A 57,671-nucleotide genomic window follows, 5' to 3' on the forward strand; every position below is an offset into this window, starting at 1 on the left:
TCTTTAGCCCAACCCGCGTATGCGCGGAATGTATTAGGATTGAGAATAGTAGTTACCTCTGCAGCTCCGTTTCCGAAGAATCGGGCAAAGTTAAATTTTGGTTCTGCAACTACAGTATTGTCTAAACCTGAGTGTGGGCCTGCTGGCTGGTACCATCCCTTGAATGTGAATCCATCGCGAGCAGGGACCTTGTCAGTTTGAACTAGGCTACCAGTTGGAGAGACGTTTTCAACTGGGTAGGCGAACTTAGGAGCATACACAACGTAAAGCTGTGTGTAGTTACCATTAGTATCAGCGAATGCGCCCTGGTTAGGATCGTAAATTACCTCGCCACGCTGACCAAGTACCACGGTGTTTTCAGGAGTAAGGACGTAATCCCATTTGCCGATGGAGGTTTGGTCATCGAATGGAGCAGCGTCACTGTTGTGAGTTGTGTAATGCAAGAATTTCGCATCACTAGCAACTGGATTGTATTCGCCGTTGCCTTTAGCAACCAGATAGCCAATGTGGCGTGCAGGAGTTTCACTGTATGCAACGTTAGTGCTTGGTACGGATTTTTCGCTGATTGAAACGTTGATTTGCTTGGTTAGAGCACCAGTGAGAATCACCGCAGATTCCTGATCAAGCACACGAACATCGTTCGCATCCAACGTAGCTTGAGGAGTAATAGTTACGTCCTTCTTAGCGTAAATATTTCCACCTACATGTTCAGCTGGATCCTGCTTACCTGGGAAGTTACGACCTTCCGCGTTGCGGTTATTGCGTAGAGTAGCATTGTCTACAGTTAGGACACCGTCATTGTACACGCCACCACCGATCTGGTACGTGGTAGCGTTTTCCAGAACGTGACCCCCAGTAAGAGTAACAGTACCGTCATTGTAGATACCAGCGCCTAATACTGCGAAGGAGTTCTTAATAGAACCACCTTCGATAGTTAGGGTGTTGCCAGCGCCGTTATAGATAGCGCCGCCGACAGTATCTTTCCATGCAAAACGGGTACGTACGTTTGAGATGTTGGTATTGCGCAGTGTCAGATTAACGCTGCCACCTTCGCCACCACGACGGGTAGTTACAGTAATAGCGCCGCCATTTTCATCAGCTGTAATAGTGCTGAATGTAGAGTCTTCGATCAGTGCTTTGTAAGTGTTCGGCACACCCGTTGCTGCTTCGAATGCGATTGCACCACCGAAAGTCGCTATAGACGCGCCATTCCAACCAGCATCTGGACCTGTAAAGGTTGATGACTTAATAGTTAAACCGTTTGGATAAGTTGGGTTTGTAGCAGTTGGGTTACTACCTACAACGGTGATGAAACCACCCGCGTGAACTACTTTAGCGCCCTTAGTGTTCGCTACGAAAGTTGAGTTCAGAATCTGTGCATAGGTGTTTTCGATTGCTAGTGCACCACCGGAAATACCGTAGCTATCGCCCAGTGCACCAATGGTAAAGGTGGAACGATCTACTAAAAGTGAGCCACCGTGGGTACGAATGGCGCCACCAGTGTTGAAACCTTTTGCAACATTGAAGGTTGAGTTAGCGACCTTAACTGTGGAGCCTTCGGTATAGACCGCGCCACCCTGGTTGCCACCTCCACCCACGTTAATGGCTGAGTTACCAGTAAACGTACAACCATCGAGGGTTAAAGTTGCGTTGGAAGTGAAGATCGCACCACCATTTGAAGCACCAGAGGTACTGGTATGGTTGTTTTCGAAAGTACAGTTGGTGCCAGTAATAACAGCTCCGGTAATTGCTGCTACCGCGCCGCCGTTACCTGCTCCACCTTCGTCACTTGCAACAGCACCATGTGAGTTACTGATTTTCGCGCCATTAAGATTGAGCTTACCGTTTTGCCAAACCATCACAGCACCGCCATCACCCAGCTTGTTATTGGCTTTGCCGTTAGTGAGGTGAGTGTCGTTGTTTAGGTTCAGCGTAGCTTGAGAGTTTACCCAGAATCCACGCCATTTACCAGCGCCATCAATCGTAACGTTTGTGAACGTTGGAGCGCCAGAAACAATGAACATAGCCTTTTGGCTATCATCAGCATAGTTAGGATCTAAGGAAGCGGTAATGGTGAAGCCACCACCGTTAATAGTGCCACTGTATCCGCTCGGGATTACCAGCGGTGTGGTTAAGGAGACATTACCAGTAAGGGTGATGTCAGATCCTGCTGTAATTGCTTGTTTTAAGCCAGCTTCGTCAGTAACGTTAGCGGCATAAGCACTTACAGGAATCAAGAGGCTGCCGAGAAGTGCAACCAAACCCCCTGTTACTGTCAACAGGGAGATTGTCTTTTTGGTTTTCATTTTATTCCGTTCAGATTGACTTTCACGGGTGTATATATAGTCATACAAATATTAGTATAACTCTGATTTAGAAGTATTTTAAGAGCGGGGTGCGAATATATTTTCGAATAATATTAAAAGTTACTTAATGCGTAAGCCTTGTATTCTAATTGTTGTGAGTGAGTTAATTAAACGGCGTACCACCCCCTTCGAGGTAATTTCTGAGTACACGCCATCAGGCGATCAACCTAAAGCTATCCGTGAACTAACTGAGCGTATCAATGCGGGGGAAAGAGACATAACTCTGCTTGGCGCCACAGGCACAGGTAAATCAGCTACTGCAGCTTGGCTGATAGAGCAGGTACAGCGCCCGACCCTAATAATGGCACCAAATAAAACCCTGGCTGCGCAACTAGCGTCAGAGCTACGAAACCTACTTCCAAATAATGCAGTCGAATACTTTGTATCCTACTACGATTACTATCAGCCAGAGGCTTACGTTCCCCAGACAGATACTTTCATTGAAAAGGATTCCTCAATCAACGAGGAAGTAGAACGTCTGCGTCACTCAGCTACGAACTCATTATTAACCCGACGTGACACAGTGGTGGTTTCCTCAGTGTCGTGCATCTATGGTTTAGGTACACCAGAGGAATACGTCAATCGTATGGTTGAGCTAGAAAACGGCATGCGTGTGGAACGTGATGAATTATTACGCCAATTAGTCTCTATGCAATACACCCGAAACGATATGGATTTCCGGCGTGGGACTTTCCGCGTCAGAGGCGACACCATTGAAATCATTCCCGTTTACGAAGAACTAGCTATTCGTATCGAAATGTTCGGCGATGAAATCGACAGCTTGGCTGTATTACATCCTTTGACAGGTGAATTAATCCGTGAAGTCGATCATACGTTCTTATTTCCTGCATCCCACTATGTTGCAGGAAAGGAACGAATGCAGCGTGCAATTAGTTCAATCCAAGCTGAGCTCGATGAACGTACTGAATGGTTCACTCAACGTAACAAACTACTTGAAGCGCAACGTCTGCGTATGCGTACTACGTATGACCTTGAGATGCTTAGAGAAATAGGGTCGTGTGCGGGTATTGAAAACTATTCGCGCCATATTGACGGACGTGCTGCGGGGACTCCTCCACATACGTTGTTGGATTATTTTCCAGATGATTTTTTGCTCATCATCGACGAATCACACGTTACCGTACCGCAGATTAGAGGAATGTTTGAAGGCGATATGGCGCGTAAACGCACTCTGGTAGACCATGGTTTTCGCTTGCCTTCTGCGATGGATAATCGTCCTTTACGATTTGCTGAGTTTCAAGAACGCGTCGGACAGACGGTTTATCTGTCTGCTACGCCCGGAGCATATGAGTTAGAGCATTCACACGGGGTAGTTGAGCAGATTATTCGTCCTACAGGTTTGGTCGATCCAAAGATTGTTGTAAAGCCGACACAACAGCAGATTGATGACTTATTAGGAGAAATACAAGAACGAGTTTCTCGGAACGAACGTGTGCTGGTCACAACTTTAACGAAACGGATGGCAGAGGAGCTTACAACTTACTTTTCTGAACGCGGAGTCAGAGTTGAGTATTTACATTCTGACGTAGATACGTTGCGCCGAGTGGAACTATTGCGTGAGCTACGTTTAGGTAAATTCGACGTGCTGGTCGGCATCAACTTGTTACGTGAGGGGTTAGACTTGCCCGAAGTATCTCTGGTAGCGATTTTGGATGCTGACAAAGAAGGGTTCTTACGTTCTACCACTTCTTTGATTCAGACGATTGGGCGTGCTGCCCGCAACGTATCTGGCGAAGTTCACATGTATGCGGATAAGATTACTGATTCTATGCGTGTAGCTATCGCGGAAACTGAGCGACGTCGCGAAATTCAACTGGCATATAATCACGAAAATGGTATTGATCCGCGGCCATTGCGTAAGAAAATCCAAGATGTCACAGACATGTTGGCACGTGAGGATGTGGATACACAAACCTTGCTTCAGGGAGGTTACAGAAAACCACAAAACGGTAAAAATGCTTCTACCACTGCCTCAAGTAAACCTGAAAGAGTTGGATCAAAAGCTGAGGGTGAACTTTTGGAACTCATTGAACAACTTACAGCGCAAATGCATTTAGCTGCTGAAGACCTACAGTTTGAGCTAGCAGCGCACTATCGTGATGAGCTAAAGGAATTAAAACAAGAGTTACGTCAAATGCGTTCTGCATAACAGGTTTCTTCATAAGCACCTTACGTAAAACTCAGGTAAATTAGAGAAGTATTCTTATAAATTTCATAGAAAATCGGAGACTATATTGAATTTATCGTTGGATGCAAGTGCAGCACCAACCATGGATGTCCACCTGGTTGCTTGGATTGGTCTGATCGCCATCGTAATTGCTCTTATTACTGTTGATATCGTTGGACACGTACGGACTCCACATGCTCCGACTTTGAAGGAAGCTGGCTTATGGACTGCTGGCTACGTAACCCTAGCGATCTCTTTCGGTTTTGTAGTTTGGGCATTATGGGGATTGAAGTTTGCTGGAGAATATTGGGCAGGCTGGATTACTGAATGGTCGCTTTCTCTGGATAACCTCTTCGTATTCGTTATCATCATTGCAGCTTTTCGAGTACCGCGTGAATATCAGCAGAAAGTTTTGCTATCTGGCATTATTATCGCTCTAGTACTGCGATTTGTTTTCATTCTTATCGGTGCGACACTGATAGAACAGTTCTCTTGGATTTTCTATATCTTTGGCTTGTGGTTAATCTGGACAGCTATTTCGCAAGTGCGTGAAGCTACCAACCATAATCAGCATGATGAAGAATACGAAGAACCATTGTTCGTGCGTTTCACTCGCCGTTTCTTCCCTGTAACAGACGGCTTCCTCTCAGATAAGCTGCTACATCGTCATGCTGGAAAGACATACTTGACGCCTATGTTGCTTGTCATTATTGCCGTTGGTTCTGCTGATCTGATGTTTGCCTTCGACTCGATTCCCGCAATCTTTGGTTTAACAAACGAGCCGTACTTAGTCTTTGCAGCCAATGCATTCGCGTTGTTAGGCTTACGTCAACTGTATTTCCTAATCGACGGACTATTGGAACGCTTAGTCTACCTTCACTGGGGACTGGCCGCGATTCTGGGTTTCATCGGCGTGAAGCTGATTCTTCATGCAATGCATGAAAACAACCTCTCTTTTGTTAACGGTGGTCAGCCATTCCACGTTCCAGAAGTAGGGATTCCCGCTTCATTAGCTTTCATTGTGGCTACGCTTACCCTAACTATCGTTGCTTCAATATGGAAGTCAAACTCGGTAGCTTCTAAGACCGCGGACTAAGCTAGTCATGAACCGCGCGAGGGCGGTCGGCTACATGAAGCTGTCCGCCCTCGAAAAATATCTGGTCAAACAAACAGAACTGAGAAATAATGGCTCTGGTGGAAACCAAGAAACCAATCGGATTAACTACGCAACAGGTAGCCGAAGCACAAGCACGAGGTGAAAGTAACTATGTGCGACGGACCTCGTCGCGACCACTTTCAACTATTATCAGAGCCAACATTTTTACCCTCTTCAACGCGATTTTAACCACGGCTATAATTATTGTAATTCTTGTCGGATCAATCCAGGATTCAGTATTCGGCATAGTAATGATCTCTAATGCGGTTATCGGTATCTTTTCAGAAATCCGCGCTAAAAGAACGCTGGACTCCCTTGCTATTTTAGAAACCCCGCACACCACAGTGATTCGTGACGGGCAGGAACATCAGATTTCATCAAACGATATCGTCCTTAACGATCTAATCGTGCTAAAACAGGGAGCGCAGGTTCCGGCAGACGGGGTTACTGTCTCGTCTATGGCCCTTAAGATTGATGAATCAATGCTGACGGGTGAGTCCGTAGCCGTCCGTAAAAAACCCGAAGATACGGTTCTTTCGGGCACCGTAGTAGTGGCAGGTGAAGGAATCATTCGGACCACTGCCATAGGAAAAGATGCCTACGCGCAGCAACTAACCGAGCAGGCAAAAAAGTTTAAGAAAGCCCATTCTGAAATTGTTGATGGTATTAACGTAATATTAAAAGTCATTTCTTGGGCGATAGTTCCGGTAGTTGCGTTGTTGGTGTGGTCACAACTGAACCATGGGGAACAAGATTGGCGTCACGCGATTATTCTTGCGATTGCCGGAGTAGTAGGGATGATTCCACAGGGCTTAGTCTTATTAACCTCTCTTAACTTCGCAATCGCGGCTGCTGGCTTGGCTCGTAAACAAGTACTTATCCAAGAACTTAATGCGGTGGAGGTTTTGGCACGTGTGGACCGTCTTTGCGTTGATAAAACCGGCACTTTAACATCTGGTGCTATTACAGGCCGGGAAATTATTGCCTTAAACTCGAGCTACTCAGAAGAAAACTCGGTTGCTCACCAAGCTCTTTCAGTTTTAGTAGCAGATGGTACAAACGAAACTGCAATTGCTACCGCTGGACTATTAAAAACTACGCAACTTTCTGGTGGTACTCTGGTGCCTTTTGACTCTACTCGCAAGTGGAGTGCCTATAGCACGGCAACGGAAACTTGGTATTTCGGCGCCCCTGAAATTATTTCAGCCTCTGCTGCAAATCAGTTGGAAGTAATGCAACAGGTAAATGTACTTGCCGAAACTGGTGCGCGCGTACTGTGCTTAGCGCATTCGCCGCAGGGGAAAATGTCAGATGATGATCCGCATTTCTTACCTGGTTTGACTGTTGTTTTGCTGGTGGTTTTGGAAGAAGAAGTTCGTCCAGATGCTGCAGAAACAATGGAATACTTCCAGCGTCAGGGAGTAGAGATCAAAGTTATATCGGGTGATAATCCGGTTACAGTAGGCGCAATTGCGTGTCGTGTAGGTATCACTAGCGGGGAAGTTAAAGTGCTGGACGCGCGTGATATTCCTGTTGAAGCGTTACATGAGGATATTGGACAGTTAGCTGTCATCATGTCTGAATATAATGTGTTTGGGCGGGTTACCCCAGAGGTTAAGCGAGCAATGGTACATGCGTTACAGCATTATGACCATACTGTGGCTATGACTGGTGACGGTGTTAATGATGTTTTAGCTTTAAAGGACGCTGACCTGGGGATCGCGATGGGTTCTGGGGCGCAAGCTACTAAAGCGGTTGCAAAGGTGGTTTTGGTTGATGGTAGGTTCGGGAAGCTACCGTCTGTGGTTGCGGAAGGGCGTCGTATTATTGCAAATATGGAGCGGGTTTCTTCTCTTTTCCTAACTAAAACTACTTATTCTGCGTTCCTAGCGGTAATGGTGTCACTGTTTGCTTTACGGTATCCTTTCTTGCCGCGTCATTTAACTTTAATTGGTTCACTTACTATTGGTATCCCAGCATTTTTCCTGGCATTAGAACCCAACTTTCGTCGGTATCGTCCGGGTTTCTTAGAACGGACGCTGTGGCTGGCTATCCCTTCGGGTGTTTTCCTTGCTATGAGTGCTTTGGCAGGCTATCAATGGTTTGCTGTGGATTCTAAAATGGCTGCTACTGTAGCCTCTTTAACAGTGGTTGCGGGTGGTCTTTACTTGCTGTCTGTGATGTCTCGTCCGCTAACTGTGGTGCGTAGTCTGCTGCTTTTAAGTATGGCTGGGTTAGGGATACTAGCTGTGTTGCTTCAGTTAGGACGTGATTTCTTTGCGCTTACTTGGCCTACGTCGCAGGGGTGGGTTTTCATCGGCTTGGCATTCGTTTGCCTAGCGATCATTTTCGAGGGCGTCGCATACAACTACCGTCATAAGTTCAACTCACCGTCATAAGGAGTAGAAATGCAGGTTTCAGAACCAGTCGAGGTTGTTTCAGCAGAGCAGATTAAGACGTTGTTGCCAACTGTTGTGGAGGTGCGTGTACCCGCCCTCGGGAAAATACCAAGGGAAGGTGAAGGTGAGGAGTTATTAGTAGCCTTTGATACGCGCCTAGAACCAGTTGATAGTGATTGGGAAGCAACTGGTGGAGCTATGGCAGCGGATCTGCCGAATCCAAATTCTTTAGGGCTTGTTACAGGGGAGCTAACGAATACGGGCTTACACTTTAATAGTCCAAAAATTTGGAAAAATGGCCAGATCGATCCTAAAACTGGGTTCTCAGACCCTTGTATTTTAACCTCGGGAGACGTGATTGCGATTGTACACGCACGTAGTTCTCAGGTAGGGTTTTTTGGTTCAGCAGGTTTGAACGGGGAATCAGAACAGCTTTTGAAAATTGAAGTAGCGCGCTCAGTTGATGGTGGAAAAACTTGGAGTCATTCAGATGTAAGCGCTTCAGTGTATGGAGACTTTGCTGGTATTTTCGCTACTAGCGGGCACGGGGTCGTAATTCCTTTCCCGCAGGGAGAAACCTGGGCAGTTCCACTTGTCTGCCGCAAAGTGGACGGCACAACAACTCATATGACTATGCGTTCTGCAGATCGCGGTCTTACCTGGGTGGCAGGGCAACCGATTGGTGAAGATATGGATGAGACTGCCTACGGAATGCTGGATGGCAAACTTGTCTTGAGCGCACGTCGGACCAGTGCTTATAAGAATGGAGCTCTTGGGCGCTTCTGGGCAGTTTCTGATGATGCTGGATTAACTTGGTCTGAACCTATCTGGGATGAAAACCTACCCGCCGCTGCCTGTAACGCTGCTTTAATCACGTCTGACCGGGGACTATTCTTTGCTTATCCCGGTGCGGGGAGGCAAGAAGGCTACCTGGCATTTAAACGTAATATGGAAGAACCTTGGGAAAATCTTGGAAAGTTTACCGAGGGTGCTTGTGGCTACGTTGAGGGTGCTTGGATCGCTAACCGGTTGGTACTACTTTATGAAACCCCTGCCGGTATTTATGCGCGTACGGTACAAATCTGAACCGAACATAGGCTTACAAAACGATAAATTTTATATATTTCTAGGTTGATACTGGGTAAAATAGAGGATGAAAGACTGTGCCTTTTACATATGCTAGGAAACTGGCGAATGTAAGGGACACCCTCCCAATCATCTGAAAAGAGTAGAGATGACTAATCCTGAAATGCCTGAGATGCCAGGTACTCCAGATCCAGCCGAAGCTCCTATGGTTCCACAGGGGTTTGCTCCAATGGATGGTGGTGCACCAGTACCACCTCAGCCTGTAGCTCCAGTTCAGCCGGGTATGCCTGCAATGGGACAACCAATGCCTCCTCAACCAGGTATGCCGCCAATGGGACAGCCAATGCCGGGCGCACCAGTCACTGGTGCAATCCCAATGCAACCAATGATGCAGGCGTCTGCTGGTCAACAGCCAGTGAATATGGCGATGTACCAGCAGCCTGTTGCTCCATCTGCGGGTGACCAGGTAATTGGTAAGGTCGTAGAAATGTACAAGGCTGTCTGGAAGGGCGAGACTGCACGCGCAATTGATATGCTTTCCGAGCTGCGTAACTTCTGGATTATCGCCTTGGCTACTCTTTCAGTGGTAGTTGGTTTCGTAATGGGCTTCACCCGTTCCCGGTTCTCAGGCGCTCTGAACGCAGACCTACTTGATAGCATTGGGGAAGACTCTAGCTACCTAGATGGCGCTTACCAAAACACCTACCTTGGTTTTGGCATTGGTAAGACCATTGGCATTATTCTCGCTGGTATTTTAGTAGTTGCTTTGGTCTACGTTGCGCGTGCATACGCTATCACCCTGGTGGCTAAGACCCGCAAGGTTGAGTACAGTTTCAGCGATGCAATGAATCTTATTGGATTTGCATTTATGCCGGTAGTACTCGTTTACGTTCTGGGCTTTGTACTGGCACTGATTCCAACTTCTGGTGCAGTCTGGGCCGCGAATATGTTGATTGCCGGCGGCATGTACCCACTAATTCTGCTGGGCGAACTGTTGACTTATGTCGCATTCAACCGCCAGAAGCGTTTCAATAAGTCAATCGTAGTTCCTCACGTAGCACTGTCTGCTGCCGCAGTATTGGCTGCTGGTATCATCTGGCAGATTGCGAAAATGATTTTCGGTTTCTGAACCTGAAGTTAGAAAACGTTAGGAAGAAAAATGCAGAATCGTTCTAGGCTTTTTGTAACCCTGGGTGTCATTGCAGCCTTTATTTTGTCGGCTTGTGGCGTCAAGGATATCCAAACCACTACCGTGGATGAAAACTTTAAAGGTACCCGCGTTATTGAAATGCGTTTAGCTAAGAAAGACCTTAAAGATAAGCTTAACGGTACTATCGAACAAGTTGATCAGGTTATTAAAGATAACCTGCCAGCTGGCTTTACGTTCTCAGGTATTTCCGATCTAGATGCGGAAACCCACAAGGCTACCTTCACCCTGACTTTCGACTCTGTAGAAGACTACAAGACTAAAGTAAACGCGGTGCTTCCAGCTGACCGTCAACTCAATGACGATAGCTTCCGTTTCTCATACAATAAGGGTTCTTTCCGAAAAGTAGTCCTCTTTGAAGAAGACATGGAAGTAGAGGACCTTTTTAACTGGTTACCAAATGCACTGGTGAAGGCCGGTTTAGTAAAGGACTCTGATAAGAGCCAGATTTTTGATAACGCTCTTGAAAAGCCAAAGCTGGTTGTTGACGGAACTACTTATGAATCTGAGTTTGGATTCCAATACCAGATTGACCAAGCTGATCCTGGCGTGGACTCAGTTACTGTCTGGGTGGCATTGGATTCTTTGAATAAGGTTAATTCTGTAAAGGTTGTCTTTGAAGCCAACCAGGATAAGTCTGACGTATTGGATAACCTGACTAAGTTCGTTGAAGACAACAAAGACATTAAGGGTAAGTTCGAAGAAGCAGATGTAAAATCTGGCATTCTTACTAAGACACTAGTGCTGGAAGTAAAAGATTACAAGGATCTTAACAACAACTTGGCAGCAATCTTCGGAGCAGGCAAAGCTGAATTGAATGTTGATGCGAAGAGCAAAACCATTAAAGGTAAGCTTGATCCTACCGCTGTGTGTGAAAAATTCTGTTTTGAACGCTTCATCATCAACACCTCTGACCTGTATAACTTGGAAGCAGGCGCTTACAGTGGCTTTGATGAAAATGACGAGAACCGCCATAACTGGGATGTAACTGAACCTGAGAGCTTTGAATTTAAGGTTGAAACGAATCTGGTAATTGACTCAGCGGATGTAACTCTTGATCTAGCAGCTAACGGTGGAGTGACCATCACCCGTGAGTTCCTGTTTACTAAGGAAATCGGAGACGTAAAAGTCCTTGACGACTTTAAGAAGATGCTTACTCCAAAGGGCTCCAAAGCTAAAGTAACGATTGCTACTGAAGATAAGTTCTATAAGGTCACCTCAGTTCATGAAGGTGACTTAGAGACTATGAACGACGTCTTTACCGCACGTGAGGACATGAAGCTGACCGCTGATTACGCAGGAGGACGCTATTTGGTTAACTTTGGACCTGGTATTGCAGGACGTGATGAGTTTCCAAAAATCACTGGGGATGTGAAGATTCAGGTTAATAAGCCATTCCTTGGATCACTCGATACCTCGGATAGTTTCTCTAAGTTTAAGTCTGATGGATCTCTGGTAGTTTCCGGTGAAGAAGTCCGCTTTATGCCGGGATATACATTCGTATTCAGCTATGGTCCAATCGTAGGACTTATTGTTGGTGCAATCGTAACGGTCCTACTCTTAGTTGCAGGTCTAATCGTATTCTTAAAGCGCAAAACTCTCTTCGCTAAGAAGCCTGTAACTGCGCCGGTACCAGGCATGCCACCAGTAGCGCCAGCAGCTCCTGGCATGCCAGGTACACCGATGATGCCGAATACTTCAGTTGTTCCAGCTCCGGTAATGCCAGCTGCACCAGCAATGAACGCACCTGCGATGCCTGAAGCACCGGTTGAAAATACCGATGTTCCAGTACCTTCCCTGGCAATGCCAGTAGCGGATGCTCCTGTAATGGAAGCTGAAATGCCAACTCAGGTAATGCCAGTTCAGGAACCTGAAACTGAGGTAGCGCCAACTACAGTAGTTCCAGTAACTCCTGAAGTAGCTGTTGCACCAACTCGAGAAATGCCGGCAATGCCCGCTGCAGAAACTCCTGCAGAGCAAAGCGACTGGGCAGAAGATGATCTAATCTAAAACTGCTCATTAAACAGTGGGGAGCACTCCTAGGAGTGCTCCCCACAACTATTTAAACTGCAAAGCCAGTAAACACCAACACCATAAATAAACCGGTAGCAATAAGCTCTTCGATACCGATTAACTTAGCACTGAATTGAGATCCATTACGTTGCAAATAAGGCATAAGTACCGCCCTCGTGAATAAAAGGAAAGCGAAAACGAAAGGGAAACAACCCAGCCAACCCGTAAACCAAGTTATAGCAAAACCACACGCTCCAACTAAATGCCAGATTGCAGAGGAAACCGCCCACTCACGCAGCAAACGCCCCCTAATTAAAGACCTGACGAAAAGCACTGAGCCGCCGAAAAACCAAATAAAAGCGCCAGTAACAACCCAAATAAGTCGCCACTGAGGCTGAGTAAACCAGGCTAAAAAGCTCTGTGATTCTAGCCCAAAAGCGACGGGAAGCATTAGCGAAGCTGCGCAAACAGTAGCGAAACGCGCAGCTAGCGCACGTTCATTTCCACGCATACTCGCAACAAAAGAAACGACAATCAAAGGCGCGAAAATCGGCACCCAAATGAACAGCTGAAGCTGCGATACAAATAAGGAATAGAAAAATAATGAAATCGCGCCACCCAAAGTTAAACCTAAATAGGTGAAGAAAGCAGGCGAAAGACGTTTCCGAACACGTGAACCCGGCTTAGCTTTAAACCACTTTGCAGCAGAACTAAACCACAAAAAACCAGTGAACCAAGTAGCTAAAAGCAGCATTTGCGCGAGCGACCAGCCCGCCCAGCTAAAACCCACCAAAATCGGCAGTAAAGCCATAGGCCAAGCGCCATGCTGATCTTGAAGCCATCCCTTATTCACTAAAGAACGGAATTTTGAAGCACTCACCAGGTGGACTCCTCAGTGTGCGAGCGAGCTAGTTTACGAGAAAGGACTGCAGCAGTGAGCAACTGGATCTGGTGGAAGACAATCACCGGAATCGTAACTGCCGCTACCGTAGTCGGCGGGAAAATAATAACCGCCATGGGTAAGCCAGTAGCCAAGGATTTCTTAGAACCACACATTAACAACGCCACTCGATCCGGGTATGACAACTTAAGAACTCCACCCCATAACCAGGTAATCGCTAACAGGGAAGCCAATAGCAAACTCGAGAAAAGAATCAACCAAGCCACTTCTGACCAAGAAACCAGTGACCAGAGTCCGCGAGCGGTAGCGCTGGAAATGCCGGCGGCAACTACGATGAGAATCGTCCCGCGGTCTACACCTTTGGTTAGGTATTTATTAGCGCGGATTTTGTCACCCAGGAATGGCTGTAAAACTTGTCCAATCACGAATGGTAAAAGGAGTTTCACTACTACGTCGATAGCCTGCGAGGTTCCAAAGCCACTTGGCGCACCCATGTAAAGCCACACCAGAATAGGCGTGATAAACATGCCTGAGACGTTTGAAATAGTTGCTGCGCAGACCGCTCCGGCAACGTTTCCATTTGCAATGGATGTGAAGGAAACGGAACTTTGCACGGTAGATGGTAGTAGAGAAAGGTAGAGCAGGCCGGTGGTGAAAGTAATGCCTAGAAGGGGAGTGGCGACAACTGAGAAGAACCAACCTAGTAGAGGGAAAATTAGGAAGGTGAAGATAAATACTGATCCTTGTAGTTTGAAATTCGTTAAGCCATCCCATACTTCTTGGGTGCGTAGGCGCATGCCGTAAACCAGGAAGAGAACCATTACTGCGCCGGTACCGATAATGTTGAGGATTTTAATCCAGGTTGGGGGAATCGGAATCATGATTCCCAGGACGAGGATGACGAGGATACTGGCGACAAAGGGGTCGAAGTAGGTTTTAAGCGTCTGCGTAATCTTCACGTGTTTAAGTCTACCGGTTTCGGTTGGCGGAGTAAGCTGTAGTTAGTCAGCTTTTAAACAAGGGGGTTAAGTGATGTCTACTTTGAATATTGTGGAAGCGCGCCGGGATGAGTCTGTTGCGCCGTTGGTTTTGATTCATGCTTTGGGGGCGGATGCTTCTAGTTTTACTGAAGTGGTTGCGGCGTTGGATTATCCGCATGTGTTATTAGTTGATTTGCCTGGGCATGGTGGGTCTGCTCCTTTGGATTTGGAAGGGGCGGCTACTGCAGGGGCGATTTGGAATGCGTTGCTTTCTTCACTGGCCTCGCTTGGAGTAGAGAAATTTCATTTGGCTGGGGTTTCGATTGGAGGTGCGTTGACTTGGTATGGGGCTGTGCATCATGCTGATCGGCTTTTGAGTGTTACGGTTTTATGTGCGGGTCCGGTGAATTTGCCTTCTGAAATGTGGATTGAGCGGGCTGCTTTAGTGCGAGCAGAGGGCGTTTTCCAGTTGGTAGAGCCGACGTTGCGGCGGTGGTTCACGCCGGATTTTTTGGAGGGCGGTGCGTCTGCGGTAGAGCGGACTCGGCAGAGTTATTTAAGTGTTGATCCGGAAGGGTATGCGCAGTGTTGTGAGGTTTTAGCGAGCTTGGATTTGCGTGGCATGCCAGTGGGGGATATTCCGTTCCAGGTGGGTACGGGGGAGTTCGACGAGGGTTTTACCGTGTCAATGTTGCATGAGGCAGTGTTGAGTTTAGCAGAGCAAACGATGGTTTTTGGTTTCGTCATTGAAGATGCGGCTCATCAGGTGGTGGTAGAACAGCCACAGTTGGTGGCTAAGTATTTGCAAGCTCATCTTTGTGATGCGGTGTAGCTTTAATTTCTACGGGTGTCTCAAATGTTAGTCGAACATTTGTGCTATGTGGGTAGAGCGGGTATGTTTGGAAGGTGCAAGAATCATTAATCGTACGCGGAGCGCGTCAGCATAACCTAAAGAGTGTAAATCTTGATTTGCCACGTGAGGCAATGATTGTTTTTACAGGACTTTCTGGATCGGGTAAGTCTTCTCTAGCTTTTGACACTATTTTTGCTGAGGGGCAGCGGCGTTACGTGGAGTCTTTATCATCTTACGCCCGTCAGTTTTTAGGGCAGATGGATAAACCTGATGTTGATTTTATTGAAGGTTTGTCTCCTGCTGTGTCAATCGATCAGAAATCAACTTCGCGTAACCCACGTTCAACTGTAGGGACGATTACTGAAATCTACGATTATTTGCGTTTGCTTTATGCGCGCGCGGGTGTGGCGTACTGTCCTAAGTGCGATGAGCTGATTACGGCGCAGTCACCGCAACAGATTGTTGATTCAGTTAGGTCTTTACCCGAGGGAACGCGTTTCCAGGTGCGCGCTCCGATGGTTCGTGGCCGTAAAGGGGAGTACGCTGATCTTTTTGCTGAATTGCGTGCTGCGGGGTATTCCCGAGTGGTTGTCGATAGTGAAGAACATCGTTTAGATTCTGTTCCTGTCTTAGAAAAGAAACTTAAACACAATATCGATGTTGTGATTGACCGTCTGGTGGTTCGGGATGGCATCCGTCAACGCTTGACTGATTCTGTTGAGACTGCTTTAAAGCTGACTGATGGCTTGGTAGTGATCGAACTTGTTGATTTGGATGTTGCAGATCCACAGCGTTTCCGCCGTTACTCAGAAAAACGTGCTTGTCCTAATGATCATCCACTTGCGTTAGAAGAAATTGAACCACGTACTTTCTCGTTTAACGCTCCCTATGGTGCTTGTCCTACCTGTACTGGTTTAGGAACTCGTTTAGAAGTTGATCCGGAACTGGTAGTTCCTGATGAGGGGCTGACCCTTAAAGAAGGTGCTATTGGTCCTTGGTCGGCTAATAATAAGTATCACCATAAGATTTTGGAAGCATTCGGCAAGGAGCTGGGCTTTGATTTAAATACTCCTTGGAAGGATCTACCTGAAGAGATTCGCGAAGCGCTTCTGTTTGGTAAAGACCATGAAGTGCATGTTAAGTTCCGTAACCGTTTTGGGCGCGTGCGTTCCTATTCCACTGGTTTTGAAGGTGCTGTCCACTACATCGAACGTAAGCGTAAGGAAACAGAGTCTGAAGGACAGCTTGAGAAACTAACTTCATATATGCGTGAAATTCCCTGCGGCACCTGTAAGGGATCACGCCTGAAACCTGAGGTTTTGGCAGTTAAAATCGGGGGTCTTTCCATCGCGGCTTTGGTGGATCTTTCCGTGGTGGAGGCTCGCGATTTCCTCAACCAGGTTGAGCTTGAAGAACGCGCAAAAAAGATTGCTGCCCCGATTTTGCTTGAGATTTTAGCGCGTTTGAACTTCTTAGTGGACGTAGGCTTAAACTACTTAACTCTTTCTCGTTCGGCTGGTACTCTTTCCGGTGGCGAAGCGCAGCGCATTCGCCTGGCAACCCAGATCGGCTCAGGTCTGGTGGGTGTGCTTTATGTTTTGGATGAGCCTTCGATTGGCTTACACCAGAGGGACAATGACCGTTTGATTGAAACTCTGGAAAAGCTACGGGATTTGGGTAATACCTTGATTGTGGTTGAGCATGATGAGGATACGATTGCTCATGCTGACTGGATTGTTGATATTGGTCCGGGGGCGGGTGAACATGGTGGCGAAATTGTTCACTCCGGTACGGTAGCTGATTTACTTAAGAATGAGGCTTCTTTGACAGGAGATTACCTGTCGGGCCGTAAGCAGATTCTGGTGCCTGAGAATCGTCGCCCTGTTGATTTGGGCCATGCGATTACTGTTCACGGCGCGAAAGAGAATAATTTACGTAATGTGACGGTTAGTTTCCCTCGGGGCGTGCTTACTGCGGTAACTGGGGTATCTGGCTCGGGGAAGTCTACTTTGGTGAATGGGATTCTTTACCAGTCGCTGGCGAAGCGTTTAAACCGCGCGCAACTGGTTCCTGGACGCCATAAGGCAATTACGGGTACTGATGAGCTGGATAAGGTCGTACACGTAGATCAGTCTCCGATTGGGCGTACTCCGCGTTCTAATCCTGCGACTTATACTGGCGTGTGGGATGCGGTACGTACTTTATTTGCGGGTACGCCGGAGGCGCAGGTGCGTGGTTACACTGCGGGTAGGTTCTCTTTCAATGTTAAAGGTGGCCGTTGTGAGCCTTGTAAGGGTGATGGCACGATTAAAATTGAAATGAACTTCCTGCCTGATGTGTATGTTCCCTGTGAAGTATGTGAAGGTAAGCGTTACAACCGAGAAACATTGGAAGTTACCTACAAGGGAAAGAATGTCGCAGAGATTCTGGATATGCCAATTTCTGAAGCGGCTGAGTTCTTTGCGCATATTCCAAAGATTGCTCGCCACTTGCAGACTTTGGTAGAGGTTGGTTTAGGTTACGTGCGTTTAGGGCAGTCCGCTACCACACTTTCGGGTGGTGAAGCTCAGCGCGTTAAGTTGGCATCTGAATTGCAGCGCCGTACCCGAGGGCGTTCTGTTTATGTACTGGATGAACCGACCACTGGTTTGCATTCAGAGGATATTCGTAAACTTCTGCTGGTATTGCAAAGCCTGGTTGATAAGGGCAATACGGTTATCGTCATTGAACATAACTTAGACGTGATTAAGTGTGCCGATTGGATTATTGATATGGGGCCAGAAGGTGGTGCTGGTGGCGGTCAGGTTATTGCAACGGGCACGCCGGAAGCTGTAGCTGAGGTGGAAGCTTCCCATACGGGACGTTACCTAAAGAAGATTTTCTCTAAGTAACGTCACGCTGGGCGGACAGACACAGTTTCTAAACAGGCTTCAGGAGTAGCGTCTAATACCGCCCGAACTGCTTTTGCTACGGATTCTGGGCGCAGGTGGTCAGCTGGATTATATGCGCGTCCAAATGATTCTTGCAGTGCGATTTGCATGTCGGTATCGACACGACCAGGATGCACTGAAGAGACGCGGATTTTGCCACGTTCTTCTTCACGAAGCGAATCCGTGAATGCTCGGAAGGCAAATTTTGAAGCAGAATAAGCTGCCCAGCCTGGTCCTGCGTTAAAGCCAGCTCCAGAGTTGATAGCTACTACCTGCCCTCGTGTCGCGCGTAACGCAGGAAGAAGCTGACGAGTTAAATCAGCTTGGGCTACAACGTTAGTTAGTAGCATTTCAGTCCACTCAGCGCGGGTCGTGTCCGCTACCGTTTTCGCAAAGCCAATACCTGCGTTTAACACTAAACCGTCAAGTTCACTAATCTCAGCACAAGCTTTGGTAACTTCGTCCTCGGAAAGTAAATCCGCGACAAAAGGGGAGGCACACGGAAGTTGCGCGACTAAGTTTGCCACGGCTTCCGCGTTTCGACCGCCTACCAGAATATGGGTATCTGCTGCTAGCTCAGCACAGATTGCTTTGCCAATGCCACGCGTAGCACCGGTAATAAGAATTTTTCGCATAAACCTATTTTAGGAAACGGAAATAGAATCTGCAGAACCGTCGTAAAGGGATTCGATTTCTGCAGCGAAATCCTTAGCTACCTTAGCTCGCTTCAGTTTCATAGAAGGTGTTAAGTACCCGTTTTCAACGCTGAACTCAGCGTTTACAAACCGGAAACGACGAATCGACTCAGCCTTAGACACAGACTTATTTACTTGCAAAATTGCTTTGGAAATCGAATCAATCACAGCGTGGTGTTGCACTGCGCGAGTAACATCTAATGGTTCAATCCCATGGTTCTTTAACCAGGTTGGAAGCATTTCTGCATCTAGAGTAACGATTGCTGAGATATAAGGTTTTTGATCACCGACAACCACTACATGGGAGACTAATGGATGGGTAACTAGGCTTTCTTCAAGAGCTGCAGGGGCAACATTTTTACCGCCTGCAGTGACTAAGAGGTCCTTTGAACGACCGGTAATGGAAAGGCGTCCTTTACGGTCAACCGAACCGACATCACCGGTGTGGAACCAGTTTTCGGTAAAGGCTTCTGTGGTAGCGGCTTCATTATTGTAGTATCCTGCGAATACTGTTGAACCCTGTACCAGGATTTCCCCTTCGTCAGAGAGCTTAATGCGGTTGCCGGGGATAATGTTGCCGACAGTTCCCATTTTGGGGCTGGATAGGCGGGTAATGAAGAGAGGACCGGTGGTTTCAGATAAGCCGTAGCCTTCTAAAATATCTAGTCCCAGGCCTCGGAAGAAGTGCCCTAAGGTGGGGGATAGCGGTGCGCCACCGGAAACGATGTAACGCATATTTGGGCCTAGCGCCTCCCGAATCTTGTGGAGAACCAGTTTGTGGGCGAGTTTCAAACGACGGCGCTGTGCAAAGGATGGGCCAAAGCGTGAGTCTAGACCCTTTGAGTATTCAATGGAGGTTTTCGCAGCCCAGCGGAAGATTTTGCGTTTAATTCCCTTTCCGGCTTTAGCCTCTGCAGAGTTATAAATCTTCTCAAGGACCCGTGGGACTAATAACAGCAGGCTAGGCTGGAAAGTTTTGAGGTCTCCCAGCAGATTTTTGGTATCAGAGGTGTGCGCGTAAATGCCTTCGCCTGCCAGGATGAGAAATTGTACGAAACGCGCTAATACATGAGCTAATGGCAGGAAGAGTAGGAAACGGGTGTCTTTAGAGAGCAGGATTTCGGGTACTGCTTCCTGGCAGCCGTAGATGGTTTCGACGAAGTTTCGGTGGGTGAGGGTAACCCCCTTTGGCATTCCGGTAGTGCCGGAAGTGTAGATAATGGTGGCGACATCATGGTAGGTGAGGTCGGCGCGTGCGTGAGCGAGTTCAGGGTCAGAAATATTCATGCCACGAGCTTGAATCTTCCGAATTGCCCCATCTTCAAAGTAGAGGACTTCTTTAACTGAGGGGCCGGCGGTAGCTTTAACTAGTTCTGCGCGAGCGCGGTTGTCAGCAACAACGAGCACAGGTTGAGCGTCGTTGGTGATCCACTCAATCTGTGCGCCTGAGTCAGATTCGTAAATGGGGACGACGATAATGCCCAGTGAGAGGGCAGCGAGGTCGAGGATGCTCCATTCGGTGCAGGTGGCGGCCATGATCGAGATTTTGTCGCCTTTTTTAATACCCATGGCGAGCAGGCCTTTAGCGACTTCATTTACTTCGTTTAGCAGTTCTTCAGCGGAGATATTGCGCCAGCCACCCACGACGGTGCGTCGTTCCATAACTGGTTCATGTGGCGCTTTTGCTGCGCGTTGTTCTAAGAAAGTGAAGAGTGTGTGGTTTGGCTTCACCTGGGCTTTCAATGGAAGTTCCCAGACTTTTTCCTTTTTGAATAGTCCCATGGGTGCTTTGCCTTTCAATTGTTTACCTTATTTCTAAAAACAACTTTAGCTATTTAAAAACTTTAATCAAGTTGGACACGGAAAGATAAAAAAATCCGCCCTCGAAAATTTCCGAGGGCGGACCAAAAACTCTATATTAAAATCAAACGTTGTAGTACAAATGGAACTCGTAAGGATGAACCAAAGCGCGCATCGGAGCAATCTCCTTAGTTTCCTTATAGTTAATCCAAGTTTCAATCAAATCCTCAGTGAACACATTACCCTCAAGTAAGAACTCATAATCCTCACGCAAAGCGTCCAATGCAGCTTCCAAAGAAGTAGGAAGCTTTTCAATGTCCTGATATTCAGCAGGAGGAAGCTCATACAGGTCCTTATCGACAGGTGCAGGAGGCTCAATGCGGTTACGAATACCGTCAATTCCAGCCATCAAACAAGCAGCGAAAGCTAAGTATGGGTTAGCCGTAGGATCAGGAACACGATACTCAACTCGCTTAGCCTTCGGAGAAGTACCAGTCACTGGAATACGAATACAAGCCGAACGGTTACGTGCAGAATACACCAAGTTGATTGGAGCTTCGAAACCAGGCACCAAACGGCGATAAGAATTCACAGATGGATTAGTAAACGCCAACAGAGCAGGAGCATGACGCAACAAGCCACCAATAAACCAGCGAGCAGTATCTGAGAGAGCTCCATAACCGGTGGCATCATAGAAGAGAGGCTCACCATTCTTCCATAGAGACAGATGACAGTGCATACCAGAACCGTTATCTCCTGAAAGTGGCTTAGGCATGAAAGTTGCGGTCAAGCCGCTCTCCAAAGCGCAGTTACGTACAATGTACTTAAACTTCAGCATGTCATCAGCCGCATGGGTTAAAGAATCAAAACGGTAATTGATTTCCTGCTGACCGCCTGAACCACACTCATGGTGGTGACGTTCAACTTTCAAACCACACTGAGAAAGAACCGTAGAAGTATAGTCACGCCAATCTGCCTGCGCATCCATCGGTGCAACTGGGAAATAGCCACCTTTCTGGGGGACAATATGACCCATGTTGCTAAAGGTTTCATCGGACTTACGCCCAGAGTTCCAATAGCCCTCATCAGATTCAATCTCAAAAACTGTGTGATGAGGCTGAGACTGGAAACGCACGCCGTTGAAAACGAAAAATTCTGCCTCAGCACCAATGTAACAAGTGTCTGCAATGCCCGTAGAACGCAGGTAATTTTCAGCTTTCTGCGCTACCTGGCGAGGATCACGACCGAAAGGTTCATCGGTGAAAGGATCCACGATAGAGAAGTTCATATTTAAAGTTGGAACCGTACGGAAAGGATCTAGATAAGCAGAAGCAATATCTGCTACTAACTTCATATCTGATTCATGAATCTGCGTGAAACCTCGAATAGATGAACCATCGAACATGACACCATTTTCTAACGCAGCCTCCAGCTGAGTAGCAGGAATAGTAATGTGCTGCTGTACCCCCGGAAGGTCACAGAAACGCACGTCAATTTGTTCGATGTTGTTTTCAGCAACGAATGCTAAGAGCTCTTCGCGGGATGTAAACATTATGTGGATTCCTCTAAAACTAGGCGCAAGAAGTTTACAAAATAAACATTACACTGTGAGCCCAATAACTTTACGGTTGTTTTACATAGTGGTTGTTTGAAATGAACTGGGTACACTAGAGGCGTGGCAGATCCAATTACTTACCGACCAAAAACCGCTGATATTCCCACACAACCCGGCGTATATCGTTTCTCTGATGCGCAGGGGCGTGTCATTTACGTCGGTAAAGCCAAGAACCTGCGGAACCGTTTAACGAGTTATTTCCAAGACCCCGCAAACCTACATCCACGCACGCAGCAAATGGTTTTCACTGCCTGTAACGTGCAATGGACAGTTGTAAATTCTGAAGTTGAAGCCCTTACCTTGGAATATAACTGGATTAAAGAGTTTGACCCCCGCTTCAACGTCATGATGAAAGACGACCGTTCCTACCCATATTTAGCTGTTACGGTCGCAGATGAGATTCCACGCATGGTAGTTATGCGTGGGGCACGGAATAAAAAAGTTCGTTATTTTGGCCCCTACTCGCAGGTATGGGCGTTACGAGATACAGCAGATCAACTGCAGAAAGTATTTAAAGTCCGTACCTGTTCAGACGGGGTTCTGCGTCGCGCACAAGCTCAGGGACGTCCCTGTTTGCTGGGCTACATCGAAAAGTGTGGAGCTCCCTGCACCGGGAAAATATCCCTTGCAGAGCATAAGGAAAAAGTTGCGGAACTCTGCCAGTTTATGTCCGGAAAAGTCGGTCCATACCTGAGTGAACTACGCTCCGAAATGAAAGCCGCCGCCGCCGAGCTGGAATTTGAAAAAGCAGCTAAACTGCGAGATAACCTACAAGCTTTAGAAATCGTTTTAGAGCGCAACGCCGTTGTTTTTAACGACGGTACCGATGCGGATGTATTTGGACTTGCCTCAGACGAACTCGAAAGCGGAATCTACCTATTCCATGTACGCGGAGGGCGTATTCGCGGTGTACGTGGGTGGGTCCTCCACAATGAATACGGTGAAACCGATGCACAGCTCCTCACCACCGTATTCCAACAGGTTTATGCTGATGCGATCGCCGCTAACAACCTGGAAAAACTCGACGCAGTATCCGTAGATGATTTAGAACATCTACCTACCAATGCGATTCCCGCTGAAATATTGGTGCCAATTGAACCCGCCGAAAAAGCAGTAGTTGAAGAATGGCTCAGCCAAAAACGTGGCATTAAAGCCACCGTTAAAGTTCCGCAACGCGGTGAAAAACGCACCCTATTAGAAACTGTGCAAAAAAATGCTGCTGAAACCCTGCGGCACCACAAGTCAAAACGAGTTAATGATTTGACACAACGTGGGCAAGCATTAGAAGAAATAGCCACATACCTGGACTTAGCACATGCACCGCTGCGGATTGAATGCTTTGATATTTCCCACTTGCAAGGCACTGACCAGGTTGCCTCTATGGTGGTTTTTGAAGACGGCGCGCCGCGTAAAAAAGACTACCGTTCTTTCATTGTGCATAAAGGTAGCGACGGACATCCATTAGATGATACTGCTGCAATGAGCCAAATCCTCACACGTCGCTTTAAACGTCTAGTGGCAGAAGAAAATGGGGCAGTAGGAGCGGATGAAGACGGATACCTTCTAGCCTCTGGGCCAGTGGATCCTCTAACTGGGCGCCCTCGAAAATTCTCATACCGCCCAGACCTAGTGGTGGTAGACGGTGGTCTGCCACAGGTAAATGCCGCGGCCGCTACACTGGCAGAAATGGGGATTGATATTCCTGTCGTTGGCTTGGCAAAACGTTTGGAAGAGATTTGGATTCCCGAGGACGAATATCCCGTAATCTTGCCGCGTACCTCTGCGGGACTGTATTTGCTACAGCACCTGCGGGACGAATCCCACCGATTTGCTATCACCGCCCACCGTAAGAAGCGTTCTAAAACTATGCTACGTTCCGTCCTCGATGATATTCCCGGGGTTGGACCGAGCAAACAAAAAGCACTTTTAACGCATTTCAAAGCGGTAAAACATATTCAAACAGCTACTGAAAGTGAGCTTTCCGAGGTTGCGGGTATTGGTCCAGCCCTAGTTTCCACCATTTATCGTCATTTTCACCCTGAACCTGGCAAACTAGATACATGAACTTTAATGCAGACACTAACCCAGAACTAGCGGATAACAACCCGCCGACTGTTCCAGCTGGCATTCCTATTCTGGATGCCATCAGTAAACTCCCCGATAATAAGGGGCCAGAAATGCTGATTATCACTGGCATGTCCGGTGCTGGGCGTACCCGCGCTTCCATGGCTTTGGAAGATTTGGATTGGTACGTGGTAGATAATCTGCCACCTGCGTTACTTCCCGCATTGGCCGGCATGATGACTGCCGATGGGGGAGGCGTACACCGCCTAGCAGCTGTTGTTGATGTGCGCTCACGTGATTTCTTCCACGACTTCCAAGCGGTACTGGCAAAACTCGGAGCTGAAAATATTCAGTACCGACTCATTTACCTAGAAGCTGATGAGCCGGCACTCGTCCGTCGTTATGAGTCCAATCGTCGCCCGCATCCGTTGCAAGAAGACGGTCGTATTCTGGATGGTATCCGTAAAGAAAAGCAGATGCTGGCACCACTGCGTCAGCGCGCCGATGAAATCGTAAACACTACGAATATGAGCGTGCACGACTTAACCCGCCACATGCGTGATGTAGTAGCTGGTGATACTGATCGAGCACTGAAACTAACGGTAATGTCTTTTGGATTTAAGTACGGGATTCCGCTGGATGCTGATCACGTGTTAGACGTGCGATTCCTGAAGAATCCATACTGGGTTTCTGAGCTGCGTCACTTGACGGGGCGTGATGAAGCCGTTGCAAAATACGTGCTAGATCAGCCGGGGGCTCGTGAATTTGCGAAAAACTATGCGGACTTACTGGCACCCATGCTGGCAGGGTACCTTTCTGAGCTAAAACCGTTTGTAACCATTGCAATTGGATGTACCGGAGGTAAACACCGGTCAGTTGCTAATACTGAGCTAATTGCGACGCGCCTACGTGAAAAAGGTTTCCCAGTACGGGTTATCCACCGAGATTTGGGGCGTGAATAATGACGGCGATGCTAGATAAAGAAGGCTGGCCAATGCGCGGCGAAGCCGGCACTAAAGTTGTCGCTTTTGGTGGGGGACACGGTTTATCAGCCACCCTGCGTGCGCTTAAACATATTACCCACCAACTCACAGCTGTAGTTACAGTTGCTGATGACGGCGGCTCTTCCGGGCGATTGCGTACAGAAATGGAAGTATTACCTCCAGGCGATTTACGGATGGCTTTAGCATCGCTTTGTGATGATTCAGAATGGGGTCTCACCTGGCGTGATGTTATGCAGCATCGTTTTTGCACTGACGGTGAGCTGGATAATCACGCCCTCGGGAATCTCTTGATTGTTGCACTTTGGCAGTTGCTGGGTGATGAAGTCAAAGGCCTGGATTGGGTGGGGCGCTTGCTAGGCGCACACGGTCGCGTGCTGCCAATGGCGTCTGTTCCGTTGGAAATCGAAGCGGATGTGGTGCCTCGCGAGGGCGGGGAAATACAAACTTATCGGGGACAGGTGAATGTAGCAACTGCTCCAGGTAATGTTGCAGATATTCGTATCATGCCGCAGAATCCACCCGTTCCAACCGAAGTAAAACAATGTATTGCGGAAGCTGAATGGGTAGTGTTGGGACCCGGCTCCTGGTACACCTCGGTCCTTCCGCACCTACTGGTAAAAGAACTCCATGATGCGTTGGTTAGTACTCCGGCGCGACGTGCGCTGATTCTCAACCTCACCGAGCAAGCGGGAGAGACCGATTCACTTTCTGCAGCTGATCACGTTCGGGTATTAAAGAAATATGCACCAGCATTTGCATTAGACGTAGTGATTGCCGACCCCTCAATGGTTGATGACATTGACGAGTTAGAAGATGCAGCCCGAGAACTTGGTGCTAGGCTCCTACTTCGCCAAGTGTGCATTGGGGCGAAAAGCGGATTGCATGATCCACTGCGTTTAGCGGCTGCTTTGCGCGATGCCTTTGACGGGGTACTCGGAGAAGTTAATTCTCCGGAAAATTGGTTGGCATAGCTCACTTTAGTGAAAACTACCGGGCATTTTTAAACGCCAGGGGTTAAAGTTTTTAAGGCACGATAAGTTTTGTTGGAAAGGCTATTATGGCGCTTACCGCGGGTTTGAAGAAAGAACTGGTTACACAACCAGTGGCAACCGCTTCCCAGATGAATGCTGAAATCGCCACAATGCTTCGTTTCGCTGGTGGATTACACCTGGTTTCGGGACGAATTGTGATTGAAGCTGAGCTGGATTCGAAGCAGGCAGCAACCCGTTTGCGCGCATTTTTGACGAAACTCTATTCAGTTTCAACTTCCGTAGTGGTCGTCTCTGGTGGGGCTTTGAAAAAAGGCGACCGCTATGTTGTACGGGTTGTTGAAAAGGCTGATCAACTAGCGCGCCTCACAGGTTTAGTAGACCAGAAAGGTCGCCCGGTGCGTGGCTTACCACCAGAAATTGTGGCTGCTGGTGAAGCCGAGTCACTTGCCGCCTGGCGCGGAGCTTTCTTAGCACGCGGTTCACTTTTAGAACCAGGAAGGTCCTCATCTATGGAACTGACGGCTCCGGGCCCGGAAGCTGCGTTGGCTCTAGTTGGGGTAGCGCGTCGTATTGGTGCTACTGCGAGAGTTAAGGAAGTGCGTTCCGCACACCGCGTGGTTGTAAAAGACGTTGACGCAATTTCGTTAATTCTGGAAAAACTCGGCGCTACGGAAACCCTAGATATTTGGAATTCTCGACGTATTCGGCGGGAAGCCCGTGGAAATGCTAACCGTCTGGCTAACTTTGATGACGCAAACTTACGTCGTTCAGCTCGTGCGGCGGTAGCTGCGGGCGCACGCGTCCAACGCGCGTTTGAGATTTTGGGTGATGATGTACCAGCACATTTGTATGAAGCTGGACAGCTTCGTTTGCAGTACAAGCAAGCGTCATTAGAAGAACTGGGTAAACTTTCTGACCCGCAACTAACTAAAGACGCAGTGGCAGGGCGGATCCGCAGATTACTTGCGTTAGCGGATAAAGTTGCTTCTGAGCAAGGACTGCCGGATACCGAGACGGCTATCACACTGGATATGCTTGAAGAATCCTAGAAATATTTTCCCCTGTTTTCCTTGAAAACAGGGGAAAAGTTATGTACTAACGTTTTATATAGGTCATCAGACCCTGCTAAAAATCTCCAAACAGTGTAAATTAGGAGGTGCTGGAACCGCAGCCAATCTGCGGTCTGAATACCTCATTTCCGAGGCATTCAGCTAATCAATAGACGACAATGCTAAGAAGCATTACAGGAGGACATTGTGACCATCCGCGTCGGTATTAACGGCTTCGGCCGTATTGGCCGTAACTTCTTCCGTGCAGTTCTCGAACAGGGCGCTGACGTAGAAATCGTAGCTGTAAACGACCTTACTGATAACGAAACCCTGGCTCACCTGCTGAAGTGGGACTCCATCCTCGGCAAGCTGGACCTGGAAGTTACCTACGACGAAGAATCCATCACCGTTGGTGGCAAGCGCATCGCAGCTCTGGCAGAACGCGATCCTGCAAACATCAAGTGGGGCGAACTGGGCGCTGACATCGTAATCGAATCCACCGGTTTCTTCACCGATGCTAACAAGGCAAAGGCACACATCGAAGGTGGCGCAAAGAAGGTTATCATCTCTGCTCCAGCAAAGAACGAAGATGCAACCTTCGTTGTTGGTGTAAACCACACCGACTACGATGCAGAAAAGCACACCATCATCTCCAACGCTTCCTGCACCACCAACTGCTTGGCTCCAATGGCAAAGGTACTGGACGAAAAGTTCGGCATCGAAATGGGTCTGATGACCACCATCCACGCATACACTGGCGACCAGCGTCTGCACGATGCTCCACACTCTGACCTGCGCCGTGCACGTGCAGCAGCTCTGAACATCGTTCCAACCACCACCGGTGCTGCAAAGGCAGTTGCACTCGTACTGCCACAGCTGAAGGGCAAGCTGGATGGCTACGCACTGCGCGTTCCAACCCCAACCGGTTCCGTAACCGACCTGACCTTCACCGCAAAGTCCGAAGTTTCCGTTGAAGCTGTTAACGCTGCAATGAAGGAAGCTGCAGAAGGCGAACTGAAGGGCATCCTGGGCTACTCCGATGGTTACTTGGTATCCACCGACATCACCACCGACCCACTGTCCTCCATCTTCGACGCACCACTGACCAAGGTTATTGGCAACCAGGTTAAGGTTGTTTCCTGGTACGACAACGAATGGGGCTATTCCAACCGTCTGGTAGACCTCACCGTTTACGTTGGCGAGCGTCTCTGAGATTAAACGCATCTAAGAGCGTATAAATGACGCCCGCGCATGCTCCGGCGTGCGCGGGCGTCATTGCTTAAATCTTTCTATACTGTAAGATCTCAACAGATCTAAGAGGAGAAAACTAATGTTGCGCATTATTGAAAGCCTGGGCGACCTAAAGGGCAAGCGCGTACTGGTACGTTCCGACTTTAACGTTCCATTGAAGGAAGGCGTTATCACCGATGACGGCCGTATCCGTGCAGCACTGCCAACCCTGACCAAGCTCATCGAAGCTGGTGCAAAGGTAATCATCATGGCTCACCTGGGTCGACCAAAGGGCGAAGTAAAGCCAGAATTCAGCCTGGCTCCAGTAGCAACCCGCCTGGGCGAACTGGTAGACGTTCCAGTATCCCTGGCAAAGGACATTACTGGCGAATCCGCACGCGAACTGGCAGCAGCACTTAACGAAGGTGAAATCCTGCTACTCGAAAACGTTCGCTTCGATCCACGCGAAACCTCTAAGGTAGATGCAGAACGCGAAGAAATGGCTGCAGAACTGGCAGAACTCGCTGATGCATTCGTATCCGATGGCTTCGGCGTAGTCCACCGCAAGCAGGCTTCCGTATATGACGTAGCTAAGAAGCTCCCATCCGCCTCCGGTCTGCTGGTACTGAAAGAAATCGAATCCCTGCGTAAGGCAACTGACAACCCAGAACGCCCATACGCTGTAGTGCTGGGCGGCTCCAAGGTTTCCGACAAGCTTGGCGTAATCGCAAACCTCCTGTCCAAGGCAGATATTCTGCTAATCGGCGGTGGCATGGCATTCACTTTCCTGAAGGCACAGGGCTACGAAGTTGGTAAGTCGCTACTGGAAGAAGATCAGGTTGAGACTGTAAAGGGCTACATCGCTGAAGCAGCAGAAAAGGGCGTAGACCTGGTACTTCCAGTAGACGTAGTTGTAGCACCAGAGTTTGCTAAGGACGCTACTCCAACCGTAGTAGCCGCAGATGCAATCCCAGCAGATCAGATGGGTCTGGACATCGGTCCAGAATCCCAGGCGCTCTACGCAGCAAAGATTGCAGGCTCTAAGACCGTTGCATGGAACGGTCCAATGGGCGTATTCGAATTTGAAAACTTCGCAAACGGCACTAAGGCAGTTGCAGCCGCACTGTCTGAAGGCGAATGCTTCTCCGTCGTTGGCGGCGGAGACTCTGCTGCAGCAGTTCGTTTGCTGGGCTTCGACGAAGCAACCTTCTCTCACATTTCCACCGGTGGTGGAGCTTCCCTCGAACTCCTCGAAGGTAAGACTCTGCCAGGCATCGCAGTTCTGGAGGGCTGAAAAATGGCACGTACCCCACTTATGGCAGGTAACTGGAAGATGAACATGGACCACCTGGAGGCAATCCACTTGGTTCAGGGTCTGCACCAGGAACTGACCGACGCAAACTTCGACTACACCAAGACTGAAGTTGTTGTAATCCCACCATTCACCGATATCCGCTCTGTACAGACGCTGGTTGAAGGCGACGAAATGGGCATCAAGTACGGTGCACAGGACGTATCTGTACACGAAAAGGGTGCATACACCGGTGAAGTCTCCGCAACCATGCTCAAGAAGCTGGGCGTATCCTACATCGTAGTTGGTCACTCCGAACGTCGCGAATACCACAATGAATGCGACAAGAAGGTAAACACCAAGGCACGCGTAGCTCTCGACAACGGCATGACCCCAATCATCTGCTGTGGTGAAGGCCTGGAAGTACGTAAGGCTGGCGAACACGTAGCACACGTACTCAAGCAGATTGATGGCGGTCTGGAAGGCTTCTCTGCTGAAGAAGTTGCTAAGTCCGTAATCGCCTACGAACCAATCTGGGCAATCGGCACCGGTGAAGTAGCAACCCCAGAAGACGCACAGGAAGTTTGTGCAGCAATCCGCGTACGCATCGGCGAACTTTACGATGCAGATACCGCTGCTGCAACCCGCATCCTGTACGGTGGCTCCGTAAAGTCCTCCAACGTAGCTGACATTATGGCTAAGGAAGACGTTGACGGCGCACTGGTTGGTGGCGCATCCCTCGAAGCAGTTGAATTCTCCAAGATTGCACGCTTCGACGCCTGATAACTGAAATAACATTGGGTGGGAATACTTAGTATCCCCACCCAATGTTATTTTGAACGCTAAAAACGCCGAAAATAGCTTGAACTGTAATAATTTGTCTAAGTCCTATAAACTTAAAGGGTTAGGTAAGTTTTTGCCGAGGTAGCTATATTTGAAGGGAAAAGGCGCGTGAACGCACTTTTGATTTTCCTCTACGTCCTGCTGGTAATCTCTAGCCTGTTCCTAATCCTCACTGTGCTCATGCACAAAGGTAAGGGTGGCGGCGTCTCTGATATGTTCGGTGGCGGTCTCACTCAGGCAGCAGGTTCCTCTGGCGTAGCTGAACATAACCTAAACGTTATTACTATCGGAACCCTAGTAGTTTGGGCAACCGTAATCGTCGCTATTGGTGTTCTCTCCAAATTCGTAAGCTGATTAATGGAGAACTCGGCAGCTGTCGAATACTATTGCGCGCGTGATCACCTCACGCGCGTTATTTTTTCTGCGGAAGCTATCCTCGACGTACCACAAACCTGGGAATGTACGACTTGCTTCCAACCAGCCACACGCAACCGCGAAACTTCAGACACACTTAAGAGCGTAGAAAATCCTGGGCGAAGCTTCACTAAAAGCCACCAAACTGCCTTTCAACAACGGCGCACTAAACGTGAGTCTGAAGAAATCTTAGCTACAGCCTTAAAGAAACTTCGTTCTGAACAGCCCTAAACACCAAAGTATTACGCTGTTAATACCTGCACCAGAAACGTTCAAATACGCGGTTTAAACGATGCCATTAACCTTACTAGCAGCAGGCGCATCACACCACCAGATAGTGCCCACCTGATTCATTACAGACGCAGGAACCTCACGGTAGTCAGCACCATGTACAGCATGAGACAACACCACCGCTTTATCAGCACCCGACACAATGAACCAAGACACACGCGTACGACGCAACAACTCTAAAGTCATGGTGATTCGCTGCGCAGGAGGCTTAGGGGACTCAGTTTCAGCAGTCATCAAACCGCCCTCGTAAAGAGTCTCATGGGAAGGGAATAGTGACGCAAAATGCCCATCTGGACCCAAACCAAGCAAAGCGAAATCTAAGCAAATAGTTCGCGCCTTTAACAAAACCACGTCATCACCGACCTGCGAAGGTGTAAAAACATCAGAAAGCTTCTGCGCATAAATCGCAGCAGCAGAAAACGGGTCAGGCACCTCTGAAGGAACCGGCGCATCATGCAAAGTAAAAATCGGGAACTTATCCACTAACTCCCGGCGCACAATACTCGAAGTACGCTCAGGGGAATCCAACTCAACATGACGCTCATCAACTAGCCACACATGAATAGGCACCCAAGCATCCATAATCTCTGGATGAGCCTCCAACAGCTGCGCAATCTTCGGTAGCAGTTTCATCGCCACAGAACCACCCGAAACCCCCAACTGAATCCGAGAACGCTGCTGTGACAACTCAGAAATCTTCTGAATGAAAGCCTTCGCCACTTTAGCGTAAAGCTCATTCACATTCGGATAAACCCGCAAATCAGAATCTACAAACACAGAGCCAAAACCTCACTGTAGAGTTGGTCTTCATCCAACAAACGTAAATCCTCCATCAAAGAATCATGGAGTTGACGACGCGGCAGATTAACCTTAGTATCCACTAAACCAGGACGACGCAAAACAGCTACCGAAGATTCATCCTCACGATAAATCTCATAAACCTTAGCGCCATTTAATAAAGCTACAGATTCTAAAGTTTTAACAGGAGCTTCAATGAACTCAATCTCCACCCCCAACTTAAGCTGCAACCACTTCGCCAACAAATAAGGAGCAGGGTGCGCTGGATTACCAACAACTCGAACAGTATCGAACTGTGCAGTTTGGGCTTCATCAACCATCGCAGCCAGCAAACCACGCCAAAGAGTAACCGCCCCCCAGGACAAATCAGTATCACCCGGTTTATACGCGCCAGCTAACTGACGCAAGAACTCAAACGGTGTAGCAGACTGACGCGAATCCGTAATACGACGCGAAGCAATCCGCCCCAGCGGATGTAATGCTGGTGCCGCCGGAGCTGAAAACGGCCAGAAAGTCACAACCGGTGTATCCGCAGCCAGCAAAGGAATCACCAAGGTATCCAAACTATCCGGAGCACATGAAGCTGCATCCAACACGATTACGTCAGAAGCACCCATCTCAGGACCATAATGGAGCTCCGCGCGTAAACCTGAACAAACATCATGCTCAGTGGAAACAACCACCAGCACCCGACAAGGATGCTCCGCAGAAGCAGCAGCACAGAGATCAATAGCTTCAGAAACCTCAGCATGCGAAGAAACTACCGCAATCATATTAAGTACCTTCCCCGTAGCTGGAAGCGCTGACTCTTCAGTTAACTCTGCTAAGCGCTTCGCAATGGTCGCTGAAGTAGTGTTTTCAAAAAGCTCTTTCACGGAATCCTCCAGTAACGACCGCCGCGTTCTAACATCTCATGAGCAGTTTCTGGACCCCAAGTACCAGGACGATACGGAGCTGGACTTACCTCGGCAGCCCAATAGTTAAAAATAGGATCCATAATCTTCCAAGACAACTCAACTTCTTTTTGACCTGGGAACAGGGGAGAATTCCCTGCTAAAGCATCCAAAAGTAAACGTTCATAAGCCAAAGGTGAGTCCTCAGTAAAAGCATGACCGTAGCCAAAATCCATCGAAACGTCACGAACTTGCATTCCAGAACCTGGAACTTTAGAACCAAAACGCAAAGTGATGCCCTCATCGGGTTGTACACGGAACACCAGGGCATTATTGCCTAGTTCCTGAGTAGCCGCCTTATCAAATGGAATATGTGCTGCACGCTTAAATACCACTGCAATCTCAGTGACGCGTTTGCCCAAGCGCTTTCCGGTACGTAAATAGAAGGGGACCCCCGCCCAACGGCGAGTATCAACGTAGAGCTTCACCGCAGCAAAAGTGTCAGTACGCGAGTCGGACGGAATATTGTCTTCCTCCAAGTAGCCTTTAACAACTTCGCCACCTTGCCACCCGCTAGTGTACTGACCGATTGCGGTAGAAGAAGCTAAATCTGCAGGTAAACGCAGGGCAGCCAGGACCTTCTCTTTTTCAATGCGAAGGTCGCGTTCATCAAAAGTAACCGGCTCTTCCATCGCCGTCAAAGCTAAGAGCTGCAGAAGGTGATTCTGCATTACGTCTTTAGCTGAACCAATACCGTCATAATAACCGGCGCGTGTACCGATTCCGATGTCTTCCGCCATGGTGATCTGTACATGATCTACGTAGTTTGAGTTCCAAAGTGGCTCAAACATAATGTTTGAGAAACGCATTGCTAAAATGTTCTGAACAGTTTCCTTGCCCAAGTAGTGGTCAATCCGGAAAGTATCCTTTTCAGCAAACACCTGGGAAAGAATTCCTGCAAGTTGCTGCGCCGTTTCCAGATTATCGCCAAAAGGTTTTTCAATAATTACGCGGCGGAAACTATCAGTCTGATCGGTGTTTAACCCAGAACGGGCAAGTTGAGAGACAACCTTAGGGAAAGAGTCAGGCGGAATGGAAAGATAAAATGCGTGGTTTCCACCCGTACCACGAGTCTGGTCAAGTTCCGTAACAGTTTCGGCTAGTTTGTCGAATGCGCCCTCGTCATCGAAAGTACCGGAAACGAAACGTAAGCCGGCACGGAACTGTTCCCACGTATGCTCATCCCAAGGAGTACGCGCATGATTCTTAATGGAATCAAGAATGAAATCCTCGAACTGTGCAGGAGTCCAGTCACGCCGTGCAAAACCTGTCAACGCGAAAGCAGGATGCAAAAGACCGCGATTCGCTAAATCATAGAGTGCGGGAACCAGCTTTTTACGAGCTAAATCACCGGTGATACCAAAGATTACCAGCCCGCAAGGAGGCGCAATCAGGGGCATACGCCGGTCACGTGCATCATGTAGTGACGCATAACCAGATGGAGACAGCGCAAGAGTCTGTTGGGGTTTCAAAAATAGCCTCGATTACATTCAAAAGATCTTTTCTATATTCATTCTACGGAAAAACCCGCCTTATGTCTCCGTCGCAGGATGCGCCGGTAACAAGCGTTTTTCTGTGTTCTACTGCGGAAAATCAATGCCTGCCGGTAAACTAAAACCATGAGTGAAACTTCCCACGGTTGGACCGTATCTGCAAAAACCCTTGAAAGTATTAAAACCGCATACCCCAGTGAAAATGTGCTAAATCTGGGCGTAGTAGTAGAACCAGCTGGCGCACACGCTGATCACCGGGTGGCGATCCCTCTAAACATTCTCAACCGGCATGGTTTGATCGCGGGGGCTACCGGTACCGGTAAAACCCGTACGTTGCAGCTGATTGCGGAAAATCTTTCAGCATCGGGTGTACCTGTGCTGGTTACTGACGTAAAAGGGGATTTAACTGGCATCGGCGCAGCCGGACAGCCCTCAGAAAAACTTCTAACGCGCACGCAGGGGATCGGTCAGGCGTGGGAGGGTAGGGCATTCCCAATTGAAATGCTGGGGCTAGGAGAGATTCCTGCTGGGGCGCCGGCTTCTCATGTTCCAGTGCGCACTACGCTTTCTGATATTGGTCCACTTCTTTTAGCAAAGATTCTGGGTTTAAATACGACTCAGGAACAAGCCTTGCAGATTCTTTTCGCCTGGGCAGACCAGCAGGGACTGGCACTGGTAGATCTGCAGGATTTGAAAGCGGTAGTTCAGTATCTAACTGAAGAAGGCAAGGAAGAGCTAAAGAAAATTGGTGGGGTTTCTACCGCGACTGCAGGTGTGATTTTACGTGCCGCAACGGTTTTGCAAAGCCAGGGTGGTGACGATTTCTTCGGCACCCCAGCTTTCGACACAGCAGATTTATTCCGCACGGACGCTAATGGAAATGGGGTAGTTTCAGTCCTGGCGATTGATGGGATCCTGCGTCAGCCAGCCATTGTGTCTTCATTGATTATGTGGTTGTTGGCTGATTTGTTTGAGACTTTGCCCGAAGCTGGCGATTTGGATAAACCGAAGCTGGTATTTTTCTTTGATGAGGCGCATTTATTGTTTAAGAATGCTTCTCCAGCTTTCCTTGACCAAGTAGTGCAAACGGTTAAACTGATTCGGTCTAAGGGGGTGGGGATCTTCTTTATTACTCAGTCCCCGCAAGATATTCCAGCGGAGGTGCTGGGACAGTTGGGTTCTCGGATTGTACATGGTTTGCGGGCTTATACGCCTAAGGACGTGGCTGATTTGAAAGAAACGGTTGAATCTTTCCCACTGACTGATTTGCCTTTGGATGAAGTTTTAACGACTTTAGGGACTGGCGAGGCTGTGGTTACCGTATTGAGTGAGAAAGGTGCGCCACTTCCGGTTGCCCCAACTAGGTTATTCGCGCCACGTGGGATTATGGGACCACTTCCGGAGGGCGGTCCAGCAACTGTCCTTGGGGCGAGCGTTTTGCTACCGAAATATCAGACCGAAGTTGATCCGTTCTCAGCGTTTGAGAAGCTAACGCAGGCTCCGGTTGCTGCTGTGGAGGCCCCTGATTCTCAGAGTGCTTATCCACCGCCGGGTTCAGCGCAGCTTCCGTATCCGCAGCCTAGCGACTACGCACAGTACCCTGGGTATCCCGGAGGCACTGGTTATCCAGGGGGCACCGGATACCCGGGTGGTACCGGTTACCCAGGAGGTACAGGCTATCAGACGTCTGAGCCTTCCTGGGATCAACTTGGTTTTCCTACTGAACCAAAAAAGTCTAAACGACAGCCTAAGCCTGAACCTACCCTTGCAGATGAAATGCTGGACTTTGGGGCAGGCATGCTGAAATCTACGATGAGGTCTTTGGGAACTCAACTAGGTAGAGAAATTTCGCGAACCCTGTTCGGTACCCGACGCCGTCGTTAAAAATTAGTTAGTTAATATGGTTGTTCCCCCGCTAAAGGCTAGCGGGGGAACAACCATATATACGTTAATAACTAACTGAGTGGAATCAGTGAGCTAAAACTTCCTTAGCAGTAGCAACTAGATTCTCAGTAGTGATACCGAAGTGGCCAAACAGCTGATCAGGTGAACCAACTGCACCGAAAGACTCAATAGAAACAGCCTTGCCTTCGCCACCCAAGTACTTTAGCCATGGCATTGATAAACCAGCTTCGATGGAGACACGCTTAGTTACTGCTACTGGCAGTACAGACTCACGGTACTCAGCGTCCTGAGCATCAAACCATTCCATACATGGCATGGAAACTACACGCACCTTAACGCCCTCGGAAGAAAGAATCTCGGAAGCTTCCAAAGCGAACTGAACTTCGGAACCGGACGCCATGAGAATAATGTCAGCAGTACCTTCACAATCACGCAGAACATAACCGCCCCGAGCCAAACCAGATGCTGGCGCAAGTTCACCTGCAGGAACAACTTCAGCCTGGCAACGAACTGGGTTAGGAACATTCTGGCGGGTGAGAATCAACGCTACAGGATGCTGGTTAAGCAAAGTCTGCTTCCAAGCTTCAGCCGTTTCAGCAGCATCTGCTGGGCGAACCATCGCAAGGTTCGGAATCGCACGGTAAGAAGTGAGATGTTCAACTGGCTGGTGAGTAGGACCATCTTCGCCAACCCCAATGGAGTCGTGAGTCCATACGTAGGTAACTGGCAAATCCATCAGCGCCGCCAGACGTACCGCACCACGCATGTAGTCAGAGAATACGAAGAAAGTAGCACCATAAATGCGAGTGAAGCCTTCCAACGCAATACCATTCATAATCGCGCCCATTGCGTGTTCACGCACACCGAAGTGCAGGTTACGACCATAAGGGGAGGCTTCAAAGACCTTGGAAGCACGTGCCGCTGGGATGAATGACTTTTCGCCCTTAAGTAAAGTGTTGTTGGATCCGGCTAGGTCTGCAGAACCGCCCCACAACTCTGGCATTAGCGGTGCAAGAGCATTCAGCACGGTGCCGGAAGCCGCACGCGTAGCAATCGACTTACCTTCTTCAAATACTGGCAGAGCTTCTTCCCAGCCAGCAGGCAGTTCTTTAGCAAAAAGGCGTTCAAAGAGTGCGAACTCAGCTGGGTGAGCTTCCTGCCAGGCGACGAAACGCTCATCCCATTCGGAACGCAAAGCTTCACCGCGAGCAGCAACATTTGCTCGAGCATGCGCAACCGCTTCTAAATCAACGTTGAAAAGCCCCTCGGTTGATACACCCAGGGCTTCTTTCAGCCCAGTTAGTGCTTCGTTACCCAAAACTGCACCGTGGATGCCACCAGTGTTTTGCTTCTTAGGGGTTGGCCAACCGATAATAGTACGCAGAGCGATTAGGGATGGGCGACCAGTTTCAGCCTTCGCATTTTCAATTGCAGCGTCCAGAGCATGAACGTCCTCGTTGTATTCGGAGCCGTTGAGCCAGTCGACGCGCTGAGTGTGCCACCCGTAGGCTGCAAAACGTGCCAGCACGTCTTCAGAGAACGTGATGTTAGTGTCGTCTTCAATGGAGATGTGGTTATCGTCCCAGATGACGATGAGGTTACCGAGTTCTTGTGAACCAGCCAGAGAACAGGCTTCCGCAGTCATGCCTTCTTGCATACAGCCGTCGCCGGCGAGGACGTAGACATTATGGTCGAATGGGGAAGTGCCGGCTGATGCGTCAGCATCGAACATGCCACGTTGACGGCGAGCAGCCATTGCCATGCCGACTGCAGAGGAAATACCAGAACCCAGTGGGCCGGTGGTGATTTCAACGAAGTCAGTGTGTCCGTACTCTGGGTGACCTGGGGTGAGGGAGCCGAATGTACGGAACTGCTTGAGATCATCAAGTTCCAGGCCTGCACCGGCAAGGTAAAGCGATACGTACTGGGTGATGGAAGAGTGCCCTGCGGAAAGTACGAAGCGGTCGCGCCCCACCCAGGTTGGGTCCTGCGGATCAAGTTTCAAGTGACGTTGGAAGAGTAAATATGCGGCTGGTGCGAGTGAGATGGCGGCACCCGGGTGACCTGAACCCGCGTTTTCTACGGCGTCGGCTGCAAGTACTTTTGCAGTTACGACTGCGCGAGTGTCTAAGTCATTCCAAGTCAAAGTCATTTTGATTCAAACCCCTAAATCGAAAAAAGCCTTACACTACATAATATGTCGAAATATAGGGCGAATGGAACTTCATCGGATGTGTTGAATGGTTTCTTGGACTATCTCACGGTGGAAAAAGGGGCTTCTGCACATACTGTGGCGGGTTATCGGCGTGATTTGGAGCGTTTTCTTGTTGAGCGGGGGATTGCTGATACTCCACTTGCGCAGGTTGATACCGTTGCGATTGACGCTCATTTAACGCAACTTTCTTTAGGTTTTGCGGGTAAACCGGGGTTGTCCGCGGCTTCGATTGCGCGGGCGCGGGCGTCTATTCGGGCTTTATTTCGTTATGCGGTTTCTGAAGATATATTAAGTGCAGATCCGGCAGCCGAAGTACAGCAGAAGAAACTGGGTAAGCACCTGCCTAAGGCTATTTCTTTGGAAGAGATTGCTGCGATGTTGGAGGTGGCTGGTCAGCGTCCGGGGCCAGTGGGGTTACGCGATGTGGCGTTGATTGAACTACTGTATGGCACTGGGGCACGTATCACGGAGGTTATGAATTTAAGCCCGGATGACTTGTATTTGGCAGGGGAGTTTCCGCATGTGAAGTTATTTGGAAAGGGGCGTAAAGAACGTTTGGTTCCTTTAGGAAGTTTTGCAGTTCAGGCGTTGGAGGATTATTTGCTGTTAGGTCGCCCGTTACTTTTAGGGAAAGCAAAGACGCGGGTGGCGGGGCATCCGTTGTTTTTAAATAAACGGGGCTTGTCGTTGAGCCGGCAGAGTGCGTGGGAGATTATTTCTCAGACGGCGGTGGCAGCCGGGTGCGTGAGCGAGGTTTCGCCACACTCGTTGCGGCATTCTTTCGCAACGCATTTGCTGGAGGGCGGTGCGTCGATTCGTGACGTGCAGGAACTGTTAGGTCATGCGTCTGTTACGACTACACAGATTTATACAAAGGTATCAATGAATACGCTCCGTGAAGTCCATGCCCTTACTCATCCTCGTGCTAACCTATGAGTGTGAGTGACGTACAGTTAGATTTAATGCCAGTGCCACCTAAGGGTGGTCGTGATGATCAATTTCCAGTTCCACAGCCTTTGGAAACCCATGGTCCAGCACGCATTATTGCTATGTGTAACCAGAAGGGTGGTGTGGGTAAAACTACCACTACTATTAATCTGGCTGCTTCTCTAGCTGAATACGGTCGTAAAGTTCTGATTATTGACTTTGACCCGCAGGGTGCTGCGTCTGCTGGTTTGGGTGTGAACACTCAGGAGCTAGATTTAACGATTTATAATCTGTTGCTGTCATCTAAGGTTGATGTACACGATGCGATTGTGGAGACCCAGGTTCCTAACCTGCATATTATTCCTGCAAATATTGATCTTTCTGCGGCGGAAGTGCAGCTTGTGAATGAGGTAGCACGTGAGCAGGCTTTAACTCGCGTGTTGCGTCCAATTTTGGATGATTATGACGTTATTTTCGTTGATTGCCAGCCATCTTTGGGGTTGTTGACAGTTAATGCATTAACGGCTGCTCATGGTGTGATGATTCCCCTGGAAGCTGAATACTTTGCTCTGCGTGGTGTAGCGCTTTTGGTAGACACCATTGATATGGTTGCAGATCGCTTGAACCCGCGTTTGAAGATTGATGGTATTTTGGCAACCATGGTTGACACTCGTACACTGCATTCACGGGAAGTCTTGGAACGTCTGTACCAGGCTTTTGGCGAGAAGGTTTATGACACGCAGATTCGTCGTACGGTTAAGTTCCCTGATGCTTCTGTTGCGACTGAACCAATTACAACTTATGCTCCAACCCACGCTGGCGCAGAGGCTTACCGTCGTTTGGCTCGTGAAGTGATTGCCCGTGGCGACGCTGCATAATTCCTAAGTTTTTGCGTGCGAATTTAGATTCCCGCGTTTCCTCTGCGTGCGAATCGTAACTCGCGCGATATTTAAAATATTCTTTGCATAAAGTTTTGGGCTCCCGCGGTAGTAAACGCGGGAGCCCAAAAGCAGTTATTTTGGAGTTTACTTCTGCTGAGACTTTTCGCAAAGCATAGCTTTATCAGCGTCGGTCATTGCATCGGTTTCAGACTTCAGCTTAGTAGCAACATCTGCGCCGCAGAACATAGCGATGTCATTTTCAATGTGAGTAGTAGAGGTTCCCAGTTCGGGGTAGCAGGCATTACCCGCAACTACGCGGTCAAAACGAACCTTAGCTTCTTCACAGCGCACTGGATCAAGCTGAGCGCTTGCACCTAAGAACTTAGTTGCAGCAAAAATACCGCCAACAATAAGAACAGCTACAACAGCTAAAACAGCAATAACCTTGCCAAAAGGCTTTTGAGTATTTTCAGTATTCATAAACCCTAATTATATGCCTCTTTATGATAGAAGCAGAAAAACTATATGATTTCCTAGCTCCTCTACTGTGACGCACTCAGCTTAACAAAACCGCCATAAAACATAGAAAAACGCTAGCATCTCCCGTATTCTTAAAGAGATCAAGATATTGACGGGAGGTCAACATGCAGCATTTCCTGGCAAACCAAGTAAAAGCCAGTCTTAACCCACGCGGGTTTCACTTTGAAGAATCGATGCAACATTCCGATTCAGCAAACAATGCGCATTACACACCTCAGCAAGAGGCGAATTAAAAGTAATTCCGCCTAACGAAAAGAAACGAAAATTCGCCCTCGAAAAATAGAAGGAAAAGAATGCGAAACGATCCACACGTAGAAGACGGCGTACGCCTCCAAAAAGTAATCTCCCAAGCAGGAGTCGCATCCCGCCGCCACGCTGAAAAACTCATCATTTCCGGCCGCGTAAAAGTTGATGGCAATATCGTGCGCACCCTCGGAATCCGCGTAGACCCAAGCGTGCAAACCATCCACGTAGACGGCAACCAAATCATGCTGGACACCAAGTCCCTCACCATCGCTCTTAACAAGCCAGCTGGTGTAGTTTCCACCATGGATGACCCAGACGGTCGTCCTTGCCTCGCAGAATTCGTAGAACAGTACAACCAACGCCTCTACCACGTCGGACGCTTGGATACCGACACCGCCGGTCTGATTCTGCTCACCAACGACGGGGAACTCTCACACCGCCTCATGCACCCATCATGGGAAGTACCTAAAACCTATGTAGCAACCGTACACGGTGAAGTACCTCGCGGGTTGGGACGTAAACTAGCCCGAGGCATCACCCTTGAAGACGGTCCAGTAAAGGTAGAAGACTTCCAAATCACCGACCACTACGGTGAAATGACCCTCGTACAGCTAACCCTGCACGAAGGTCGTAACCGCATTGTGCGTCGTATCATGGACCACGTCGGTTTCCCAGTTATCGAACTAGTTCGTACCCAGTTCGGACCAGTCCACATTGGACGCCTACACTCCGGCGTAACCCGTCGTATCGAAGGTCCAGTACTGCAGGAACTCTACCGTGCGGTAAACCTGTAACAGTTAATAACTAGCTAAGTTGAGGAAAAAATGAGCTACCAAGAACACCTACCAAAACTAAAGCAGCTGTTAGCTGAAAACGGTCTTTCAGTTGCCATTGACGGCCCATCTGGATCCGGAAAGTCCACCATCTCACGTCGCCTAGCAGACGAACTCGGTATTGGCTACCTAGATACCGGCGCAATGTACCGCGCGCTCACCTGGTACTGCCTAGATCAAGGCCTTCCAGTAGATGACTACGACGCTGCTGCTGGTGCAGCAGACTCATTCCCACTACTCATGGGCAACGATCCGCAAGACACGCGCGTTTACGTAGGTTCAACCGACGTTACCGATGCTATCCGCACCACTGAAATCTCAGAAAACGTCTCTGCAATTGCTACTAACTTAGCGGTACGTGACACCATGCGTCGCCTACAGCGCGAGATTATCGAAAAAGCAGTGCGTGCAGGTTCCGGCATGGTTGCAGAAGGACGCGATATCACAACCGTAGTCGCACCAGACGCTGACCTGCGGATTCTGCTCACCGCATCTTCAGATGCGCGTTTAGCACGTCGCGCAGCCCAGCTAAATGAAGAAGTTACTGCAGAAGCCATCGAAGCAACCAAAGCTCAGGTTCTTGACCGCGATGCCAAAGACTCTACGGTTGTAAACTTCACTACCGCAGCAGATGGGGTAGTACTTCTTGATACTTCCGTACAAACTGTGGAAGAAACCATGGAGATTGTATTCCAGCTGGTTGCAACCACACTGTATCGTAAGGAAGCTGAAGCTGAGGAAGCCGACGCACGCACCCGGACAATGCGCAATGCCTTGGCTGATTACGACCTGACCGATGAAGACGAAGCCTTACTGTCTGGTGACTATGAAGACTACTTTGATGAAGAAGACCAGGCTGGTTTGCCAGTTCTGGCAATCATCGGTCGTCCCAACGTGGGTAAGTCCACGCTGGTAAACCGTATTTTGGAACGCCGCGCTGCGGTGGTACAGGATACGCCTGGGGTAACTCGTGACCGCGTTTCCTACCCAGCTCAATGGGCAGGGCGTGACTTCACCCTGGTTGACACTGGTGGCTGGGAAATGGATGTTAAGGGCTTGGATAAGTCCGTTGCTGATCAGGCAGAAATCGCTATCGAAATGGCTGACGCAGTTATTTTCGTAGTAGATGCAACTGTTGGTGCCACCCATACCGACGAACAATTAGTCCGCGTGCTACGCCGCTCTAACAAGCCAATCCTCCTGGCCGCCAATAAAGTTGACTCTGCCAACCAGGAAGCTGATGCAGCGTACCTATGGTCGCTGGGCTTAGGAGAACCTTTCCCAGTTTCCGCATTGCACGGTCGTGGTGCCGGTGACCTCCTGGATAAAGCAATGGAAATTCTGCCTTTAGAATCATCTGTTGCTCAGTCCATGCCGAAAGACGGACCACGTCGTATCGCGCTGATTGGTCGTCCAAACGTAGGTAAGTCATCTTTGCTTAACCAACTCGCGGGTTCTGACCGCGTGGTAGTTAACGACCTGGCGGGCACCACGCGTGATCCAGTCGATGAACTTATTGAAATTGATGGCCGTCCCTGGTGGTTTGTTGATACCGCGGGCGTACGCCGTAAGATGCATCGCACCACCGGTGCTGACTACTATGCGTCTATTCGTACTCAGGCTGCCTTGGAAAAGGCTGAGCTGGCACTGGTACTGCTTGACGCTTCTGAAAAAATGACCGAACAGGACGTGCGTGTGGTGCAGGCAGCGATTGATGCGGGCCGCGCTGTAGTGATTATTAACAACAAGTGGGATTTAGTTGATGAAGACCGCCGTGAACAGCTGAAGTTTGAACATGAGCGTGAACTAAAACAGATTCAGTGGGCGTCTCGCATCAATCTTTCTGCTAAGACTGGTTGGCATACTAACCGTATTGTCCGAGCGATGGATGAAGCCTTAGCAGGGTGGGAAACTCGTATTTCCACTGGTCGTTTGAACTCTTTCCTGGGAGAACTGGTAGCAGCTAAGCCTCACCCAGTACGCGGTGGTAAGCAGCCTCGTATCCTGTTTGCTACGCAGGCTTCTACTAAACCACCACGCTTCGTTATCTTCACTACTGGATTCCTTGACCCTGCATACCGTCGTTTTATTGAACGTCGTCTGCGTGAAGACTTTGGTTTCCACGGCACGCCAATCCAGATTAGCGTGCGCGTTCGTGAAAAGCGTCGCAAGTAGTACCTGAAACGGGATAAACTTAAAGACGTAGCATAAAAACTTACTATTGGATTTAAGGAGAGCTTAATGGCTATTCCAAAAGTGCTTCTCTACTACGCTTTCGCACCGATTCCTGATCCAGAAGCAATCCGCCTCTGGCAGCGTGATTTGTGTGAGAGCCTGGGACTGCGCGGTCGTATCCTCGTTTCCAAGCACGGTTTGAATGGTACTGTTGGTGGCGACTTGGACGCTGTTAAGATGTACCGCAAGAAGACCCGTGAATACCCAGCATTCCGCGACATTGATTTCAAGTGGAGTGAAGGTACTGGTCTGGACGAAAACGGTATGAGCCTGGACTTCCCACGCCTTTCCGTGAAAGTACGTGACGAGATCGTGTCTTTCGGAGCCCCTGACGACGTAACCGTTGACGAAAACGGTGTGGTTGATGGTGGCGTCCATTTGAAGCCAGCTGAACTACATAAGTTGCTGGAGGAAAAGGGTGATGAAGTAGTATTCTTCGACGGCCGTAACGCATGGGAAGCTCGTATCGGTCGTTTCAAGAATGCGATTATCCCAGACGTTACTACTAGCCACGATTTCATTCGCGAAATTGAGTCCGGCAAGTACGATGAAATTAAAGATAAGCCAGTAGTAACCTACTGTACCGGTGGTATTCGCTGTGAGTTGCTTTCTGCCATGATGAAGAAGCGTGGCTTTAAGGATATTTACCAGATTGATGGTGGTATCGTCCGTTACGGTGAAGCATTTGGCAATGACGGTTACTGGGAAGGCTCCCTGGCTATTTTCGACGGTCGCGAAGTAATGGATTTTGCTCCTGGTGCGAAGGTACTTTCCACTTGTGACGGTTGTGGCGCTCCAACTAACCTGTTGGCGAACTGCACTGATCCGGCTTGTCGTAAGCGCCTGCTGTGCTGCGAAAACTGCGAGTCAGTAAGCTGTGCAGAGCACGCGAAAGTGGATGCGTAAGCTTTAGCGCATTAATTTTCCGAGGGCGGTGTTAGCATCTAAAAGTGCCGGCACCGCCCTCAGAGTTTGTGTGGAATAAGGCGCAAGCTACGTTTATAGATATGAAAAGCTGGTTTCTTATCGGATTAAACGTCTGCACGCGGGCCGCGACGGCGACGCCACGGACGAGCTGGTCCCAAAGCATGGCGACGATGTGAAACCGCTGCCAGAACACCATCCACCGCCATAATGGCAACAGCAGTCCAGATGCCAATGTAAGTTGGCCACTGCTCAGGCGCAATCCGTTCTCCAAGCAGTACCGCAACCGACGTAACTAAAGCAGGTTCAAGGTAGGAAAGCAGACCGAAAACAACATAAGACAATAATTTAGCAGCCAATACGTAGGTTACTAAGCCAATAATTGAAAGCACACCTAAAGTTAGCAACAGGGTAGTGGTCTGCACTGAATGAAGCGCATTAGACAATCCGCCCTCAGCAAATGCGTAATAAAGCGCAAACGGAATCGCGAAAACTAGCTCCCAGGTGAGTGCTCCCACACCATCAGTTTTCGTTACTCGACGTAGCACGAAGTAAGCTGGGTATCCCACGGCAATGAAAAGAACTACCCAGCCGACTGCACCCGTGCGATAAGCTTCAAACGCAACTGCTGAAAGAGCCACGATGGTAGAAACCCAGGCCAGGGGACTCATTGACTCATTAAACATAAAGCGGCCAATAAGTACCATTACTAGGGGAAGTAAGAAGTAGCCAAGAGACACTTGCAGGGTATAACCGTGCTGCGGTGCCCAACCGAAGAGCCACATCTGCGCAGCCAACATCGGAGCTGTAAAGAGATAAACCAAAAGTAGTTTGGGATTAGCTTTGAACCTACGGAACTCGTCAGTGAACCAGTAGAAGCGTTTCGCAACTAGCATTGCTAAGAGGATACCGGGAACTGACATGAGAATCCGCCATCCCCAGATCTGGATGCCGTTTAGGGGAGCCAGCAGGGCAGCGACCAACGCGAATACGGCGAAGGTGAGGGATGAGAGGATTGAGACGCTGAGCCCACGACGGTTCAAGAGATTACCTTACTGTATTCGTGAAAAAAGTCAGATTACGAAGTTCGTATCTGACTTAAATTATTTAGGCATAATCGGTCGGACTGACAGGATTTGAACCTGCGACCCCTTGACCCCCAGTCAAGTGCGCTACCAAACTGCGCCACAGCCCGGTGTTGTTAGACAACATTTTAAGTTTAGCTTAAGAAGCGGGCTTAATGCGAATCAAAAGGGGAGCTTTGTTAGTATTTAACTATGTTTAACCAGGTTTCTGAGTCGCCTCAACTATGTTCCTACTATGCTGCCCAGCAGTGCTTGTCCTGCCCACAGATTGAAGTTCCCTACGAGCAGCAGGTGGCTGAGAAAACCGCACGAGTTAAATCCTTACTACCTATGATTGCAGAAGATGCCTGGTTACCTACGCAAGAATCAGCTTCTGTTGGGTTCCGTAATAAAGCAAAAATGGTGGTCACAGGATCCGCCGCTAACGCGATGCTAGGAATCCTGGGGAGTGACTACGCGGGGCAGGATTTAACTGAGTGTCCGCTTTACTCCCAGCATATGCGTGACTTCTTGAAGACTTTTCAACGTTGGATTAGGGAGCTGGGAATTAGCCCGTATTCAGTGAAGGAACGTAGGGGAGAGCTTAAATATATTCTGGTAACGGAATCTCCTGACGGGCAGTTTTTAGTACGTTGGGTACTACGCTCTCACAGGTGGGTATCGCGCCTGCGTAATTTCGTTTCCGTAATGCAGGAAGAATTTCCTGAAATTGCTGTGGTGAGTGCGAATATTTTAGCTGAACATGTCGCACTAACCGAGGGACCGGAGGAAATCTCGCTTTACGGTGATTACTTACCTTTCCAATTGGGACGTGTAAAGTTACAGCTGTTGCCACGTTCCTTCTTCCAGACGAATACTTTTATTGCGCATGCTATGTATCAGCAGGCGCAGCGTTGGGCAATTGCTTTGAAACCTGACCGCGCAGTGGATTTATTCTGTGGCGTCGGTGGTTTTGCATTATTTTTAGCTGCTACTTGCCGCGCGGTAACGGGGGTGGAGCTTTCCGCACCGGCGATTGCAGCAGCCAAGCGGGGGGCGGTTGCTTCTGGTTTGGAAAACGTGGATTTTTACGCTGCGGACGCAACGAGTTTTTCTATTTCCGAGGGCGGTCTGCAGCTTACACGCCGTGACATGATTGTCGTAAATCCACCACGTCGCGGGATCGGTGTCGAGCTTGCTAACTGGATTAACGAGTCGCAAGCGCGAGTCATCATTTATTCATCCTGTAACCCGGTATCTCTGGCTAAGGATATGGAACTGTTGGGAAGCTATAAGGCTACGCGTGCGCGCGTTTTTGATATGTTCCCCGGCACAGACCATGCTGAAGTAATGGTTTTATTGGTTAAAGAGCCGCAGGGGAATGCTGAGAGGAAAACTGTTTAATGACGGAGTTTAGTTCACTTTTCGTAGTCTCAGTGATTTCTGTTTTAGCACCACTGTTGGCTTATGTAATTCCTAAACGAATCATTCCGGAAACCGTCCTGCTAGTCGTAATGGGGATGTTGGCAGGACCCTACGTACTGGGATTCATCGAACTATCTGATTCAATCAAGTTGCTTACGGAATTGGGATTGGCTTTCTTATTCCTACTTGCCGGATACGAGATTGAAGTAAAAGAGCTTAAAGGTAAGCGTGGTAAAGCTGCCTTAATCGGCTGGCTAGCAACCTTTGCTATCGCTTTTACTATGGCTCTTATCATTCCGAATACGAGTGGTTACATCGAACAGTTTGCCCTCGCTATTGCTTTCTCAGCAACCGCTTTAGGTACGCTCATTCCAATCCTGAAAGAACGAGGATTAATCAAAACCAACGTTGGGCTTGACGTTCTGGCGCATGGAACCTTTGGTGAACTTGGACCAATCCTCGCTATGGCATTGCTTCTCTCTGTCCGCTCGCCATGGGAGACTGTGCTGATTCTTGCTCTCTTTTTTGCGGTATCAATCGTGATGGCGATTATTCCGGTGAAAGCACGCGCAGCTGGTTCAAAACTCGTTGAATTAATTCACTTAAAGTCGGAAACCACTGCGCAAACCACGGTGCGCGTCACCGTAATGGTAATGGTTAGCCTCGTTCTCTTAGCCTATGTCTTTGACCTCGACGTTGTCTTAGGGGCCTTCGCGGCAGGCTTCATTATTCGGATCGCCAACCCAGCTGGCCGTGAAGAACTTGAACAAAAGCTTGATGGTTTAGCTTTCGGTTTCCTCATTCCACTGTTCTTCATCACTTCCGGGGCTTCTATTAATGTTGGTGCAGTCCTGGAAGCCCCATTTGCGCTTATCCTCGTTGTCTTCGGTCTTTTGGCAGCTCGTGCCGTGCCAGTTTACTTCTCTACCTACTTCACCGAAGACGCAGAGAGCTACACTTCCCGAGATCGTCTTACTGTCGCCCTGTATTCCACCACATCGCTACCGATAATCGTGGCAGTTACACACGTGGCAACGGAAACTGGCACTATGGGGCCACGAGTAGCTTCAATCCTGATTGCCGGAGGAGCGCTTTCTGTACTATTAATGCCTTTGCTTGCCTCTATCTCATATAAGGCAGCAGATGCACATCCAATCGATCGCATGTCAGAGCGACTGCGTCGCTTCCGCTCCAGCCGACCAGTACAAAACACCAACGCTGCAAAACGCAAAATCCGTAAACGCTAACCTCATGCCTAGGCAGAACCAAGTAGAAATCTTATAAACTTAGAACCATGCAGACCATCACTAAAGTTGAAGCACTTGCACGTGCAGCCGCAGTAAAACTCGACACCATTGACGTTGCCCTAGACTTAAGCGGAGCGCCGCAGCTAGAGAATCTCACCTTCCCCAGCCACACTACGCTTCGTTTTGAAACTAACAGTTCGGAAACGTTCATCGATCTGATTGCACAAACCGTAGCCTCCGTTAAAGTAAATGGCACTCCAGCTGTATTTGAGTACAACGGTGCTCGCGTAAATCTTCAAGAACTTCCGGTAAATCAACCATTAGAAGTTGAAATCATCGCTGATTGCAACTACTCAACTACCGGTGAAGGACTCCACCGCTACTTCGATCCAGAAGACGGTAACACCTACCTCTACACTCACTTTGAACCCACCGACGCTCGCCGCGTATTTGCCTGCTTTGATCAGCCCGGAATGAAAGCAAAATGGCAGTTCAGCGTTGTTGCACCAGAAGCATGGGTAGTGCTTTCTAATGCACCTCAAGAATGCACAGCCGCCCTCGAAAATGGAAATAAACTCGTCCACTTCCAACGCACCCTGCCACTGTCTAGCTACATTGCCGCCGTAATCGCCGGAGAATACGCAGAATTCAACGACGGAAACTGGCAGGGCAGTGCTGGTGACGGAAAAGAAGCTGATATTCAACTACGCCTTTTCTGCCGCCAAAGCCTGGCAAAATACTTTGATACTGACGACGTATTCAAACAAACTCGCGCAGGATTCGACTTCTTCCACGCAAACTACGGCTTTACCTACCCATGGGGAAAATACGACCAGATTTACGTGCCCGAATACAATATCGGTGCCATGGAAAACCCCGGATGTGTCACCTTCAATGAAAACTTCATTAGCCGTGATATCCCCTCCACCGCGCATAAGCAGCGTCGCGCCAACGTTATCTTCCACGAAATGTGTCACATGTGGTTCGGAGATCTGGTAACGCCAGCCTGGTGGGATGACCTCTGGCTCAAAGAATCCTTCGCAGACAACCAAGGATCCTTCGGACTAGCTGTAAACACAGAGCATAAAGGAGAATGGGCATCCTTCGCCGCCGGCCGAAAGGAATGGGCATATTTGCAAGACCAACTGCCAACCACTCACCCGATCGCAGCTGATATTCCAGATGTTGAAGCAGCAAAGCACAACTTCGACGGAATTACCTATGCAAAGGGAGCTTCAGTCTTAAAACAGTTGGTAGCTTACGTTGGTGAAAACATATTCTTTGCTGGTGCTCGTAAATACTTCCAAAAACACGCATTCGAGTCAGCGTCCATGCAAGACCTACTTGATGCGCTAACTGAAGCCTTGGCAGAAAACGGCGTTACCGACCGCGATTTAGATACCTGGCAACGTACCTGGATTCATACCTCGAGCCCTTCACACCTGCGTTTAGAAAACCCCGCAGGTGAAAACAACCTGGTTCTCTCACAGCACTGCATTGACGCAACTACCGGGGAAACTGTCCTGCGTCCACACACCTTAAATCTTGGATTCTACGGTGCTACTGGGAACCTCTTGCACAAGCAATCCGTGACTTTAACCGGTGAACGAATCACCGTCGAGTACCCAACTAACCTGGCAGAAGAGAGTTCTTTCATCTTGCCAAATGATGATGACCTTACCTACGCGGTCATTGACCTAGATGAAGATGCTATTGAATACTGTTTAGCAAACCTTTCTGTACTTCCAACTTCGCTTACTCGAGCGATCGTATGGTCCGCACTCTGGGCAGCAGTCCGCAACCTGAAACTTTCCCCAACGGAATACCTCCAGGCGGTTTCAAAGCATTTGCCTAATGAGACCGAGTTCGCTGTCATTAAAGACATTTTGCGTCTCGCTAATCAGGTAATCATGTTCTACCTGCCTGCACAGGTACGAGACAGCTTCGGACTAACTTTTGCTGACGCAATGATTTCTACTATTGAAACTACTGAGAACGCTGATGTTAAGCAAGAGTGGGTAACTCAACTAATGTCCGTATTAGCTAACCTGGGGAAACTCAACTCAGCACAAGCTGAATTCCTTGACAAGGTTGCAACTAATAGCCATCCAAATATTGAAGTGGGCCCAACGCTTACCTGGCTCGCCCGCATTGCGCAAGCTGCGCATGGTTTATTAGATGCTGACCAGATTGCTGCTTTCCTTGCAGATGATCAATCTGGAGAAGCAAAGGTAGCAGCATTGAAAGCTCGTGCTGCAATCCCTAACCGCAACTCCCGCCTCAACTTGTGGGATCAGGTAGTTAATGAGGACCTACCAAATATTCAAGTCTCAGCAATCCTAGAAGGTCTTGCTATCTCCGGGTCTAAACCAGGTGTTGTTGGGCTGGCAGGGGAGTTCTTTGGAACTGTTCTAGATTACTGGCAGACACACTCAATCGGTATGGGCAACCGCTTTGTAAATGGTGGCTACCCATTACACGTCGATGCTTCTAATACAGAAAATACCGATGCGTTACTTTATATCGCGCAGAACTTCTTAGACGCATTCACTGATGCTCCAGCAGCATTACGTCGTTTAATGATCGAAAATAACGACATTCTCAAACTAGCTGTACGTATTCAACGACACTGGAACGATGGAATCCACTAATAAGGCAGATTTGCCTAAAGCGAGCGAAGCAAGCAACAACTATTCCATGGGGTTGCTTACTTCGCTACTTTACGACCCTCTAAACTACGGTTATTCCGCACAAGAGGGAGAAACACCGGCTTCAAGTAGCTATCAAAAATTCTTGGTTTTTATTCTGGCCATTGGCTTAGCGTTCATGTCTACCATTGCTGTGCGGGGACTTTTAGATACTCGTTCAGAAAAGGACTCTACTCACCAGCAATTACTGCAACAGGTTCGCTCTGAAAAAGCTCAGAATCAACGCCTTTTAGAAGAGGTAGAGAAACTTGAAGAAGAAGTGAAAACGGCTGCCACAGCAGATATTCCGCTTCCACAGGTTTCCCAAGAACTATTAGCAGCAGCTCATTTGACGCCAGTAGCGGGACCTGGCATAGTGGCAACCTTATCTGGGGGTAGTAGTGAATCCTCTGATAGCAATATTCAAGATCAAGACATTCGCGTAATAATTAATGAACTTTGGCGTTCAGGTGCTGAAGCCATTGCTATTAATGGGATTAGGGTTGGTCCGCGTACTCCTGTACGCACTGCCGGTTCTAGTGTTTTAGTAAATTTTCAACCGATTGAAGGTCCATACACGATTGAGGCTATTGGGCCTGCAAATGATTTGAACCGAGGGCTGACGCAGGGGAGTACTGGCACTTATTTCTCGGCGCTTTATTCGCAATATGGAATCAGTTTATCGGCTACTAAGAGTTCAAAGTTAAATCTTCCAGCTATGCGTGTCCCACAAATCAACACAGAGAAAATTAACGTTGTTACGGAGGAAAAGAAATGATTGCGATTTTCGGTTTAATCTTCGGTATCGTTTTAGGGTTAATTTTTGATCCAGTTGTGCCATATGCATTGCAGGCTTATCTACCTATCGCCGTAGTCGCTGCAATTGACGCTCTATTTGGTGCTGGGCGTGCTTATTTAGAAGGGAAATTTAATGATCGCGTTTTCATTGTGTCTTTCACCTGGAACGTGATTGTGGCATCGCTACTAGTATTCTTAGGCGTCCAACTGGGCGTCGGAGCTGCAATGACTACTGCAGTGGTAGTGGTTCTAGGAATTCGTATTTTCTCTAACGCAGCAGCAGTGCGCCGAAGCATTTTGGGGGCATAATGAATGAACACAAGAGCGAGGCTCCAGTACTAGTTAGCAAATTTAAAGGATTATTAACTGCAAAGTTTCGTCCTGCCCATCTGCTGGTAGCTTTTTTGTGTTTTGTATTAGGCTGGGCGATGGTTACTCAGATTAAACTGCAGCGTACAGATCCTTTAGATACACTGCAGGAGTCTGAATTGGTGGCTCTGCTTGATCAGCTTTCAGTCTCTGATTCTCAGCTACGTGAAGAGCGTGCTGCTTTAGCTGTTGAAGCTGCTAAGTTGAAGGATGAACGTTCTAAAGTGGAGGCAGCAGAGCAGGCAGTTGCGCGTGAGCGCGAAGCCGCACAGATTGCAGCGGGTGTAGTACCGGTTCAAGGACCTGGCTTAATCATTACAGTGACAGACGCACAGAATAAGGCGCGGGTACAGAATTTCATCACTGTACTGGGAGAGTTGCGGAATTCTGGTGCTGAGGCGGTTTCTTTAAATGGGATTCGCCTTACTGCTTCAACCTATATTGAAAAGAATGGGAACGGCATTTTAGTTTCCGGTCAACCAATTTCGAGTCCGTATATTTGGAAAGTTATTGGGGACGCGGATACGATTCAGCCTGCGATGGAGATTGCTAGGGGAGCGGCCCAGCAGTTGCGTACACGTGGTGCAACTGTATCGTATGAGCGTGCTGAGTTGGTAGAGATTTTAGAAGTAGCGACAGTGAAGCCTAATGAGCATGCAACGACGATTACTGAGAAACCGCGTGGATAAAATTCTGTTTTACGTTTAGACTAGAACCTAAGGCTTAAGCTTTAACCTTAAACCGTGTAAGGAGTTACTAATGACTGAGTTGAATCTTCCTGATCCATCAGAAACAGCGATTTTTGGCGCTTTTGTAGCAACCCCAGAATCCGAGGATTTGTTGACTCCTCAGCCGCTTTCTCCAACTGATCGTGCTGCGGTTGAAGCTCTTCCAGCTGGTTCGGCATTGCTGATTGTACAGCGTGGTCCGAATTCCGGTGCTCGTTTCCTTCTCGATTCAGATCAGATTGTAGCTGGTCGTAGCCCACAAGCTGACATTTTCTTAGACGATGTGACGGTTTCTCGTAAGCACTGCGAATTCCGTGTGCATGAGGGCGGTTTCGCAGTTCGCGATTTGGGCTCCTTGAATGGTACCTATATTAATCGTGAACGCTCCGAGGGCGCTGTGTTACAAGCCGGCGATGAAGTACAAATTGGTAAGTACCGTCTGACCTACCATCCTTCTATTGTTAAGTAAGTTTCTGTTTCCTATCTCTTAATAATCTGTATTTGTCATGTCTAACGCTGTTAAAAAGGTAGAAGAGTCCGTTTCTGAGTCTGTATCTTGGCCTCAGTCAGTTTCCCATGAGCCGATTTACACTATCGGTCAGCTGATTGCTGAGGTGCAGAAAGAATTCCCTGCGCTGTCTCCTTCTAAAATGCGTTATTTGGAAGATACGGGTTTGATTACTCCTTTCCGTTTACCTTCAGGCTATCGTAAGTATTCTTTAGCTGATGTTGAGCGTGTGCGTTACATTTTGGAGATGCAGCGGGATACTTTCACTCCTCTAAAGGTTATTTTGGAAAAGCTCTCCGCTCTTGACTTAGGTCATGAAGTTGAGGCTGTAGTGCCACGCACCCGCGTGGTCGCTGAAAATGGGGTAGTAGCAACTCCAGCTAAAGCGTTTATTTCTGTACGTGAACTCTGCGATCTTACGGGTGTTTCTAAAACTGAGGTGGAAGAATTAACTCAAATTGGTTTAATTGCTCCTGATTTGGCGGGTTATTTCCCCACTCAAACCATTAGGGTAGTGCAGGCGATTTTGAAGTTGAAAGAGATGGGAATTTCCTCTCGTTTGCTTCGTCCAGTTCGCACTTCTGCTGACCGTCATGCGGATCTAATCGAGCAGATTGTGTCACAGACAAGGGCTCGGAATCGTTCAAATGATCGCGAAAAAGCTTATGCGCAGTCACGTGAGTTAGCGGTAGCAGTAACTGAGCTTTACCAAGAGTTGCTGCGAGTTACGGTTGATCGCTTGAATTCTTAATACTTTTGTTTCGTTTTAGGTAACGAAAAAGTCTCAAGTTTAACTTGAAGGTTAGGCACGCCGTGTCTATCGTTGAATAATGCCTTACAACCTCGTAAGGTTTATTTATCAACACCGTGTAAGTAACCTTCAAGGAGCAAACTAATGTCAGAAATCATGCCAACTGAGGCAAGCATGTCCCCAGGTGCTGACGTGCGTCAAGGCATGCTCTTTGGAGACCCTCTAGCAAACTTGGGTCCAGACACTGGTTACCGCGGTAAAGTAGCAGCCCAAGCCGCATCTATTAGCTACCGCCAGTTAGATTACTGGGCACGCACCGGTTTAGTTGAACCATCGATCCGCACCGCACAAGGTTCTGGTTCACAGCGCCTTTATTCATTCAAAGACATCTTGGTGCTAAAAGTAGTTAAACGCCTGCTAGATACTGGCGTATCTCTGCAACAGATTCGCGAAGCGGTAGCACATCTCAAAAACCGTGGGGTAGATGATCTATCTAGCATCACGTTAATGAGTGATGGCGCTTCAATCTACGAGTGCCGTTCACGTGATGAAATGATTGACCTGATTGAAGGTGGTCAAGGTGTATTTGGCATTGCAGTTGGTCGCGTATGGCGTGAGCTGGAAGGTACGCTAGCAGAGCTTCCAACTGAAGACCTTGAAGCTACTCAATTTGTTTTTGATGAGCTGGCAGAACGTCGTCGCGCACAACGTAGCGCTTCTTAAGCTAATTAATCCAAATAGCGTAATGGACTGTGGGGTAGTTACTGAAACTACTCCACATTCTTTTACGTCTCTAAATCTGACATAATGTACATTATCGGATAATAATATAATTTCCTGAAACGACTTTTACCTACGGTTTCAAACAAAAATACATCACTGTATCCGCCCTCGAAAATAATAACTGCAATAATAAAAACGTAAGTTAACAGTCTAAAGAAAGCAGGTCGTCATGGCAGAGCACGCGCTCCGAGGTATGCAGATTGGTTCCAAGTCACTGGAAACCGAAGAAGGAATCGTTTTTGCAGAACGCACCCAAAAACAATATCAGTGCGAAAACGGCCACGTATTCTCAATCACCATGTCTCTTGACGCGGTAGCGCCAGCAAACTGGGAATGCAAATGTGGTGCCGAAGCCGAATTCCTAGGTACCGCAGAACCTGAAGAAGACAAGGTTATTAAACCAGTCCGCACCCACTGGGATATGTTGATTGAACGACGCACCCCTGAAGAGCTGGAAGAACTTCTGCAAGAACAATTAGAAACCCTGCGACGCGGCGAATTGCGTGACGGTATCGCCTACCAGCGCTAAAAACCTAAAAACTCATATGCGAACTCGTACTCGCATATGAGTTTTTTAATTTCACACCTCAAAAATCAAGCTAGATTTCGTCGCTGTGCTAGAAATCTTGTGAAAGCAACCAACAAAACTAAACCCACGAAACCCAGCGTTAAGCTATGTAACAATGCTCCATGCCTTGCTGTAAAAGTTATATTCGTACGGAGCTCAAGTTCAGAAACCGCGAAATCCGCAGTGAAAAGTTCAGTTTGCGCCACCACTTCCCCGTTGCGTGTTACCATGGCGGAAACTCCGTTAGTAGAGATTTGTAAAGCACTACGATCAAACTCGAGTGCGCGCAAACGAACCATCTGAAGCTGTTGTAAAGACTGCGCCGAATGACCAAAACTCGAGTTATTAGTAGGCACAGCTAAGAGCTTTGCCCCATCCAAAACCGGCTCCCGGAAAACACTCTGAAACGCAGCTTCAAAACAAATGCCCGGAGCCAGCAACACCTTTTCATCATTAGATAAAGGCGCTTCCAATAGCGCCGGCTCAGAACCCGCAACAACCTCACCCGCATTAGCACCCAACAGGGAATTAAACGGCCAAAAATCGATGCTTCGCGGAAAAAACTCACCGAAAGGTACAGGATGTTGTTTGGAATAACTATTCCCCAACCTACCAGTGTGAACCCAAACCATCACTTGGTTTTCTAAACCGCGTGGAGTCTGAGAAATCTGACCCGCAATGATAGGAATCTGCTGACTCCGCGCTAAGTTACTAACAGCTTGCCTGGTTTTAAAATCAGTAAACGGATCTAAATCTAGAGCATTCTCACCCCAGAAAATGACCTGCGGTTTAGTAACTTTGCCTGCCCTGACCGCATCTAAAAGTTCCCTGGTTTTAACCACGTGATTATTTAATACCCTACGTGACTGCGCGAAGGTTTCTTTGACAGGTTCCTCAACATTTCCCTGCACTAAAGCAACAGTCAAAAGTTCGTTACTTGGCGCAGAAATAGGTAGAAAAAAGCCACTGTGACAAACTAAAGTAGCAGCTAAAACCAGCGCGAAACCCACACTAAAACGCTTTCTAGCAACCGCAGTTAGTGCTTTATATACCAATAAAGCACTAAAACAGGCTATGAAACCGATTGCCACTTCCCCACCAAAAGGCGCCCAAAAACGCAGCGGTGAATCAACAAGCGGATAAGCAATAAACCCCCAAGGCAGACCCCCAAAAGGAATACTTCCACGAAGTTGTTCCAGACCTACCCACAGCAGGCTCACTAATGCAGCATTAAAGAAAAAACGGAAACGCTCTATCTTTAGCAATCCCACAGAAAGAGCGCTAAAAACCGCCCAAAATAAAGCTTCTACTGCGGATAACAGTGCCCACATAAAATAGGAATCCGTGGAATAAACCAGCCAGTGCATATGCGCAGAAAAGAAAACCAGCCCAGATAAAAAGCCGAATCTAAAACCAGCATCTGCAT

At 48.5% G+C, this 57,671-nt stretch carries 46 protein-coding genes and 1 tRNA gene (1 of these 47 running past the window's edge); 33 read left to right on the forward strand and 14 right to left on the reverse strand.

From position 1 onward, the window contains the following. On the reverse strand, positions 1–2,306 hold a 2,306-nt coding region (locus HMPREF0044_RS00320; RefSeq protein ID WP_006546096.1), incomplete at its 3' end, for an autotransporter outer membrane beta-barrel domain-containing protein. 127 nt (positions 2,307–2,433) lie between these two features. Between HMPREF0044_RS00320 and uvrB the strand changes: the two genes are divergently transcribed. The 6 genes from uvrB (at position 2,434) to HMPREF0044_RS00350 (ending at position 12,412) form a co-directional block, all read left to right on the forward strand. Beyond that, positions 2,434–4,536 carry an excinuclease ABC subunit UvrB gene (gene uvrB, locus HMPREF0044_RS00325; protein WP_006546097.1) on the forward strand — a complete coding sequence of 701 codons (2,103 nt, stop codon included), beginning with the start codon at positions 2,434–2,436 and terminating at the stop codon, positions 4,534–4,536. Between the two features lie 121 nt (positions 4,537–4,657). Beyond that, the gene (locus HMPREF0044_RS00330) at positions 4,658–5,650 is read left to right on the forward strand and encodes a TerC family protein (RefSeq protein WP_006546098.1); all 993 of its coding nucleotides are present in this window, start codon (positions 4,658–4,660) and stop codon (positions 5,648–5,650) included. Positions 5,651–5,739: 89 nt separating this feature from the next. After that, positions 5,740–8,109, forward strand: a complete 2,370-nt coding sequence (locus HMPREF0044_RS00335; protein WP_006546099.1) for an HAD-IC family P-type ATPase — start codon at positions 5,740–5,742, stop codon at positions 8,107–8,109. 9 nt (positions 8,110–8,118) lie between these two features. Continuing rightward, positions 8,119–9,195 (forward strand): sialidase family protein, encoded by a 1,077-nt coding sequence (locus HMPREF0044_RS00340; RefSeq protein ID WP_006546100.1) that lies wholly within the window; start codon positions 8,119–8,121, stop codon positions 9,193–9,195. Between the two features lie 148 nt (positions 9,196–9,343). Beyond that, positions 9,344–10,324 (forward strand): hypothetical protein, encoded by a 981-nt coding sequence (locus HMPREF0044_RS00345; RefSeq protein WP_006546101.1) that lies wholly within the window; start codon positions 9,344–9,346, stop codon positions 10,322–10,324. Between the two features lie 30 nt (positions 10,325–10,354). Continuing rightward, on the forward strand, positions 10,355–12,412 hold the full coding sequence (locus tag HMPREF0044_RS00350; protein WP_040312546.1) for a hypothetical protein: 2,058 nt from the start codon (positions 10,355–10,357) through the stop codon (positions 12,410–12,412). Positions 12,413–12,464: 52 nt separating this feature from the next. On the opposite strand, the gene HMPREF0044_RS00355 is transcribed toward HMPREF0044_RS00350, so the two are convergent. Together HMPREF0044_RS00355 and HMPREF0044_RS00360 are read right to left on the reverse strand one after the other, a co-directional pair. Further along, positions 12,465–13,295, reverse strand: coding sequence for a YwiC-like family protein (locus HMPREF0044_RS00355; RefSeq protein ID WP_006546102.1), 831 nt, complete (start codon positions 13,293–13,295; stop codon positions 12,465–12,467). Beyond that, positions 13,292–14,275 carry a bile acid:sodium symporter family protein gene (locus HMPREF0044_RS00360; RefSeq protein ID WP_006546103.1) on the reverse strand — a complete coding sequence of 328 codons (984 nt, stop codon included), beginning with the start codon at positions 14,273–14,275 and terminating at the stop codon, positions 13,292–13,294. The genes HMPREF0044_RS00355 and HMPREF0044_RS00360 overlap by 4 nt, the downstream gene beginning before the upstream one ends. Positions 14,276–14,348: 73 nt before the next feature. Here HMPREF0044_RS00360 and HMPREF0044_RS00365 point away from each other — a divergent pair, with 73 nt between their 5' ends. Further along, positions 14,349–15,128 carry an alpha/beta fold hydrolase gene (locus HMPREF0044_RS00365; RefSeq protein ID WP_006546104.1) on the forward strand — a complete coding sequence of 260 codons (780 nt, stop codon included), beginning with the start codon at positions 14,349–14,351 and terminating at the stop codon, positions 15,126–15,128. Positions 15,129–15,202: 74 nt separating this feature from the next. Continuing rightward, positions 15,203–18,040 carry an excinuclease ABC subunit UvrA gene (gene uvrA / locus HMPREF0044_RS00370; RefSeq protein WP_040312550.1) on the forward strand — a complete coding sequence of 946 codons (2,838 nt, stop codon included), beginning with the start codon at positions 15,203–15,205 and terminating at the stop codon, positions 18,038–18,040. A gap of 2 nt (positions 18,041–18,042) precedes the next feature. On the opposite strand, the gene HMPREF0044_RS08125 is transcribed toward uvrA, so the two are convergent. From HMPREF0044_RS08125 to glnA, 3 genes are all read right to left on the reverse strand, one after another. Further along, positions 18,043–18,714 (reverse strand): SDR family oxidoreductase, encoded by a 672-nt coding sequence (locus tag HMPREF0044_RS08125; protein WP_006546106.1) that lies wholly within the window; start codon positions 18,712–18,714, stop codon positions 18,043–18,045. Between the two features lie 9 nt (positions 18,715–18,723). After that, a complete protein-coding gene (locus tag HMPREF0044_RS00380; protein WP_006546107.1) occupies positions 18,724–20,556 on the reverse strand; it encodes an AMP-dependent synthetase/ligase in 1,833 nt (610 codons plus the stop codon). Between the two features lie 142 nt (positions 20,557–20,698). Then, on the reverse strand, positions 20,699–22,126 hold the full coding sequence (gene glnA, locus HMPREF0044_RS00385; RefSeq protein WP_006546108.1) for a type I glutamate--ammonia ligase: 1,428 nt from the start codon (positions 22,124–22,126) through the stop codon (positions 20,699–20,701). 123 nt (positions 22,127–22,249) lie between these two features. Between glnA and uvrC the strand changes: the two genes are divergently transcribed. The 9 genes from uvrC to HMPREF0044_RS00430 all read left to right on the forward strand — a co-directional run bounded on the left by uvrC (position 22,250) and on the right by HMPREF0044_RS00430 (position 31,307). Next, positions 22,250–24,253, forward strand: coding sequence for an excinuclease ABC subunit UvrC (gene uvrC, locus HMPREF0044_RS00390; protein ID WP_006546109.1), 2,004 nt, complete (start codon positions 22,250–22,252; stop codon positions 24,251–24,253). Next, positions 24,250–25,215, forward strand: a complete 966-nt coding sequence (gene rapZ / locus HMPREF0044_RS00395) for an RNase adapter RapZ (protein WP_006546110.1) — start codon at positions 24,250–24,252, stop codon at positions 25,213–25,215. The genes uvrC and rapZ overlap by 4 nt, the downstream gene beginning before the upstream one ends. Then, complete coding sequence (locus tag HMPREF0044_RS00400) at positions 25,215–26,228, forward strand: gluconeogenesis factor YvcK family protein (protein ID WP_006546111.1); 1,014 nt, start codon at positions 25,215–25,217, stop codon at positions 26,226–26,228. The genes rapZ and HMPREF0044_RS00400 overlap by 1 nt, the downstream gene beginning before the upstream one ends. Before the next feature lie 86 nt (positions 26,229–26,314). After that, on the forward strand, positions 26,315–27,298 hold the full coding sequence (gene whiA, locus HMPREF0044_RS00405) for a DNA-binding protein WhiA (protein WP_006546112.1): 984 nt from the start codon (positions 26,315–26,317) through the stop codon (positions 27,296–27,298). 207 nt (positions 27,299–27,505) lie between these two features. Further along, complete coding sequence (gene gap, locus HMPREF0044_RS00410) at positions 27,506–28,510, forward strand: type I glyceraldehyde-3-phosphate dehydrogenase (protein WP_006546113.1); 1,005 nt, start codon at positions 27,506–27,508, stop codon at positions 28,508–28,510. 121 nt (positions 28,511–28,631) lie between these two features. Beyond that, entirely contained in the window at positions 28,632–29,822 is a 1,191-nt protein-coding gene (locus tag HMPREF0044_RS00415) for a phosphoglycerate kinase (RefSeq protein ID WP_040312583.1), read from the forward strand. Between the two features lie 3 nt (positions 29,823–29,825). Further along, on the forward strand, positions 29,826–30,602 hold the full coding sequence (gene tpiA / locus HMPREF0044_RS00420; protein WP_040312552.1) for a triose-phosphate isomerase: 777 nt from the start codon (positions 29,826–29,828) through the stop codon (positions 30,600–30,602). Between the two features lie 168 nt (positions 30,603–30,770). Beyond that, positions 30,771–31,016: a preprotein translocase subunit SecG gene (gene secG, locus HMPREF0044_RS00425; RefSeq protein ID WP_006546116.1), complete on the forward strand. Its 246-nt coding sequence runs from the start codon at positions 30,771–30,773 to the stop codon at positions 31,014–31,016. Between the two features lie 3 nt (positions 31,017–31,019). After that, complete coding sequence (locus HMPREF0044_RS00430) at positions 31,020–31,307, forward strand: RNA polymerase-binding protein RbpA (protein ID WP_006546117.1); 288 nt, start codon at positions 31,020–31,022, stop codon at positions 31,305–31,307. Between the two features lie 54 nt (positions 31,308–31,361). Here HMPREF0044_RS00430 and pgl read toward each other — a convergent pair whose 3' ends face one another. From pgl to zwf, 3 genes are read right to left on the reverse strand one after another with little or no spacing between them, the layout of a single operon-like run. Next, positions 31,362–32,144, reverse strand: coding sequence for a 6-phosphogluconolactonase (gene pgl / locus HMPREF0044_RS07740; RefSeq protein ID WP_006546118.1), 783 nt, complete (start codon positions 32,142–32,144; stop codon positions 31,362–31,364). Next, positions 32,135–33,040 carry a glucose-6-phosphate dehydrogenase assembly protein OpcA gene (locus HMPREF0044_RS00440; RefSeq protein WP_006546119.1) on the reverse strand — a complete coding sequence of 302 codons (906 nt, stop codon included), beginning with the start codon at positions 33,038–33,040 and terminating at the stop codon, positions 32,135–32,137. The genes pgl and HMPREF0044_RS00440 overlap by 10 nt, the downstream gene beginning before the upstream one ends. Beyond that, positions 33,037–34,518, reverse strand: a complete 1,482-nt coding sequence (gene zwf, locus HMPREF0044_RS00445; RefSeq protein ID WP_050754325.1) for a glucose-6-phosphate dehydrogenase — start codon at positions 34,516–34,518, stop codon at positions 33,037–33,039. Before zwf ends, HMPREF0044_RS00440 begins: the two co-directional genes overlap by 4 nt. Positions 34,519–34,737: 219 nt before the next feature. Here zwf and HMPREF0044_RS00450 point away from each other — a divergent pair, with 219 nt between their 5' ends. Next, a complete protein-coding gene (locus HMPREF0044_RS00450) occupies positions 34,738–36,495 on the forward strand; it encodes a helicase HerA-like domain-containing protein (RefSeq protein ID WP_006546121.1) in 1,758 nt (585 codons plus the stop codon). Positions 36,496–36,580: 85 nt separating this feature from the next. Here the strand turns inward: HMPREF0044_RS00450 and tkt are convergent, their stop codons facing one another. Further along, positions 36,581–38,668: a transketolase gene (gene tkt, locus HMPREF0044_RS00455; RefSeq protein WP_006546122.1), complete on the reverse strand. Its 2,088-nt coding sequence runs from the start codon at positions 38,666–38,668 to the stop codon at positions 36,581–36,583. A gap of 45 nt (positions 38,669–38,713) precedes the next feature. On the opposite strand from tkt, the gene HMPREF0044_RS00460 reads away from it, so the two are divergent. Together HMPREF0044_RS00460 and HMPREF0044_RS00465 are read left to right on the forward strand one after the other, a co-directional pair. Continuing rightward, the gene (locus HMPREF0044_RS00460) at positions 38,714–39,667 is read left to right on the forward strand and encodes a tyrosine recombinase (RefSeq protein WP_006546123.1); all 954 of its coding nucleotides are present in this window, start codon (positions 38,714–38,716) and stop codon (positions 39,665–39,667) included. Then, the gene (locus tag HMPREF0044_RS00465) at positions 39,664–40,536 is read left to right on the forward strand and encodes a ParA family protein (RefSeq protein WP_006546124.1); all 873 of its coding nucleotides are present in this window, start codon (positions 39,664–39,666) and stop codon (positions 40,534–40,536) included. Before HMPREF0044_RS00460 ends, HMPREF0044_RS00465 begins: the two co-directional genes overlap by 4 nt. 147 nt (positions 40,537–40,683) lie before the next feature. Here the strand turns inward: HMPREF0044_RS00465 and HMPREF0044_RS00470 are convergent, their stop codons facing one another. Beyond that, entirely contained in the window at positions 40,684–41,019 is a 336-nt protein-coding gene (locus tag HMPREF0044_RS00470; protein ID WP_006546125.1) for a hypothetical protein, read from the reverse strand. A 353-nt stretch (positions 41,020–41,372) separates the two neighbouring features. Between HMPREF0044_RS00470 and HMPREF0044_RS00475 the strand changes: the two genes are divergently transcribed. The 3 genes from HMPREF0044_RS00475 (at position 41,373) to trhO (ending at position 45,299) form a co-directional block, all read left to right on the forward strand. Next, positions 41,373–42,119: a pseudouridine synthase gene (locus HMPREF0044_RS00475; RefSeq protein WP_006546127.1), complete on the forward strand. Its 747-nt coding sequence runs from the start codon at positions 41,373–41,375 to the stop codon at positions 42,117–42,119. Positions 42,120–42,149: 30 nt separating this feature from the next. After that, positions 42,150–44,333: a bifunctional cytidylate kinase/GTPase Der gene (gene der / locus HMPREF0044_RS00480; protein ID WP_006546128.1), complete on the forward strand. Its 2,184-nt coding sequence runs from the start codon at positions 42,150–42,152 to the stop codon at positions 44,331–44,333. A 66-nt stretch (positions 44,334–44,399) separates the two neighbouring features. Beyond that, the gene (trhO, locus tag HMPREF0044_RS00485) at positions 44,400–45,299 is read left to right on the forward strand and encodes an oxygen-dependent tRNA uridine(34) hydroxylase TrhO (protein ID WP_006546129.1); all 900 of its coding nucleotides are present in this window, start codon (positions 44,400–44,402) and stop codon (positions 45,297–45,299) included. Positions 45,300–45,424: 125 nt separating this feature from the next. Here the strand turns inward: trhO and rarD are convergent, their stop codons facing one another. After that, a complete protein-coding gene (gene rarD, locus HMPREF0044_RS00490; protein WP_006546130.1) occupies positions 45,425–46,360 on the reverse strand; it encodes an EamA family transporter RarD in 936 nt (311 codons plus the stop codon). A 78-nt stretch (positions 46,361–46,438) separates the two neighbouring features. Next, positions 46,439–46,512, reverse strand: a tRNA-Pro gene (locus tag HMPREF0044_RS00495). Positions 46,513–46,594: 82 nt separating this feature from the next. Between HMPREF0044_RS00495 and HMPREF0044_RS00500 the strand changes: the two genes are divergently transcribed. The 10 genes from HMPREF0044_RS00500 to HMPREF0044_RS00545 all read left to right on the forward strand — a co-directional run bounded on the left by HMPREF0044_RS00500 (position 46,595) and on the right by HMPREF0044_RS00545 (position 56,206). Then, a complete protein-coding gene (locus tag HMPREF0044_RS00500) occupies positions 46,595–47,785 on the forward strand; it encodes a methyltransferase domain-containing protein (RefSeq protein WP_006546131.1) in 1,191 nt (396 codons plus the stop codon). Next, complete coding sequence (locus tag HMPREF0044_RS00505) at positions 47,785–49,053, forward strand: cation:proton antiporter (protein ID WP_006546132.1); 1,269 nt, start codon at positions 47,785–47,787, stop codon at positions 49,051–49,053. Before HMPREF0044_RS00500 ends, HMPREF0044_RS00505 begins: the two co-directional genes overlap by 1 nt. 47 nt (positions 49,054–49,100) lie before the next feature. Continuing rightward, the gene (pepN, locus tag HMPREF0044_RS00510; protein ID WP_006546133.1) at positions 49,101–51,704 is read left to right on the forward strand and encodes an aminopeptidase N; all 2,604 of its coding nucleotides are present in this window, start codon (positions 49,101–49,103) and stop codon (positions 51,702–51,704) included. After that, a complete protein-coding gene (locus HMPREF0044_RS00515; protein WP_006546134.1) occupies positions 51,691–52,518 on the forward strand; it encodes a DUF881 domain-containing protein in 828 nt (275 codons plus the stop codon). Before pepN ends, HMPREF0044_RS00515 begins: the two co-directional genes overlap by 14 nt. Further along, positions 52,515–52,847: a small basic family protein gene (locus tag HMPREF0044_RS00520; protein WP_006546135.1), complete on the forward strand. Its 333-nt coding sequence runs from the start codon at positions 52,515–52,517 to the stop codon at positions 52,845–52,847. Before HMPREF0044_RS00515 ends, HMPREF0044_RS00520 begins: the two co-directional genes overlap by 4 nt. Next, positions 52,847–53,596 (forward strand): DUF881 domain-containing protein, encoded by a 750-nt coding sequence (locus HMPREF0044_RS00525; RefSeq protein WP_006546136.1) that lies wholly within the window; start codon positions 52,847–52,849, stop codon positions 53,594–53,596. Before HMPREF0044_RS00520 ends, HMPREF0044_RS00525 begins: the two co-directional genes overlap by 1 nt. Positions 53,597–53,666: 70 nt before the next feature. Further along, on the forward strand, positions 53,667–54,104 hold the full coding sequence (locus tag HMPREF0044_RS00530; protein WP_006546137.1) for an FHA domain-containing protein: 438 nt from the start codon (positions 53,667–53,669) through the stop codon (positions 54,102–54,104). A gap of 37 nt (positions 54,105–54,141) precedes the next feature. After that, a complete protein-coding gene (ftsR, locus tag HMPREF0044_RS00535; protein WP_006546138.1) occupies positions 54,142–54,894 on the forward strand; it encodes a transcriptional regulator FtsR in 753 nt (250 codons plus the stop codon). A 144-nt stretch (positions 54,895–55,038) separates the two neighbouring features. Continuing rightward, positions 55,039–55,617 carry a MerR family transcriptional regulator gene (locus HMPREF0044_RS00540; protein WP_006546139.1) on the forward strand — a complete coding sequence of 193 codons (579 nt, stop codon included), beginning with the start codon at positions 55,039–55,041 and terminating at the stop codon, positions 55,615–55,617. Between the two features lie 229 nt (positions 55,618–55,846). Next, complete coding sequence (locus HMPREF0044_RS00545; RefSeq protein WP_006546140.1) at positions 55,847–56,206, forward strand: RNA polymerase-binding protein RbpA; 360 nt, start codon at positions 55,847–55,849, stop codon at positions 56,204–56,206. A gap of 65 nt (positions 56,207–56,271) precedes the next feature. Here HMPREF0044_RS00545 and lnt read toward each other — a convergent pair whose 3' ends face one another. Continuing rightward, positions 56,272–57,671 carry the 3' portion of an apolipoprotein N-acyltransferase gene (lnt, locus tag HMPREF0044_RS00550; protein ID WP_006546141.1) on the reverse strand. Its footprint extends 133 nt past the window's final position, so only the last 1,400 of its 1,533 coding nucleotides appear in the window; the start codon falls outside the window, past its right edge; it ends in the stop codon at positions 56,272–56,274.

The sequence above is a fragment of the Gleimia coleocanis DSM 15436 genome, assembly GCF_000159015.1.
GTDB lineage: Bacteria > Actinomycetota > Actinomycetes > Actinomycetales > Actinomycetaceae > Gleimia > Gleimia coleocanis.

What these genes read in the sequence shown, in the direction of transcription:
- zwf (WP_050754325.1), bottom strand. Translation starts at nt 34,518, where the DNA reads ATGCCCCTGATTGCGCCTCCTTGCGGGCTGGTAATCTTTGGTATCACC.
- HMPREF0044_RS00505 (WP_006546132.1), top strand. Translation starts at nt 47,785, where the DNA reads ATGACGGAGTTTAGTTCACTTTTCGTAGTCTCAGTGATTTCTGTTTTA.
- tpiA (WP_040312552.1), top strand. Translation starts at nt 29,826, where the DNA reads ATGGCACGTACCCCACTTATGGCAGGTAACTGGAAGATGAACATGGAC.
- whiA (WP_006546112.1), top strand. Translation starts at nt 26,315, where the DNA reads ATGGCGCTTACCGCGGGTTTGAAGAAAGAACTGGTTACACAACCAGTG.
- HMPREF0044_RS00525 (WP_006546136.1), top strand. Translation starts at nt 52,847, where the DNA reads ATGAATGAACACAAGAGCGAGGCTCCAGTACTAGTTAGCAAATTTAAA.
- HMPREF0044_RS00545 (WP_006546140.1), top strand. Translation starts at nt 55,847, where the DNA reads ATGGCAGAGCACGCGCTCCGAGGTATGCAGATTGGTTCCAAGTCACTG.
- pepN (WP_006546133.1), top strand. Translation starts at nt 49,101, where the DNA reads ATGCAGACCATCACTAAAGTTGAAGCACTTGCACGTGCAGCCGCAGTA.
- trhO (WP_006546129.1), top strand. Translation starts at nt 44,400, where the DNA reads ATGGCTATTCCAAAAGTGCTTCTCTACTACGCTTTCGCACCGATTCCT.
- HMPREF0044_RS00335 (WP_006546099.1), top strand. Translation starts at nt 5,740, where the DNA reads ATGGCTCTGGTGGAAACCAAGAAACCAATCGGATTAACTACGCAACAG.
- HMPREF0044_RS08125 (WP_006546106.1), bottom strand. Translation starts at nt 18,714, where the DNA reads ATGCGAAAAATTCTTATTACCGGTGCTACGCGTGGCATTGGCAAAGCA.
- HMPREF0044_RS00345 (WP_006546101.1), top strand. Translation starts at nt 9,344, where the DNA reads ATGACTAATCCTGAAATGCCTGAGATGCCAGGTACTCCAGATCCAGCC.
- HMPREF0044_RS00475 (WP_006546127.1), top strand. Translation starts at nt 41,373, where the DNA reads ATGCGAAACGATCCACACGTAGAAGACGGCGTACGCCTCCAAAAAGTA.
- HMPREF0044_RS00430 (WP_006546117.1), top strand. Translation starts at nt 31,020, where the DNA reads ATGGAGAACTCGGCAGCTGTCGAATACTATTGCGCGCGTGATCACCTC.
- HMPREF0044_RS00470 (WP_006546125.1), bottom strand. Translation starts at nt 41,019, where the DNA reads ATGAATACTGAAAATACTCAAAAGCCTTTTGGCAAGGTTATTGCTGTT.
- HMPREF0044_RS00450 (WP_006546121.1), top strand. Translation starts at nt 34,738, where the DNA reads ATGAGTGAAACTTCCCACGGTTGGACCGTATCTGCAAAAACCCTTGAA.
- HMPREF0044_RS00465 (WP_006546124.1), top strand. Translation starts at nt 39,664, where the DNA reads ATGAGTGTGAGTGACGTACAGTTAGATTTAATGCCAGTGCCACCTAAG.
- HMPREF0044_RS00460 (WP_006546123.1), top strand. Translation starts at nt 38,714, where the DNA reads ATGTCGAAATATAGGGCGAATGGAACTTCATCGGATGTGTTGAATGGT.
- HMPREF0044_RS00515 (WP_006546134.1), top strand. Translation starts at nt 51,691, where the DNA reads ATGGAATCCACTAATAAGGCAGATTTGCCTAAAGCGAGCGAAGCAAGC.
- HMPREF0044_RS00340 (WP_006546100.1), top strand. Translation starts at nt 8,119, where the DNA reads ATGCAGGTTTCAGAACCAGTCGAGGTTGTTTCAGCAGAGCAGATTAAG.
- der (WP_006546128.1), top strand. Translation starts at nt 42,150, where the DNA reads ATGAGCTACCAAGAACACCTACCAAAACTAAAGCAGCTGTTAGCTGAA.
- HMPREF0044_RS00380 (WP_006546107.1), bottom strand. Translation starts at nt 20,556, where the DNA reads ATGGGACTATTCAAAAAGGAAAAAGTCTGGGAACTTCCATTGAAAGCC.
- HMPREF0044_RS00520 (WP_006546135.1), top strand. Translation starts at nt 52,515, where the DNA reads ATGATTGCGATTTTCGGTTTAATCTTCGGTATCGTTTTAGGGTTAATT.
- HMPREF0044_RS00330 (WP_006546098.1), top strand. Translation starts at nt 4,658, where the DNA reads ATGGATGTCCACCTGGTTGCTTGGATTGGTCTGATCGCCATCGTAATT.
- glnA (WP_006546108.1), bottom strand. Translation starts at nt 22,126, where the DNA reads ATGTTTACATCCCGCGAAGAGCTCTTAGCATTCGTTGCTGAAAACAAC.
- HMPREF0044_RS00530 (WP_006546137.1), top strand. Translation starts at nt 53,667, where the DNA reads ATGACTGAGTTGAATCTTCCTGATCCATCAGAAACAGCGATTTTTGGC.
- HMPREF0044_RS00500 (WP_006546131.1), top strand. Translation starts at nt 46,595, where the DNA reads ATGTTTAACCAGGTTTCTGAGTCGCCTCAACTATGTTCCTACTATGCT.
- HMPREF0044_RS00350 (WP_040312546.1), top strand. Translation starts at nt 10,355, where the DNA reads ATGCAGAATCGTTCTAGGCTTTTTGTAACCCTGGGTGTCATTGCAGCC.
- HMPREF0044_RS00400 (WP_006546111.1), top strand. Translation starts at nt 25,215, where the DNA reads ATGACGGCGATGCTAGATAAAGAAGGCTGGCCAATGCGCGGCGAAGCC.
- rapZ (WP_006546110.1), top strand. Translation starts at nt 24,250, where the DNA reads ATGAACTTTAATGCAGACACTAACCCAGAACTAGCGGATAACAACCCG.
- tkt (WP_006546122.1), bottom strand. Translation starts at nt 38,668, where the DNA reads ATGACTTTGACTTGGAATGACTTAGACACTCGCGCAGTCGTAACTGCA.
- HMPREF0044_RS00365 (WP_006546104.1), top strand. Translation starts at nt 14,349, where the DNA reads ATGTCTACTTTGAATATTGTGGAAGCGCGCCGGGATGAGTCTGTTGCG.
- ftsR (WP_006546138.1), top strand. Translation starts at nt 54,142, where the DNA reads ATGTCTAACGCTGTTAAAAAGGTAGAAGAGTCCGTTTCTGAGTCTGTA.
- HMPREF0044_RS00540 (WP_006546139.1), top strand. Translation starts at nt 55,039, where the DNA reads ATGTCAGAAATCATGCCAACTGAGGCAAGCATGTCCCCAGGTGCTGAC.
- uvrB (WP_006546097.1), top strand. Translation starts at nt 2,434, where the DNA reads ATGCGTAAGCCTTGTATTCTAATTGTTGTGAGTGAGTTAATTAAACGG.